This is a genomic window from Nitrosomonas sp. (assembly GCA_016703745.1).
GTDB lineage: Bacteria > Pseudomonadota > Gammaproteobacteria > Burkholderiales > Nitrosomonadaceae > Nitrosomonas.
This window is the reverse complement of record JADJBK010000006.1, coordinates 1,441,653-1,499,323: the sequence shown is the minus strand read 5'-3', so window position 1 is coordinate 1,499,323 and position 57,671 is coordinate 1,441,653. Positions and strand designations below refer to the sequence as shown.

The 57,671-nt window shown below is 50.1% G+C and carries 48 protein-coding genes, 11 pseudogenes, 1 riboswitch and 1 other annotated feature (2 of these 61 cut by a window edge); of the genes and pseudogenes, 41 read left to right on the top strand and 18 right to left on the bottom strand.

The features are described from left to right. The 5 genes from IPG31_08195 to IPG31_08175 form a co-directional block, all read left to right on the top strand. Positions 1–129, top strand: the 3' end of a protein-coding gene (locus IPG31_08195; protein ID MBK6618327.1) for an HlyD family secretion protein. Its footprint begins 1,083 nt before the window's first position; 129 of the gene's 1,212 nt are visible here — the last part of the coding sequence; its start codon lies off the left edge, out of view; its stop codon occupies positions 127–129. A 3-nt stretch (positions 130–132) separates the two neighbouring features. After that, complete coding sequence (locus IPG31_08190; protein ID MBK6618326.1) at positions 133–2,076, top strand: hypothetical protein; 1,944 nt, start codon at positions 133–135, stop codon at positions 2,074–2,076. A gap of 84 nt (positions 2,077–2,160) precedes the next feature. Continuing rightward, positions 2,161–3,696, top strand: a complete 1,536-nt coding sequence (locus tag IPG31_08185; GenBank protein ID MBK6618325.1) for a lamin tail domain-containing protein — start codon at positions 2,161–2,163, stop codon at positions 3,694–3,696. Positions 3,697–3,780: 84 nt separating this feature from the next. Next, positions 3,781–4,779, top strand: a complete 999-nt coding sequence (locus tag IPG31_08180) for an IS5 family transposase (protein ID MBK6618324.1) — start codon at positions 3,781–3,783, stop codon at positions 4,777–4,779. 253 nt (positions 4,780–5,032) lie between these two features. Continuing rightward, a complete protein-coding gene (locus IPG31_08175) occupies positions 5,033–6,091 on the top strand; it encodes a CapA family protein (GenBank protein ID MBK6618323.1) in 1,059 nt (352 codons plus the stop codon). Positions 6,092–6,141: 50 nt separating this feature from the next. On the opposite strand, the gene IPG31_08170 is transcribed toward IPG31_08175, so the two are convergent. After that, entirely contained in the window at positions 6,142–7,659 is a 1,518-nt protein-coding gene (locus IPG31_08170) for a hypothetical protein (protein MBK6618322.1), read from the bottom strand. A 318-nt stretch (positions 7,660–7,977) separates the two neighbouring features. On the opposite strand from IPG31_08170, the gene IPG31_08165 reads away from it, so the two are divergent. Next, positions 7,978–8,289, top strand: a complete 312-nt coding sequence (locus IPG31_08165; protein ID MBK6618321.1) for a hypothetical protein — start codon at positions 7,978–7,980, stop codon at positions 8,287–8,289. On the opposite strand, the pseudogene IPG31_08160 reads toward IPG31_08165, so the two are convergent. Beyond that, positions 8,270–9,169, bottom strand: a pseudogene (locus IPG31_08160) (IS66 family transposase). The gene IPG31_08165 and the pseudogene IPG31_08160 sit on opposite strands and share 20 nt — an antisense overlap. 35 nt (positions 9,170–9,204) lie before the next feature. Beyond that, positions 9,205–9,537, bottom strand: a pseudogene (locus IPG31_08155) (transposase). A 146-nt stretch (positions 9,538–9,683) separates the two neighbouring features. On the opposite strand from IPG31_08155, the pseudogene IPG31_08150 reads away from it, so the two are divergent. Together IPG31_08150 and IPG31_08145 are read left to right on the top strand one after the other, a co-directional pair. Further along, positions 9,684–11,162 (top strand): annotated as a pseudogene (locus tag IPG31_08150) (IS21 family transposase). Then, a pseudogene (locus IPG31_08145) lies at positions 11,141–11,877 on the top strand (ATP-binding protein). Before IPG31_08150 ends, IPG31_08145 begins: the two co-directional pseudogenes overlap by 22 nt. A gap of 78 nt (positions 11,878–11,955) precedes the next feature. On the opposite strand, the pseudogene IPG31_08140 reads toward IPG31_08145, so the two are convergent. Further along, positions 11,956–12,841: pseudogene (locus IPG31_08140) on the bottom strand (IS3 family transposase). Further along, positions 12,448–12,563: a sequence feature (AL1L pseudoknot), on the bottom strand. Its footprint overlaps the pseudogene before it by 116 nt. A gap of 355 nt (positions 12,842–13,196) precedes the next feature. On the opposite strand from IPG31_08140, the gene IPG31_08135 reads away from it, so the two are divergent. After that, positions 13,197–13,424, top strand: coding sequence for a CopG family transcriptional regulator (locus IPG31_08135; GenBank protein MBK6618320.1), 228 nt, complete (start codon positions 13,197–13,199; stop codon positions 13,422–13,424). Then, a complete protein-coding gene (locus IPG31_08130) occupies positions 13,408–13,674 on the top strand; it encodes a type II toxin-antitoxin system RelE/ParE family toxin (GenBank protein MBK6618319.1) in 267 nt (88 codons plus the stop codon). Before IPG31_08135 ends, IPG31_08130 begins: the two co-directional genes overlap by 17 nt. Before the next feature lie 91 nt (positions 13,675–13,765). Here the strand turns inward: IPG31_08130 and IPG31_08125 are convergent, their stop codons facing one another. The 3 genes from IPG31_08125 to IPG31_08115 form a co-directional block, all read right to left on the bottom strand. Then, positions 13,766–14,248, bottom strand: coding sequence for a hypothetical protein (locus IPG31_08125; GenBank protein MBK6618318.1), 483 nt, complete (start codon positions 14,246–14,248; stop codon positions 13,766–13,768). Between the two features lie 317 nt (positions 14,249–14,565). Beyond that, entirely contained in the window at positions 14,566–14,709 is a 144-nt protein-coding gene (locus tag IPG31_08120) for a hypothetical protein (GenBank protein MBK6618317.1), read from the bottom strand. A gap of 34 nt (positions 14,710–14,743) precedes the next feature. Further along, positions 14,744–14,917, bottom strand: a complete 174-nt coding sequence (locus IPG31_08115; protein MBK6618316.1) for a hypothetical protein — start codon at positions 14,915–14,917, stop codon at positions 14,744–14,746. A 131-nt stretch (positions 14,918–15,048) separates the two neighbouring features. Here IPG31_08115 and flhB point away from each other — a divergent pair, with 131 nt between their 5' ends. The 13 genes from flhB (at position 15,049) to IPG31_08050 (ending at position 29,312) form a co-directional block, all read left to right on the top strand. Further along, positions 15,049–16,182, top strand: a complete 1,134-nt coding sequence (gene flhB, locus IPG31_08110) for a flagellar type III secretion system protein FlhB (protein MBK6618315.1) — start codon at positions 15,049–15,051, stop codon at positions 16,180–16,182. Between the two features lie 50 nt (positions 16,183–16,232). Next, on the top strand, positions 16,233–18,320 hold the full coding sequence (gene flhA / locus IPG31_08105; GenBank protein ID MBK6618314.1) for a flagellar biosynthesis protein FlhA: 2,088 nt from the start codon (positions 16,233–16,235) through the stop codon (positions 18,318–18,320). Beyond that, positions 18,317–19,708 (top strand): flagellar biosynthesis protein FlhF, encoded by a 1,392-nt coding sequence (flhF, locus tag IPG31_08100; GenBank protein ID MBK6618313.1) that lies wholly within the window; start codon positions 18,317–18,319, stop codon positions 19,706–19,708. The genes flhA and flhF overlap by 4 nt, the downstream gene beginning before the upstream one ends. Then, complete coding sequence (locus IPG31_08095; GenBank protein ID MBK6618312.1) at positions 19,701–20,594, top strand: AAA family ATPase; 894 nt, start codon at positions 19,701–19,703, stop codon at positions 20,592–20,594. Before flhF ends, IPG31_08095 begins: the two co-directional genes overlap by 8 nt. An 8-nt stretch (positions 20,595–20,602) precedes the next feature. Then, complete coding sequence (locus IPG31_08090) at positions 20,603–21,313, top strand: RNA polymerase sigma factor FliA (GenBank protein MBK6618311.1); 711 nt, start codon at positions 20,603–20,605, stop codon at positions 21,311–21,313. Positions 21,314–21,526: 213 nt separating this feature from the next. Further along, positions 21,527–21,802 (top strand): hypothetical protein, encoded by a 276-nt coding sequence (locus IPG31_08085; GenBank protein MBK6618310.1) that lies wholly within the window; start codon positions 21,527–21,529, stop codon positions 21,800–21,802. A gap of 444 nt (positions 21,803–22,246) precedes the next feature. Further along, positions 22,247–22,348, top strand: a riboswitch (glycine riboswitch). A 100-nt stretch (positions 22,349–22,448) separates the two neighbouring features. Next, complete coding sequence (gene gcvT, locus IPG31_08080) at positions 22,449–23,540, top strand: glycine cleavage system aminomethyltransferase GcvT (protein ID MBK6618309.1); 1,092 nt, start codon at positions 22,449–22,451, stop codon at positions 23,538–23,540. 36 nt (positions 23,541–23,576) lie between these two features. Continuing rightward, positions 23,577–23,966, top strand: a complete 390-nt coding sequence (gcvH, locus tag IPG31_08075; GenBank protein MBK6618308.1) for a glycine cleavage system protein GcvH — start codon at positions 23,577–23,579, stop codon at positions 23,964–23,966. Positions 23,967–24,048: 82 nt separating this feature from the next. Beyond that, on the top strand, positions 24,049–25,404 hold the full coding sequence (gcvPA, locus tag IPG31_08070) for an aminomethyl-transferring glycine dehydrogenase subunit GcvPA (protein ID MBK6618307.1): 1,356 nt from the start codon (positions 24,049–24,051) through the stop codon (positions 25,402–25,404). A 57-nt stretch (positions 25,405–25,461) separates the two neighbouring features. After that, entirely contained in the window at positions 25,462–25,956 is a 495-nt protein-coding gene (gene tpx, locus IPG31_08065) for a thiol peroxidase (GenBank protein ID MBK6618306.1), read from the top strand. 20 nt (positions 25,957–25,976) lie between these two features. Continuing rightward, positions 25,977–27,425, top strand: a complete 1,449-nt coding sequence (gcvPB, locus tag IPG31_08060; protein ID MBK6618305.1) for an aminomethyl-transferring glycine dehydrogenase subunit GcvPB — start codon at positions 25,977–25,979, stop codon at positions 27,423–27,425. Between the two features lie 103 nt (positions 27,426–27,528). Further along, positions 27,529–28,464: a carbohydrate kinase family protein gene (locus tag IPG31_08055; GenBank protein MBK6618304.1), complete on the top strand. Its 936-nt coding sequence runs from the start codon at positions 27,529–27,531 to the stop codon at positions 28,462–28,464. Positions 28,465–28,511: 47 nt separating this feature from the next. Beyond that, on the top strand, positions 28,512–29,312 hold the full coding sequence (locus tag IPG31_08050) for a 1-acyl-sn-glycerol-3-phosphate acyltransferase (protein ID MBK6618303.1): 801 nt from the start codon (positions 28,512–28,514) through the stop codon (positions 29,310–29,312). A 298-nt stretch (positions 29,313–29,610) separates the two neighbouring features. Here IPG31_08050 and IPG31_08045 read toward each other — a convergent pair whose 3' ends face one another. From IPG31_08045 to IPG31_08020, 6 genes and pseudogenes are all read right to left on the bottom strand, one after another. After that, positions 29,611–29,928 carry a DUF190 domain-containing protein gene (locus IPG31_08045; protein ID MBK6618302.1) on the bottom strand — a complete coding sequence of 106 codons (318 nt, stop codon included), beginning with the start codon at positions 29,926–29,928 and terminating at the stop codon, positions 29,611–29,613. A 10-nt stretch (positions 29,929–29,938) separates the two neighbouring features. Continuing rightward, complete coding sequence (gene crcB / locus IPG31_08040; protein ID MBK6618301.1) at positions 29,939–30,322, bottom strand: fluoride efflux transporter CrcB; 384 nt, start codon at positions 30,320–30,322, stop codon at positions 29,939–29,941. Between the two features lie 331 nt (positions 30,323–30,653). After that, positions 30,654–31,076, bottom strand: coding sequence for a DUF4112 domain-containing protein (locus IPG31_08035; GenBank protein ID MBK6618300.1), 423 nt, complete (start codon positions 31,074–31,076; stop codon positions 30,654–30,656). Positions 31,077–31,484: 408 nt separating this feature from the next. Continuing rightward, positions 31,485–32,465 carry an IS5 family transposase gene (locus tag IPG31_08030; protein MBK6618299.1) on the bottom strand — a complete coding sequence of 327 codons (981 nt, stop codon included), beginning with the start codon at positions 32,463–32,465 and terminating at the stop codon, positions 31,485–31,487. A gap of 324 nt (positions 32,466–32,789) precedes the next feature. Next, positions 32,790–32,927 (bottom strand): annotated as a pseudogene (locus tag IPG31_08025) (cell filamentation protein Fic). Beyond that, positions 32,924–33,637: pseudogene (locus IPG31_08020) on the bottom strand (AAA family ATPase). Before IPG31_08020 ends, IPG31_08025 begins: the two co-directional pseudogenes overlap by 4 nt. Positions 33,638–33,742: 105 nt before the next feature. Between IPG31_08020 and IPG31_08015 the strand changes: the two are divergent. The 3 genes and pseudogenes from IPG31_08015 (at position 33,743) to IPG31_08005 (ending at position 35,682) form a co-directional block, all read left to right on the top strand. After that, positions 33,743–33,981, top strand: a pseudogene (locus tag IPG31_08015) (transposase). Positions 33,982–34,075: 94 nt separating this feature from the next. Continuing rightward, positions 34,076–35,056 carry an IS5 family transposase gene (locus IPG31_08010; GenBank protein MBK6618298.1) on the top strand — a complete coding sequence of 327 codons (981 nt, stop codon included), beginning with the start codon at positions 34,076–34,078 and terminating at the stop codon, positions 35,054–35,056. 128 nt (positions 35,057–35,184) lie between these two features. Continuing rightward, positions 35,185–35,682 (top strand): annotated as a pseudogene (locus IPG31_08005) (transposase). A gap of 126 nt (positions 35,683–35,808) precedes the next feature. Here IPG31_08005 and IPG31_08000 read toward each other — a convergent pair. Continuing rightward, positions 35,809–35,946 (bottom strand): annotated as a pseudogene (locus IPG31_08000) (thioredoxin family protein). A 638-nt stretch (positions 35,947–36,584) separates the two neighbouring features. Here IPG31_08000 and IPG31_07995 point away from each other — a divergent pair. The 10 genes and pseudogenes from IPG31_07995 to IPG31_07950 all read left to right on the top strand — a co-directional run bounded on the left by IPG31_07995 (position 36,585) and on the right by IPG31_07950 (position 46,601). Then, complete coding sequence (locus IPG31_07995; protein ID MBK6618297.1) at positions 36,585–37,277, top strand: TIGR04283 family arsenosugar biosynthesis glycosyltransferase; 693 nt, start codon at positions 36,585–36,587, stop codon at positions 37,275–37,277. A gap of 53 nt (positions 37,278–37,330) precedes the next feature. Continuing rightward, positions 37,331–38,377: a methyltransferase domain-containing protein gene (locus tag IPG31_07990; GenBank protein ID MBK6618296.1), complete on the top strand. Its 1,047-nt coding sequence runs from the start codon at positions 37,331–37,333 to the stop codon at positions 38,375–38,377. A gap of 2 nt (positions 38,378–38,379) precedes the next feature. Beyond that, positions 38,380–39,327, top strand: a complete 948-nt coding sequence (locus IPG31_07985) for a radical SAM protein (GenBank protein ID MBK6618295.1) — start codon at positions 38,380–38,382, stop codon at positions 39,325–39,327. Between the two features lie 14 nt (positions 39,328–39,341). Beyond that, positions 39,342–41,474, top strand: a complete 2,133-nt coding sequence (locus IPG31_07980; protein ID MBK6618294.1) for an FAD-dependent oxidoreductase — start codon at positions 39,342–39,344, stop codon at positions 41,472–41,474. Positions 41,475–41,490: 16 nt separating this feature from the next. Next, positions 41,491–42,291, top strand: a complete 801-nt coding sequence (locus IPG31_07975) for a DUF547 domain-containing protein (protein MBK6618293.1) — start codon at positions 41,491–41,493, stop codon at positions 42,289–42,291. Then, positions 42,288–43,127, top strand: a complete 840-nt coding sequence (locus tag IPG31_07970; GenBank protein ID MBK6618292.1) for a phosphate ABC transporter substrate-binding protein — start codon at positions 42,288–42,290, stop codon at positions 43,125–43,127. Before IPG31_07975 ends, IPG31_07970 begins: the two co-directional genes overlap by 4 nt. Next, on the top strand, positions 43,114–43,959 hold the full coding sequence (pstC, locus tag IPG31_07965; GenBank protein ID MBK6618291.1) for a phosphate ABC transporter permease subunit PstC: 846 nt from the start codon (positions 43,114–43,116) through the stop codon (positions 43,957–43,959). The genes IPG31_07970 and pstC overlap by 14 nt, the downstream gene beginning before the upstream one ends. After that, the gene (gene pstA, locus IPG31_07960; GenBank protein ID MBK6618290.1) at positions 43,952–44,818 is read left to right on the top strand and encodes a phosphate ABC transporter permease PstA; all 867 of its coding nucleotides are present in this window, start codon (positions 43,952–43,954) and stop codon (positions 44,816–44,818) included. The genes pstC and pstA overlap by 8 nt, the downstream gene beginning before the upstream one ends. Continuing rightward, positions 44,815–45,660, top strand: a complete 846-nt coding sequence (locus IPG31_07955) for a phosphate ABC transporter ATP-binding protein (protein ID MBK6618289.1) — start codon at positions 44,815–44,817, stop codon at positions 45,658–45,660. The genes pstA and IPG31_07955 overlap by 4 nt, the downstream gene beginning before the upstream one ends. Positions 45,661–45,665: 5 nt before the next feature. Beyond that, positions 45,666–46,601: pseudogene (locus tag IPG31_07950) on the top strand (DUF3179 domain-containing protein). A gap of 119 nt (positions 46,602–46,720) precedes the next feature. On the opposite strand, the gene IPG31_07945 reads toward IPG31_07950, so the two are convergent. Continuing rightward, a complete protein-coding gene (locus IPG31_07945) occupies positions 46,721–47,626 on the bottom strand; it encodes a pirin family protein (GenBank protein ID MBK6618288.1) in 906 nt (301 codons plus the stop codon). A gap of 106 nt (positions 47,627–47,732) precedes the next feature. Here IPG31_07945 and IPG31_07940 point away from each other — a divergent pair, with 106 nt between their 5' ends. Further along, positions 47,733–48,053 carry a helix-turn-helix transcriptional regulator gene (locus tag IPG31_07940; GenBank protein MBK6618287.1) on the top strand — a complete coding sequence of 107 codons (321 nt, stop codon included), beginning with the start codon at positions 47,733–47,735 and terminating at the stop codon, positions 48,051–48,053. A 114-nt stretch (positions 48,054–48,167) separates the two neighbouring features. Then, positions 48,168–48,503 carry a hypothetical protein gene (locus IPG31_07935; GenBank protein MBK6618286.1) on the top strand — a complete coding sequence of 112 codons (336 nt, stop codon included), beginning with the start codon at positions 48,168–48,170 and terminating at the stop codon, positions 48,501–48,503. 13 nt (positions 48,504–48,516) lie between these two features. On the opposite strand, the gene mutS is transcribed toward IPG31_07935, so the two are convergent. The 3 genes from mutS to IPG31_07920 form a co-directional block, all read right to left on the bottom strand. Beyond that, on the bottom strand, positions 48,517–51,105 hold the full coding sequence (gene mutS / locus IPG31_07930) for a DNA mismatch repair protein MutS (GenBank protein ID MBK6618285.1): 2,589 nt from the start codon (positions 51,103–51,105) through the stop codon (positions 48,517–48,519). Between the two features lie 20 nt (positions 51,106–51,125). Beyond that, the gene (locus IPG31_07925; protein MBK6618284.1) at positions 51,126–53,318 is read right to left on the bottom strand and encodes a primosomal protein N'; all 2,193 of its coding nucleotides are present in this window, start codon (positions 53,316–53,318) and stop codon (positions 51,126–51,128) included. Between the two features lie 69 nt (positions 53,319–53,387). Beyond that, positions 53,388–54,776, bottom strand: a complete 1,389-nt coding sequence (locus tag IPG31_07920; GenBank protein ID MBK6618283.1) for an adhesin — start codon at positions 54,774–54,776, stop codon at positions 53,388–53,390. Between the two features lie 427 nt (positions 54,777–55,203). On the opposite strand from IPG31_07920, the gene IPG31_07915 reads away from it, so the two are divergent. The 3 genes in view from IPG31_07915 to IPG31_07905 are tightly spaced (at most 3 nt apart) and all read left to right on the top strand, a layout consistent with a single transcriptional unit that may run on beyond the window. Then, the gene (locus IPG31_07915; protein MBK6618282.1) at positions 55,204–56,472 is read left to right on the top strand and encodes a TolC family protein; all 1,269 of its coding nucleotides are present in this window, start codon (positions 55,204–55,206) and stop codon (positions 56,470–56,472) included. Continuing rightward, positions 56,469–57,626 carry an efflux RND transporter periplasmic adaptor subunit gene (locus IPG31_07910; GenBank protein ID MBK6618281.1) on the top strand — a complete coding sequence of 386 codons (1,158 nt, stop codon included), beginning with the start codon at positions 56,469–56,471 and terminating at the stop codon, positions 57,624–57,626. The genes IPG31_07915 and IPG31_07910 overlap by 4 nt, the downstream gene beginning before the upstream one ends. Before the next feature lie 3 nt (positions 57,627–57,629). Further along, positions 57,630–57,671, top strand: partial view of an efflux RND transporter permease subunit gene (locus tag IPG31_07905; GenBank protein MBK6618280.1) — the 5' end (the start) only. Its footprint extends 3,054 nt past the window's final position; 42 of the gene's 3,096 nt are visible here — the first part of the coding sequence; its start codon is at positions 57,630–57,632; the stop codon falls past the right edge of the window.

The window sequence follows — 57,671 nt, the reverse complement described above, 5'->3', positions numbered from 1 at the left end:
CCTCAGCCACGCGCCACGCGAATGAAGGGTGCTCCTGTAATCAGCGTACGGGTACGATTGGATTCGCCCCCGGTGTCTCTGCTTCCTGGACTTTCGGCGACTGTCGCAATTCTCGAGAAGGATCATTAAGTCATGAGCGAGCCGCTCTTCTCTCTTCCCAGATTAGGCGCCTATAAAGCGCCGCCTCGCAATCAGCGCCAGCCGCTGTTTACATGGAAATCGAAGGGATACCTTGGAAGAGCCGCACTAGCATCTATTGCCTTCTTGGCTTCATTGGCGCTGTTGATGATTATGTCCCGCATTTTTGCAATGCCGGGGATGCCGATAGCCGATTGGCCGTTACTCGATAAAATGGTTCGGTTGGGCGTTCTGCTGAATAATACGCTAACCTTAACGTGGGTGCCGGTAGCAGACCGTGATGTTGTAATTTACTTACTGATGCTACCGATCGCGGCGCTGCTGATTTCGATTACCAGGCTGACGCTTGGGTTGCGTATGCTCGGATACCGGTCGGTTCTGATCGCGGTTGGTTTCAACGAAATCGGTGTGATGCCAAGTCTCATTGTAATCGTTGTCGTAGTTGGAATTATCATAATTATGCGGCCAACAATACGCCGGGCCAGATTGCCGTTGTATGCGCGTGTTTCCATGGCTCTTGGAATTACCGCGTGTGTTTTAATCTCTGCATTGTTCATGGGTGCCATGTTGCGCTCGGAGTTAATATGGAGTCTGGCTTTCTTCCCGGTTATTATTCTGGCCATGATGGCGGAATCTGTTGCCGCAACGCTGGAGCGGGAAAATTTGATGTCGGCTTTCTGGCGGCTGACCTGGACGATAGTTGTTGCGCTGACCCTGTTTATACTGATAAAGAGCCCTGCGGTATTGGACATACTGCTGCGTTTTCCGGAATTAATGCTGCTCCAGCTGCTTGGTATCGTGCTGGTATCAGAATATCTTGATCTCCGCTTGTTTCAGGACTGGCAAAATACCTATATAGGCGAGGTCATCATCAGTACGCTGTACAAAACACCCGAAGAAATGCAGCGAAAACCACGCGTGGCGGTAATTCGAAACCGCTCGTTCGCAGGGACAATCGGACGTCTTGGACCCGCTGCATCGGATACAACTCAATCCAATTCTGTACAACACCTGATTGATGCCCTACGTGACGAGGGTTACAACGTTAAAGTTGTCGAAGGTGACCGGGTTCTTTTGCGTGAATTACGAAACTTTCTGGTTCCTCATCCGCGCAGTGGCATGCCGGGCGGCGTGGCGCTCAACTTGAGCACCGGGATTCAAGGCTATGGCCGTCATATTCATGTCCCGGCCATGCTTGAAATGGCTGGTGTGGCGTATACCGGCCCGGATCCCATGAGCCATGCCCGGCTACAGGATCAATACGCGTTGTTCACTCTTCTGCGACAAGCGGGCGTGTCTGTTCCGGAAGTTCGCCTGCTGGATGAATCAGATTTATCGCCGCACAATTTGGTTTTTCCGTTGCGTGTTTTCCCGCGCAGCGATCCAGACGCAGCTATTACAGTCAAAACAATCAGTAGCCTTGGTGAAGCAATTGCGCATATCCGTTTGAGTTACCATCAGGAAATTCTGATACAAAGTAAAATTTCAGGTACGGAATTCCGGGTAGCGATTTTTGGTAATACACATCTGGAATACTTGCCCATCCTGAAGATTGATGCCGCCAGCCGAAAACGTGAATGTCCGGCACCTATCGATAATAGCTTGGCAGACCGAATTCGGGAGTGCGCTCGTCTTGCTTATCGCGTCGCGGGGTGCAGAGATTATGCGCGTATTGATCTTTGCCTCGGCAACAATGGAGACCTTATGGTTTCAGGCGTACAGACACAAGCAATCTTTGCGCGTAAAGGTTCACTGGCTATCATGATGCAAGCCGCAGATTTAAGCTGGAGTGATTTGTTGCGTCATATCGTTGAATTAGCAGCAGCCCGCACAGGTGCTGAATTGGCCACAAAATTTCAACCTGACGCCAGCATGCAAAGTACAGCTGTTACCACCAACTGCATCGATAGTGCGCCAGATCCAGTCAAAGCAAGTTAAATGCCGGTGTTGCTCCCATATTTCGCGCTACCTGATCGATGGCCTGGTTTGTTTCTGCTATTGATCAGTATGCTCGTGTGCCCCTTGACTTTCGCTAATACCCATAGCGTAGACAATGCAACCTGCAACCGCATCACTGGCCCGGCAGGCGTGACGGCTGCGCGTTGGCCCGATCCGAAACACGCGCAAACAGCACTGATCAATTCCGGACTTAAAAAAACCAGATTTGTTACGCGCGATGGTCACTCCCTGAATGTTTATATTTACCGGCCAAGCAGTTTCGATTCCGTACACGGACCGATATGGTTTGTGATGCATGGCATCAAACGAAATGCCGACTACTATGCCCAAGTCGCCGCCCCAGTGGCTGAACGGCATCAAGCGTTGATCATAGCAATTGAATTCTCCCGCCGATATTACCCTGACAGTGAAGATTACACGCTGGGCATCACAAAGCATGGGCGCACAGGCGTCCAGGCAAAACGTGAAGGACGCTATCTTAAGCCGGAGGCTTTTCTGTACCAGGAAATTGAGCGCGTTTTTGAAGCAGTCCGGCTGGCGCTTGGCGGCGATCAGCAGGGTTATTACCTGTTTGGACACAGTGCGGGCGCTCAGTTTACGCATCGGATGCTGACATTCATTCCCTGCGCACGTGTGCTTGGCGCCGTGGCTGCGAACGCGGGCTGGTATACCTTGCCCGTCGCAGACAATCGAAAAAAATTCGGCATGCCTTACAGTTTGCACGGCAGTCCAACTGAAAGCGTTAATCCAGATGCACTTCTTTCATCGCCACTCATGTTGCTGCTGGGTACGAACGATACCAAAGGTCCTGGTCAGGATCGGAATGTGCGCAACACGCCAGCCGCCATGGCGCAGGGCAGTCACAGACTCGCCCGTGGCCAGCATTATTTTGAAACCGGACAATCCCTTGCTCGTAAGCTGCACACATCTTTTGCATGGCAATTGTTCCTGGCTCCTGGCGCAGAACATGATGTTCAGCAGGTTATCGCTTCCGCTGGTTATCTGTTGTTCGCTCCAAAAACAGAACCAGCATGCTTATCAAGTACAGCAAATGAATCAGGTGGGATCGTTTTTAACGAAATCATGGCAGAGTCGCCTGCGGGCGCTATGGGTGACGCTAACCGCGATGGCGTTTTCCATGCAAAAGATGAACAGTTCATTGAGATAGTAAACACAGGCAATACGCCAGTCTGTCTGACTGGGTGGACACTTGAAGACGCTAACCAGCAGGCGGTACACCTTTTTCCATTAGGTCGTGAATTAGCATCTGGTAAAGCATTGGTTGTATTCGGCGGCGGTATACCGACCGGCGAATTCGGCGGCACGATCATTCAGCGCTCAACCGCAACCAATGGATTTCGTCTTAATCCGATCGGCGGCACCCTGACTTTGCGCGATACTGGAGGCAAGCTGGTCAGACAATTCTCCTGGGGTGATTGCGGCAGTAAAGTTTGCAGCACGGATCACTGGCGTGACCATCTCCGGTTAAAAAGCTCTATAGTCCGCTGGCCTGATGCTGATAATCAATGGCGTATACACACCCAGGTTACAAGCAAAGCCATGTCTCCGGGATTTAAAAGCAATGGTGATTCCTGGTAATTATATGTATCGCATTTAAGGAACCTCTGATCAATAACCGATCACCGATATAATTCTGCATCAAACTTTTTCGAGAAGCTATTCATGAAACCTTACCAACAGATGAGTTTTGCTGATGCCGAATACGCCAATAAGGGCAAAGTCACGCGCCGCGAGAAGTTTCTCGATCAACTTGACGGGTTATTGCCTTGGCAGGCTATGATTGATGTTATTGAGCCACACTATGCGCCAGGCAATGGGCGTGGCCGCAAACCATTTGCCCTGGAATTGATGCTGCGCGCGCATGTTGCGCAAATTATCTACAACTATTCCGATCCGGGCATGGAAGATGCGCTGTATGAGATTGAATCACTGCGCCGTTTTTGCGGCATTCGTCTGGAAGCCGTACCGGATGAAAGCACTATTTTGCAATTTCGGCATTTACTGGAAAAACACGGGTTAATGGATCAGATCTTCCAAGTCATCAACCAAACACTGAGTGAGCGTGGGCTGTTCTTGAAAGCCGGCACCATCGTCGATGCCAGCCTGATTGCCGCGCCGACTTCAACCAAAAATAAAAGCCGGTCGCGTGATCCAGAAATGCATTCCAGCAAAAAGGGCAATCAATGGTTTTTCGGCAGCAAGTTTCATATCGGCGTCGATCATGAAACCGGGTTGGTGCATACGCTCAAAGTAACCTCGGGGCATGTCAGCGACGTTGCCGAAGCCGCCGCCCTGCTGCATGGCGAGGAACAGTTTGTCCATGGCGATGCCGGATATCAGGGGCTGGATAAACGCCCGGAGATGCTGGTGGAAAACCCTCCGGCCTGCGTGATCGCGATGCGTCCGGGCAAACTGGCCAGGCTCACGAAAGACGATTCCGGGGCGGCTCAACTACTGCGCGGTGCCGCCCGTGAGCTGGCGAAACGCCGCGCCAAAGTCGAACACGTGTTTCGGGATATCAAAATCCGCTTTGGGTATGCTAAAAATCGCTATCGCGGCCTGGCCAAAAATGCGGCCCGTTTGACCTTCCTGACAGCCATTGCCAACGTCATCCGTGGTGATGCTTATGAACGTCGATGTCTTGTTGCGTCTGAAATTTGAAAACAAGCCAGTAAATGAGCTTGTTTCCAGAGAGGAACGGCTGTTTTCATAAAAATCAGCGTCACTATTTGAAGTAGTGGTCAGTTTTTGAGTGACTGCCGTTCAGAATGTTTGTTTTTCAGAGGTTCCTTAACGCTACGAAACAATACCGTTATTCTACGAAAAGACCAGGCAACAGATTAAAAAACTGGATTTTAATAGACAATATTTATTTCTCAACACATTCTAAAATACTTACATTCGGAATATTCTGATGACTGAATACCTCATTACTTTCGTGGGCGATACAAGCTTTGGCGAGAATTATCAGGCTCAACTTGATGGTGAGCATCTCATTGAATCAAAAGGGCGTGCCTATTCCCTGCAAGGTGTATCGCCCCTATTGATAGAATCCAATCTGGTAATAGTCAATCTTGAAACGCCACTGACTTCACAAAAACATTCTCCGCTTGAGGGAAGCAAGAAATATATTCATTGGTCGGATCCGATTGAGTCCCCCAAAGTGCTTCAGCAGCATAATATCAAGGCTGTCTCGCTCGCCAATAATCATGCGCTTGACTTCGGGGCAGAAGCTTTACCTGAAACATTAAACAGCCTGAAAGAAAACAAAATCGAATGGTTTGGCGCGGGCGCTACGGCTGCGGATGCCCGGCGTCCGTACCAAAAAAAAATTGTTTTTGGAGACAAGATTGTACCACTCGTGATTATCGGTGCTTTCGAGTACCGTCCCATCTATAAGAACCAGTATAATTTTTATGCTAAAAAATCTTTGGCGGGTGTAAATCGGCTGGGTGTCAAGCGTATCAGCGATCAGATTACCCAGCTGAAAAACAAGGCACCGGAATCATTTGTAATTGTTTATCCACACTGGGGAACAAATTATAAATGGCAAACCTCGGAACAAACACGCATAGCACGAGCCCTGACAGACGCTGGCGCTGATCTTATTATTGGCCACGGTGCCCATATGCTTGGTGGCATAGAGCGTATGGGTGTCACATGGACATTGTATAGCTTGGGAAATTTTGTATTTAATTCTCATGGAGGTTACGGTAAACACAATGCGCCCCCTTATAGCCTGATTGCTTGCCTCAGCTTACAAGCAAAAGCCGGGGTCATTTCAAGTTTGCTCAAACTCTATCCGATACTTACTGATAATCAAAGAACGGCATATCAATCTCGTCCGGTAAACGAGGCAGAAATTACTGAAGTTGCCGAACTTCTGCAGCATCACAGCCCATCGGTTCCAAACGAGATATTTAAATGGAAACACGATTATTTTGGTTACTACTTCGAATTACTCATGGGATAAATAAATCCCGACTCCCCATGCGCTGGCCAAGGTGCATGGGGAAACTCAACTTATTCAACCTTGAAGTAGAGGCGAGTGTTATATTGTCCCTCACCATACAGTCCTCGCGCTTTCACCTTCCATAAGTATTTTCTGCCAGCGCTTAAGGCGATGCCCGGAGTCGTCTGGCATATTGCACTGCTTCCGCAAACAGAAGTGGCTGGCATCCAATCTGTATAATAAACCGTTTGTTTTTTTATACGATCCCAAACCGATACTCGGTATTCCGAAGCATCTGGAATGCCTGGGTCGCCTTGCGTAGGATTCCAGACAAAAGTTGGATTCCTGGAAACTACAATATCTGAAGCAGGAGACAGGGGCTCCACATCGATTGCCCCCTTCATTACGCTGGAGTTGAGAGTGAAGTCAACCGGATCTGACCATACGCTCCATCCATTATCGTTTCCCGCCCATACACTCCAGTAATGACGGCCATCCGAGTTGCTCATGCGTGGAGTAATTTCACATACGCCATCCGCGCAGATCTCCGCCGCACTATACTGCTTATACAGCAATACATTTTCGCTTTGCCCCATAAAAGCAAAACCACTTCCTTTAGGGGACAATCCGACCATTAGCGCATAATGCGATGCTTGTGGATTTTGCGTCCATGTGAATTTTGGAGAATACGTTGTCAATACCGCTCCATTCTCAGGAGATACTGGCGTGGGATGATCGAACATCTCCCAAAACTCTTCACGAAATCCGGCAACTGTTGGCGAAGTCTGAGTAAGCGCCAAAGCATCATTGGCATCGCAAGGAAGTATAGCAGTCACGCCATTCTGGCAGCTGGTATTGGTGCCAACCGCTATTCCTGTAGGCACCCCGTTATAATCAATATCCGGATTGCTAAAGAACGGGATTCGTGGACACTTTATTCCCTGATCTAGGCATTCTTGCTCATAAGCCATAATCGTGCGCCACCCTTCATCCCTATTGATATGTCCTCGCGCATAAGGATAGGGAACTTTCTTCTTGGCGGAAACGTACCAATCATGGTGAGCGCCCATAGCGTGCGCAATTTCATGAGAAAAAGCGGTGCCATCCAGCACCTGCGAATCCACCACTGCGAATGGCGCATACTCGGATAAACTCGGATCGTTTCGGTATAAAACGTTCGCATCGCCCCTGGTCCATCCCTCCCAAACACCAACAGCATCGACGATAAGAATGACTAAATCTGCGCCGTTCTCATCTCTCAATGCGTGAATCTCATCTACAATCCCATCAGTTTTGGATTGAATGGCCAGCAGCGCCACATCAGAATCCGGAAAGTCGGTCTCATGAAAATTAATGGAACTTGAGTAAACCAGGCGCAACCGGGTATTGATACCGCTATTTCTAAATACTGTGTTGGTATTAATAATGGCATGCACAATATTTTCTTCGTTAATCACCCTCCCTGCTGATGGCGAATGGAGTGCCATGACATCGATAGTTTCGCCAGCACTCACGGTTCCCCATCCGCAGGAAAGAATAAAGGATAATACGCACATAATTTTTTTTACTTTCATATCAAAATGCTCCATGAAGTACGATTTACTAATAAAAATATTTTTGAAAGCTAAAAGGGTGTGCTGCAGATGTCTCGACGGCAACAAAATTGAGGCGTGATTTATTAAGAATCATCAAAAAATTAACTTACTTAATTCTTTGAATTTTCAAAATTATTTTGTACTATGAAGACATGTAGAACACTTGAATTAAGCGTGACAGTTAGATTTACGGCATGAAGACGATCATATTTAATTTGGGCTAATTATTAGAAACCCGAGGATTTGGTAGGTGGGCATGGTCTGCTTAAGCCATTCACCAGGAAACTGGTTGAGCGCGCATGGGAAGCTGAGATGGCTGAACACCTTGGTCATGACCGCAACGGGCCGGTTACCAATCCTGCCGGCAACAGAAGTGGGCTAGCAAATTTTGACAGTCGGATAAGTGCTAATCTTGCTGAATCTAAAGCAGTGAAGTTTGCGGCAAAAAAGAGCAAGCGTATGAGAGGGAATCACGCAGCGGGATTCAAAGCCAAGGTGGCAATATCTGAAATCAAGGGTGATACGACCCTAGCTGAGTTAGTTAAACAATTTGATGTGCATCCAAACCAGATTTCGGAATTCAGTAACCGTCCAGCGCCCCCACCTATCTTTCCTGCTGTTTAAGTGATTGAATGAATGCTGGTGTAAGCGGCAGCAATTCATCGATGCGGTTATTGGGCCAGGTGGGTAGTCTGGCGGGTGTGTCTGCAAGCCATGCGGCGGGATCGAGTTTGTTGAGTTGCGCGGTACCGAACAAGGTTTGAATGGCAGCGGCGCGTTGACCGGCACGTTCCGATCCGGTGAATAGCCAATTCTTTTTGCCGATTGCGATCGGGCGGATGGTGTTCTCCACCGGGTTGTTGTCGATCGGAAGAGAGCCGGTTTGTGCGTAGCGGATGAGACCTGGCCAGCGTCTGAGGGTATAGTCGAGTGCTTTGGCGGAGCCGCCGCCATTTGCGGTCTGGCTACGGGTTTGCATCAGCCAGTCATGCAATGCATGCAGTGCGGGCAGGCTTCTGTCTGCCCGCAGTTGCAGACGATCTTCGATGCTCAGGTCTTTGCCTTCTGCTTCGATTGCGTATAAGACGCTGATGCGCTGTATCGCTGCCAATGCCATCGTGCTGGCATTGGCCTGGTGCAGGTCGAAGAATTTGCGTCGCGCATGCGCCCAGCAGGCCAATTCGACGCAAGGCGATGTGGCTGTGGAAAAAAGTGCTTTATACCCAGCATAGTCATCGACCATCAGGTGTCCTTGCCAATTTTGCAGAAAGTGCCGCGCATGCTGACCGCTACGGCCAGCTTGATAGTCGAAGACGATGATACGCGGCCCGGGTTCAAGGTCATTGCTGCGGTAGGCCCACAGGTAAGCTTTACGGGTTTTGCCACGACCGGGTTCCAATTGTGCAACTGGTGTCAACACAACTGGTGTTTCATCGGCATGCAGCGTGTTGCCCTGCAGTAGATGCCAGGTTAGGCGATCGACCAATGGTTGCAGGGCTACGCCGTGAATCGCCCCGAGTTCTGTGGAGGCTATTTGGTTTAAGTAACACTGGCAGAATCCGAGTTGGCTAACTGCCGATAGTATTGTGCCTCAGCTTCTGCTGGAGGTATATAGCCGATAGGTCCCAGCAAACGCTGATGATTGAACCAGAACACCCAGTTCAACGTCGCCAATTCAACGGATTCCCTGTTTTTCCAAGGCCCTTGCTTATGAATCAATTCAGTCTTGTAAAGCCCGTTGATCGTTTCGGCCAGTGCGTTGTCGTAGCTATCTCCTTTACTGCCAACCGACGGCTCTATTCCAGCCTCGGCAAGTCGCTCCGTATAACGGATAGAGACATACTGGGAGCCCTTGTCGCTGTGGTGAATCAAAGCACTATTAGACGACAATTAACCTGTCCGGTCTGACGACAATTATCTTGACCGGTTGAGTGAAAGTATCAGTATGAGTTCTTTTCTATATAAGGAGAAAGAACTTGCCTGGAAAACATATCACTCATCAACAGGAAGCTATTTATATGAAGAATCGTCAGATAGGGCATGGTCAGGAGACAGCGGCTGCGAAAGCGGGGGTAAGTATCCGCAGTGGCCGCAGGATTGAGAAGGGTGTGCGGGTGGAGAAGTCGCAACGGCAATGGCGCACGCGCCAGGATCCTTTTGAGCTGGTTTGGGAGACCGAATTGATTCCATTGCTGCACAGGGAACCTGAACTGACCGGGACTACGCTTTGGGAGTACCTGGATGATCGATATCCCGGCCAATACCCGGAGAAATTGCTCAGAAGCTTGCAGCGCCGTGTAAAACACTGGCGGGCAACGCAAGGTCCCGGTAAGGCGGTCATGTTTTGCCAGTCGGTACCTGCCGGGCACCAGGGGTTGTCCGATTTTACCTGGCCGCGTACGGCAATTACGATTGCAGGCAAACCATTTGATCACCTGCTGTATCAGTTTCGTCTGGCTTATAGTCATTGGCGTGCTGTTCATATCATCCGGGGCGGGGAAAGTTATAGTGCGTTGGCCGATGGATTGCAGACCGCCTTGCATAAACTGGGCGGCGTGCCCAGGGAACATCGCACCGACAGCCTGAGTGCCGCATACGTCAATGCGAGCCAAAAACAAGAACTCACGCAATCTTATGCGGCGCTGTGTCAACACTATGGCATGAAGCCTACGGTCAATAACCTGGGCGTCAGCCATGAAAATGGCGCCGTAGAAAATGCCCATGGTTCGCTCAAACACCGGATTGAGCAGGCGATCAAACTGCGGGGATCTGCGGATTTCGAAAGTGTGGGCGCCTACCGCCGTTTTCTTGAACGGATCGTCGATAAGCTCAATCTGCGCTGCAGGGGGCGATTGGCGGAAGAGCAATCGCATCTCCAGCCACTGCCACGCTACCGCTTCATGGACTTCAGTGAACTGACCGTCAAAGTGACCACCAGTAGCACCATAGCGGTCAAACGGGGACTCTACAGTGTGCCATCCAGACTCATTGGCGAGAACATCCGGGTTCATCTCTATCACGATCGTCTGGAATGCTTTGTCGGCCAAACACCGGTCATTACCTTACCGCGCGCGTATCCGAAAGCGCCAGAAGGACGCGCCCGGCGCATCGATTACCGTCATGTGATTCATGCATTGGCGGCAAAGCCACAAGCCTTTCGCTTTTCCCGGCTGCGGGATGATCTGTTGCCAACGCCACAGTATCACCAGCTGTGGGCGCGGGTACAACAACAATTTGATCCCGGACTCGCTTGCAAATGGATGGTATCGGTGCTGCGTTTTGCCTACGACTATGATTGCGAGAGCCAGTTGGCCGCTGAATTGTTGCAACAACATCCGCTACCTGAACTGCAAACACTGCAAAAGTGATTTCTGCGGCAGCATGCGCCGCAGCCGGACATCCCAATTAAACAACACACTGCGGATACCTACGATCAACTCCTCAGCGGAAACTGGGCAACGCAAGGAGGCAGCTCATGTCTGAATCGCTCCCACTGATGCTCAAGGAACTCAGACTCCCTGCCTTTGGCCAGCATTACCGGCACTTCCAGGATCAAGCCGCAGAACACGCCTGGAGCTACAGCCAATATCTCGCCGCCCTGTGCGAACAGGAAGTCGCCCAGCGCTTCCAAAGCAGAATCAGCAACTGGACGCATGAAGCCAAACTGCCGCGCGGCAAAAGCTTTGCCACTCTGGCGCTGACCGAACTGCCTCAAGCCGCTCAGAAAAAAATCATCACGCTGCGCGACAATACCTACTGGGCGAGCCAGGCAGACAATGTGTTGCTGATCGGCCCATCCGGTGTCGGCAAATCACATGTGGCGGCAGCATTAGGGTTGCATTTGATTGAACAAGGCATTCGCGTCAAATGGATATCAGCTACCGCACTGGTTCAACTCCTGCAGCAAGCCAGGAAAGAACTGGACTTGATGTCCGCCATGACGCGGCTGGATAAATACCGTGTACTGATCGTTGATGATATCGGCTATGTCAAAAAGACCGATTCGAAACACAGGTATTGTTTGACTTCATTGCCCATCGCTATGAAAGCGGAAGTCTCATCATTACTTCAAACCAGCCTTTTAGCCAGTGGGATCAAATCTTCCCTGACACCATGATGACTGTTGCCGCCATCGACCGGATCATCCATCACGCAACCATCATCGAAATCGACAGTGAAAGTTATAGGAGGAAAAACCAGAAAAAATCATGAAGTAGCTAATAAACTCAACCGGCCATCATAATTGTCGTCAAAGCGGCCAAGATAATTGACGCGAGACAAAGCACCCAGCTCCGGTTGCCGGGCGTATAACGCCTGCTCCAGCGCATCCAGCACGAAGTCTGTGTGCATGCTGGAACTGACACGCCAACCCACGATGCACCGGGCAAACACGTCGATGACGAACGCGACATACAGCCAGCCCTGCCAGGTGGAAACATAGGTGAAATCCGACACCCACAACTGGTTTGGGCGATCTGCCTTGAATTGCCGGTTGACGCTGTCCAGTGGGCACGGCAGCGCCTTGTCTGAAACCGTCGTGCGGACAATCTTGCCGCGCCGTACACCTTCCAGCCCCAACCGTTTCATCAGCCGCTCAACAGTGCAACGAGCTACCTGTATTCCTTCGCGCTTAAGTTGTCGCCATACCTTGTCGGCACCATAAACCTGCAGATTGGCCTGCCAGATTCGTTGTATCTGCGGCATCAGATCGTCATCGCGAATAGCTCGGGCACAGCGCAATGCCGGATTACGCAGTTCGACAACGTGACGTCGATATCCCGACGGAGCGACCTGCAATACCTTGCAGATCGGCTCGACTCCGTGGGTGTCGCGATGCCGGTCAATGAACGATCTTAGGATTTGAGTTTGCGGTCGAGCTCCGCCTGGGCAAAAAAGCACTGGCCAGTTTCAGTATCTCATTGGCGCGACGTAATTCCTTGACTTCACGCTCCAGTGCTTTGATGCGCTCGCGTTCTTCACTGGTGACGCCATCTCGCAAGCCTGTGTCGATCTCGTGCTTCTTCACCCAATCATGCAATGTCGGTGGTGCGCAGCCAATCTTTGGCGCTATCGATTCTATCGTCGCCCACAGCGAAGGGTACTCACTGCGATGCTCTTGCACCAGACGGACTGCGCGTGCTTTTACTTCAGGGGAATATTTGTTTAATTTGTTCATGGCTCCATTCTCTCAAGATTTGGAGCCTCCTCAAAACCCGGGGCGATTCAAGCCGGGATTGCGGCGGTGTGTGTTTGACATCGATTTTTCTCCATTTTGTGTTGTTACATTAGCTAATACAATCGAGCGGGCAAAAACCGGAACCGCACATAGAAGAAAAATTAATAAATTCTTTAACTGGTTGTTTTTAAATGACAAATAATCCGTTTTTTTAAGTAAAAATGCCCTTGGCGACCCAGTGTCGAGCACTGCTCACAATTTTTCCATCCGCTTGACCGGCGATGCCGAGATGCTTTCGAGTTTTTGTGATATATTGATTACACGTATTCAATAGTTGACGTAAAGGGAATTAGATATGGCTACCTCAATAAGACTTTCTCCGGAAATTGAACAACGGCTTGATTATTTGGCCGGCCAAACCGGGCGTACGAAGGCATTTTATTTACGAGAAATCATCGAAAAAGGATTGACTGATATGGAAGATTATTACTTGGCCGCCGGCGTGTTGGAACGCGTTCGCAAAGGTGAAGAACGCGTATATTCATTAGATGAGGTGGAGAACGCGCTTGGCGTGGCTGATTGAACTGTCAGAGACGGCGAATAAGCAACTGGCGAAACTCGATAAGACGGAAGCGAGGCGTATTACGAAATTTCTGCGAGAGCGTTTGGCTGTTACCGACAATCCGCGCACTGTAGGCAAGGCTTTATCCGGTCCGCTTGGTGGTTTGTGGCGTTATCGAGTGGGTGACTATCGATTGATTTGTGAAATTCAGGACGGCGTGCTGTGCGTTTTGGTATTGAAGATCGGTAATCGTCGAGAAGTTTACAAGTGATATCGGCATCAAGGGTAATTATACGTTCGGGTAAGTATTGCCTATCTTGTCCAAGCGGCAGTTGATGTTGCTTGATCATGTGCAGGGATGATTAACGCGGCAGGACTTTAACCCAGAAAGGTAGCGGGTGTGTGAGTTTGACGGGCAGGTTAGCCTCAAGAAACGCAAGAATTTTGTCTGTGTCTTTCAGCGGGTAGGAACCGATAATCCGTAAATCGGCAATCTCAGGGTCACAGGTAATGTAGCCTGGTCGGTAACGGCTGAGTTGCAGCAAAAACTCGCTGAGCGGCAAATCGTCGGCAACGATAAAGCCTTCGGTCCAGGCTGGTTTATCCTGGCTGTGTCGGTGGATAGGCTCAATGTGGTTTGAGGTAAACTGAACTTGTTGGCCGGCAAGTAGGGTTTGTTTGGCGAAAGTGGTATCGACGGGGTGGATTTCAACAGCATCTTGAAACACGGCAACCTGTGTCCGGTTTTCGTGCTGGCTAACACTGAAGCGCGTGCCGAGAGCCTGAACGCTGCCTTGCAAGGTATCTACGATACAATTACGGTAACAGTTTACTAAATATGCCATATCATATTGTCAGCATAGCTCGCTTACCTCGTATTGTAATGCCCAGTTATTCGGTTTGGAGGATTAGATCGAAAAGTTAACAGCAATGACTGGCCGTTAGCTTTTCGATCTAATTTTTCGGACCAAATAGTCATGCTGACAATATGGTATAACCAGTGAATTTGATAAACTGTCACCGTAATTTCTGACCTTACACTCAGGCGGAATACCGCAAAAGCTCGCTGGGTTGGAGCGATAGCGATAGTGGAAACCTGGCAATCTCCGCAAATGCTGGGGAGCGTGATTCTCCATGTTGGGGTTCCTGTCGTCACCCCAACCTACGGCCCTGCCGGCTTGATCGTAACCGGAATCAAGGCTGGCAGCTTGATATCATCGCGCCCACGCCGGTGAGCGCGCAACCAATTCCCAAACGTCTTCGCATTCAACCCCCCCCGCGCCCGGCAATAGGCCGCCTGCGACAAACCGCTCGCTTGCCAGTTGCTGATATGCTTTTGCTTATCCTCCTGTAAGGTAATGCAGAGGAGAATAATCCAGAAAATTATGATTGTGTAGATGGGAGCGTTGGACGGTTACGTTCCTGTCCGCTTCTGCTATCGTCAATCCCTGATTCAGAACCAGACTGATTGCATCCAGTTTGAATTCCTTTATATATTGCTTCCTCGTTTTCATTTCTTCCTTCAATTAAGATTATTTTCTCTTAACCAGAGTGTTCGGGATTAATGGGCAAAATCCTAGCCTGTTCCCGTGATGGACTGCGGGTAACCAGCCGGATAATTCTGCCACATCAATAGGAATCTGATATGGCAGAAGATAGCGATCTGGAAAAAACTGAACCGGCGTCTCCCAAACGGCTGGAAAAAGCACGTGAAGAGGGGCAGGTTGCGCGCTCTCAGGAGCTGACTACTTTTACAGTGCTGATGGCTGCAGCCGGAAGTTTATGGTTTATCGGTTCGACCATCATGCATAAACTGGTTGCCATGTTGAGTGGTGGGCTGCAGCTGGAGCGCGAACTGGCTCATGATCAGGCATTGCTAATGCCTCGTTTTTTACAAGTGGCGCTGGAAGGGCTGCTGGCAATCGCGCCGTTATTTGCCTGGCTGGCAATCGTGGCGCTGGTTGCGCCGATGCTGTTGAGCGGATGGCTATTCAGCTCCAAGGCGCTAGTGCCGGATATCAATCGCCTCAATCCTGCCAAGTGGCTCCAACGCACCTTTTCGATGGGTGGCCTGATTGAATTGTTCAAAGCCATTGCTAAGGCGCTGGTGATTGGCGGCGCGGGAGCAATGGTGATGTGGCAATTCAAGGAACAGACGTTTGATCAGATCAGCATGCCATTAAATCTGGGGCTGGCCAATATGGGCGAACTGATGGTGCTGGCCTTTACGCTGATTGTTGCCGCAATGCTCCTGATCGTACTGATCGATGTGCCCTACCAGTTATGGAATCATGCGCGAGAACTAAAGATGTCAAAAGAGGAGCTGCGCAAGGAGTCCAAGGAAGATGAGGGCGATCCACAGGTCAAGGCGCGCATTCGTGGCTTGCAGCGGGAAGCCGCGCGCCGTCGCATGATGGCAGAGCTGCCCAAGGCGGATGTAGTGATAACCAATCCGACCCATTATGCGGTAGCGCTTAAATATCAGGATCGCTCGATGCAGGCGCCAAAAGTAATCGCAAAAGGCGTGCATCTGTTGGCGGCACGTATCCGTGACGTAGCGACAGAACACCATATTCCAGTGCTGGAAGTGCCGCCACTAGCGCGGGCGCTCTATCACCATGTAGAGCTGGAAGCTGAGATACCCGAGAAACTTTATACGGCAGTGGCGCATGTGCTCGCCTATGTTTTCCAGCTGCGACGTTATCAGAATTATGGCGGCGCTACCCCTCCGACCCTGCCAGAAATCAGGGTACCTGATGAGCTGGATCAGCCTGCCTGAAAATATATTGAATATTCGATTCTATCAATCCAATTAATTTCGAGCATGAAATGAATCAATCCCTGTCATTGACAACCTTGCTGCAAGGCAGCCAGCTTCAAAGCCTGGCCGGGCCACTGCTGATCATCATGATCCTGGCGATGATGGTGCTGCCATTACCGCCATTCGTGCTGGATGTGCTGTTCACCTTCAACATCGCGCTGGCGATCATTGTATTGCTGGTCAGTCTGTATTCACGGCATGCACTCGATTTTTCGGTTTTCCCAACAATTTTATTGATTACGACCTTGTTGCGTTTATCGCTCAATGTGGCTTCAACACGCGTGGTGCTGTTGAATGGGCATACCGGTCCGGATGCCGCCGGAAAAGTGATCGAGGCATTCGGCCATTTTCTGGTGGGGGGAAATTATGCGGTGGGGCTGGTGGTGTTCATCATTTTGGTGGTTATCAATTTTGTGGTTATCACCAAGGGTGCCGGGCGTATTGCTGAGGTCAGCGCACGCTTTACGCTGGATGCGATGCCGGGCAAGCAGATGGCGATTGATGCCGATCTCAACGCAGGACTGATTGGCGAAGAGGATGCCCGCAAGCGGCGCGAGCGTATTTCGCAGGAAGCTGATTTCTTCGGGTCGATGGATGGCGCGAGCAAGTTTGTACGTGGTGATGCGGTGGCTGGCATTCTGATCATGCTGATTACCATCATTGGTGGGTTGATAGTGGGGGTGGTGCAACATGATCTGGTACTGGCTGATGCCGCCAGAAACTATACCTTGCTGACGATTGGCGATGGTCTGGTCGGGCAGATTCCGGCGTTGATCATTTCAACCGCTGCTGGCCTGGTGGTGAGCCGCGTTAGCACCAATGAAGATCTCGGTCAGCAAGTTATCGGTCAGCTGTTTTCGCGCCCGCAAGTGCTGTGGGTGACAGCGGGCATTATCGGTGGACTCGGTCTGGTGCCAGGAATGCCCAATCTGGTATTTTTACTACTGGCAGGAGCAATCGGCTCAGCTGCCTATTTGCGGGCACGCCAACCTGCGCAGGAGGAAACCAGAACCGGCGAAACAGAACCTAATGCCGAGATTGAATCGCAGGATGCCAGCTGGAATGATGTTACCCAAGTGGACACCCTGGGACTGGAAGTTGGCTATCGCCTCATTCCGCTGGTAGACAAGGCGCAGCAAGGTGATCTACTGCGACGCATCAGCAGTATTCGCAAGAAATTTGCGCAGGAGATCGGCTATCTACCGCCAGTGGTACATATTCGTGACAATCTGGAGCTGCGTCCTAATGCGTACCGCATCACGATGAAAGGCTCGGTCATCGGTCAGGGAGAGGCATACAGCGGCATGTATCTGGCGATCAATCCCGGCCAGGTAACGATGGCGCTGCCGGGAAGTGTTACCCAGGATCCAGCCTTTGGGCTGCCGGCGGTATGGATCGATGCCGGGCAACGCGAGCAGGCGCAGGTGGGCGGCTATACCGTGGTAGATACCAGTACGGTAGTAACAACGCATCTCAACCACCTGTTGCGCAATCATGCCGCTGAGCTGCTGGGAAGAGAAGAGTTGCAGAAACTGCTCGATCATCTCAACAAGGATGCGCCGAAACTGACTGATGATCTGATACCCAAACTGCTGCCATTGGCCAGCGTACAGAAGGTGCTGCAATACCTGCTGGAAGAAGGGGTGCACATCCGTGATATGCGCACCATTATAGACACCTTAACCGAACATGCTGGACGTACTCAGGAAATTACCGAATTGATGGCGCAGGTCAGACTAGCGCTGGGCCGTTCGATTGTCGAGCAATGTTTTCCGTCTGGTGCTGAATTACAGGTGATGCGTCTGCATCCTGAGCTTGAAGGCATTCTGACTCAGGTGGTGCAATCCCATCCCATGGCGGATGGCGGTATCGAGCCTGGTCTGGCTGATTCGCTGATACACGATACCAGCGGTGAAATCAGGCGCCTGGAAAGTCTGGGATTGCCGGCGGTGCTGGTGGTCTCTGATGCTGTCCGATTGCTGTTGGCGCGTTTCCTGCGTCGTTCCTTACCTCAATTGCGCATATTGGCACATTCCGAAATACCGGATAGCAGAAAAATTAAATTCGTTTCCATCGTTGGAGGTAACAAAAAATGAAAGTGAGAAGATTCCTGGCGGTCAATTCGCGCGAAGCCTTGCGTAAGGTCAAGGAAGAGCTGGGCGCAGATGCGGTAATTTTATCCAATAAAGCGGTGCCGGGCGGCGTGGAGATTATGGCGCTGGCCGGTGACGAGATAGCGAGTCTTGCGGATAAATCCAGACAGGCGGAAGTATCTGCGGTCAGTAAACAGTCCTCTGCTTTGTATGCGCCCGTGCCAGCGGTTGAACCCGTTGCGCCACTTGCACCACCAGAAAAGATTCAACCCAAAGAAGCACAACCCGTGGCAAGTAGTGTTCCTGAGGTTATTTCAGCACCACAAATCACGGCATCTGTCGAAACAAACAGGCGGCCCATAATTGCTGATGCACAGACCATTCCCATGGCGCCCAATCCGGATAAAGCAGACAGTGTCAACCAGAGCATCATCCAGGAAATTCAGGCGATGCGGCAATTGATGGAAGATCAACTGGCAAGTGTTGGGTGGAGCCAGTTCTCACAGGCCCATCCTGACAGCATGAAAGTATTGCGCACTTTGTTGAATGCCGGATTTAGCCCGTTACTGGCAAGACATCTGCTCGATAAATTACAGATTGATGCTAATTTTGAACAGGGGTTGAAAAAAACTATTGCGCTGTTGACTCTGAATCTGCGCACGGCGGATAGCGATGAAATAATCGAGCAAGGTGGTATTTATACGTTGATTGGGCCGACCGGTGTCGGAAAAACCACGACCACCGCCAAACTGGCAGCACGTGCCGTTATCCGGCATGGTGCAGATAAGGTGGCGTTGCTAACGACGGATAGTTATCGTATCGGCGGACATGAGCAGTTGCGTATCTACGGAAAATTGCTTGGTGTGCCTGTGCGCAGTATCAAGGATATTGATGACTTGCAGTTGATGCTGCACGAATTGCGCGGTAAACATATGGTGCTGATCGATACCGTTGGCATGAGTCAGCGTGATCAGATGCTGGCTGAGCAAATTGCAATGATGAGTCAATGTGGTACACCCATGAAGCATTTGTTGTTGCTTAATGCTACCAGTAACGGCGGCACATTGGACGAGGTCATTTCCGCCTATCAGCAACACGGTATTCATGGTTGCATCATCACCAAGGTGGATGAGGCTGCTGGTCTGGGTACCGTGCTGGATGCGGTCATTCGTCGCAAGTTGAGGCTGCATTATGTGACCAATGGTCAGAAAGTACCGGAGGATCTGCATGCAGCAAATTCTCGCTATCTACTGCATCGCATCTTTAAACCGTCATCGAAAGATTCCCCATTTACGCTGCAGGATACTGAATTTGCCCTGGCGATGGCCGGACAGGCTGCGGGTCGACCGGGAGCAGGTCGCCAGATACCTGCCGGGGTCGGTCATGATTAATCATCAGCCCGATCAGGCATCTGGTCTGCGGCAATTAGCTGCGCTAGGTGTTGAGCAGGGCGTGCGGGTGTTCGCGGTGGTGGGTGGCAGGACGAGTGTCGGCAAGACCAGTACGGTGATCAACCTGGCCATCGCACTGACCAGAATGGGTAAGCGCGTGCTGATTCTCGATGAAAACCCGCGTCACAACGATGTGAATGCCAATTTTGGCCTCAAGGCACGCTATGACCTGCAGCACGTCATCAATCGTGACAAATTGCTGGACGAGGTGATAACCCGTGGCCCGGGAGGCGTTCAGGTACTGACTGCCATGCGCGGCATTCACTCACTGGCAAAGCTGATGCCACACGATCAGGACTGGCTGATCAACTGCTTCGGCGAGATATCACAACTGGTAGATGTCGTCCTGATTGATACCGCCATCGGTGCCGCAAGTCGTGTGGTTTCGCTTAGTCTGGCATCGCAGCAGGTACTGATCGTGCTTTCAGGCTCGGGGCAATCCATCACAGATGCTTATGCATTGATCAAACTCATCAGTCAGGAATATGCGCGACGCGATTTTCTGGTGTTGGTCAATAAAGTTGCTTCGCTAACCGTCGGACAGGCCATTTTTGATAATGTGGCAGCCGTGGCGCGCAAACATTTGTCCGTTAGGCTGGAGTCGCTGGGCTGTATTCCGTTTGATGACAAGTTACAACGTGCCTCCCACCTCTGTCAGTCCGTTGTTGATATTTTTCCGGATTCTTTGTCGGCAACCAGCTATCGCCATTTGGCAGATGGCTTATTACGTGGCCCTTATTCCGGCAATCAGAATGATGGTGTTGAAAACTTCATGCAACGACTGATACGAATCAGTCATCTCGATAAAGTGGATTTCACCGTATGAGCGAGCTTATGTATACCGAAACCGGCACCATTGACAAAGAACAGTTTATTACCGAATACGCACCACTGGTCAAGCGGATTGCCTATCACATGATGGCCAAGCTTCCTGCCAGCGTTCAGGTGGATGATCTAATCCAGGCCGGGATGATTGGTTTGCTGGATGCAATTGGTCGCTATGAAGGCTCCTATGGTCGACAGTTTGAAAGCTATGCTGCACAACGTATTCGTGGATCAATTCTTGATGAATTGAGAGAGGCAGACTGGTTGCCGCGTAGTCTGCGCAAAAAAATGCGCCAGATCGAGGCCGCAATGCGCACACTGGAACAAAGACTGGGACACCAGCCCAGCGAACAGGAGCTGTCGCAGGAGCTGAATATGTCACTGGAGGATTATCAGGAAGCCTTGCAGGAAGCGCGCGGCGGGCAATTGATTTATTACGAAGATTTTCAGGAAGAAGATGAGGATCACTTTCTGGATCGATTGTGTGGCACACAGGATAATCAACCGCTTGATCAGCTACTTGAAAAGAATTTGCGCGAAATGTTGATCGATGCCATCGATAAACTGCCGCCTAGAGAAAAACTGGTAATGGGAATGCATTACGAAGAGGAAATGAACCTGCGCGAAATAGGTGAAGTGCTGGGTGTGAGTGAATCACGTGTGTGCCAACTGCACACCCAGGCCATTGCGCGTTTACGAACTCGCTTGAGATCCAAATAGAAAAACAAATTTTTTACTGCAACAATTACGGATAACTTGATAGAATGCGATTAGTCCATGCTGATCAGGACTGGCGATGGCTGACATTTTCGCCCACCGATAGTTGGAGTAATGGTTTTGTTTTGCAAGTTTGCAAGTGGAATAGATGGCAGGGATTTTCCTGGTTATTCAGGTTGTTGGATCGATGTCAAAAATAATTTGAGAGGAGCACAAATGAACAAGATAATCGTAGCAGCGTTTGTTTCAGTCTTTTTGTTGGGTTCGACTGCAGCTATTGCCAGCGGAAACACAGAATCATCCTTAGCGCCAATTGCGGCGAAGGATATGTTGAATTACCTGTCCTGCAAAGACAAAAAACCGACCGATATCGTTAAAAGCCGCACAGATGTCGAGAATGGAAAAATTGTCAGAGTTAAATGTGCCGATGTCGTTGCTATAGTAGAAAAAGCACGCAAGGAATCCGGTGATGCCTGGCAAGGCGGGTATTAATTACTAGATGTGGTTATCAAAAAAGGCCTGCTCAGCAGGCCTTTTTTGTGTCTGGAATACAATATCGCTCTATTATCCTGACCGGAATAATCGAACGTCGTGCTCCCTGCAAATAATACTGGCAGTCATGCAGTCTAATGCTCCGTTACATTTAATCTAATTTCATCAGTGGCCACGAGATCCGTTTGAGCTTTACCATTTACCGTGCCAAAAGCTGTCTCAGGTAGAAATTCACGAACATTCAACTGATCCATTGTCGCTTTATTTATTTGATGTGAGATGAGACTCAATCTTGTATTGAAACCACAAGCTAGGGTATAGTGGCGGCCTGCTATAACATCATCCTGGCAGGAGAGTGCGCTATCACAACATGGCGCCGCCGAAGGCGTAACCCCCCGGAATCGCTCAGGCCTGATCGGTAAATCGATCTGAACAACTGCTTGTGACAGGCAATCTGGAGAGTGCTGAATAATATATCAGCCACCGAAGGGGCACTCGGATATGATTTCCGATAAAACTCTCAGGTAAATGGACAGAGGGGAAGAGTCAAACCTGAAAATTGCCAGTTTCTGCAATTCCACGCACACGCCGTGCATTCAGGTATATTTTAGGCGGTTGACTTCCCTTTTATTATTTTGAGATAACTATGCTGAAATCAACTCCTCTTAACGCAACTCATCGTGCCATGCAGGCCAAGATGGTGGATTTCGGTGGCTGGGATATGCCCCTGCATTACGGTTCCCAGCTGGATGAACACCATCAGGTGCGACGCGATGCCGGCATGTTTGATGTTTCCCATATGCTGGTGGTAGATATTCGTGGTGCACACATACGTGACTTCCTGCGCGGCTTGCTGGCTAATAATGTTGACAAGCTGACGCTGACTGGTAAAGCACTCTATTCCTGCATGCTGACCCCTGAAGGGGGTGTCATCGATGACCTGATTGTCTATTTTATGACTGAATCCTGGTTTCGACTAGTGGTCAATGCCGGTACAGCGGACAAGGATATTGCCTGGATTACCCTGCAGGCGGATCAAAGTGCGCCTCAGCTGGAAATCACCCCTCGTCGCGATCTTGCCATGATCGCAGTGCAAGGCCCCAATGCTCGCAGCAAGGTGTGGAATGTCATCCCCGGGGCGCAAGCGGTTACTGAGCCTTTAAAGCCTTTTCAGTCAGCGGTATTTGAGTCTTATTTCATTGCTCGCACTGGCTACACCGGAGAAGATGGTTTTGAAATTATCCTGCCGGCAGATGATGCGCCTGCTTTCTGGCAGAAACTGCACGCAGCCGGTGTTTCGCCTATTGGCCTGGGAGCGCGCGACACATTGCGTCTGGAAGCGGGTATGAATCTTTACGGTCAGGATATGGATGAAACTACCAGTCCGCTCGAATCAGGACTGGCTTGGACAGTGGATCTAAAAAGTGATCGTGATTTCATTGGGAAAACCACACTGCAACAGAAACCGGTCAGCCAAAAATTGGTAGGGCTGTTGCTCCTCGATAAAGGGGTCTTGCGCAGTCATCAGCAGGTCGTTATCACAGGCAGCGAATTATCCGGACAGGGAGAAATCACCAGCGGTGGTTTTTCACCAACACTCAACCAGTCCATTGCGTTGGCGCGCGTGCCGGTTGAACTGGCTGTCGGAGATGAAGTCGGCGTATTGATACGCGACAGACAGCTTGCAGCCAGGGTCGTCAACTACCCCTTTGTACGCAATGGCAAGGCACTTGTTTAAATCAAAATCAGTTAACTATCTTTTGGAGAATAAATGATGAGCATCCCAGCAGCGCTGAAATACGCAAAATCACATGAATGGGCCAAAGCCGAAGCGGATGGAACAATTACCGTGGGTATAACACATCATGCCCAGGAACTGTTGGGTGACATGGTGTTTGTCGAGCTGCCAAAAATTGGGCGGAATCTTGCAAAAAATGAAGAATGTACCGTGGTGGAGTCTGTCAAATCTGCATCCGACGTTTATTCGCCTGTCAGTGGCGAGGTCATTGCCGTTAACACAGAGCTGGCATCCACACCGGAAAAAATCAATCAGGATGCTTATGCAGCATGGCTATTCAGGTTGAAGCCGACCAATCCCAGCGAAATGGATGCTCTGCTCGATGCCGCCGGTTACGAAAAGCTGGTTGCAGAAGAAGCCCACTAAGCCAATCATATTTTGGGGAATGATGGGATATGACTCCCGCCAGGCACCAGACAATTAAAATGAACTACATGAAATTATAAATATGCCATTTATTCCACACACTGAAGAAGATGTCAGCGCCATGCTTGCCAGTATTGGAGCTGATTCGATCGAAGAACTGTTTGACGAAATCCCTGCTGAATTGCGAACGGGCACATTGAAAAACGTGCCGCCGGGAATGAGCGAGATGGAAATCACGCGCCTGATGCTGGAACGTGCGCAGCAGGACGGGTTTTATCTCAACTTTATCGGTGCAGGCGCCTATGAGCACCATATTCCGGCGGCCGTCTGGCAAATCACGACTCGTGGGGAGTTTTACTCATCGTATACACCGTATCAGGCGGAAGCCAGTCAGGGTACATTGCAGCTGCTCTACGAATATCAAACGATGATGGCTTCACTGACTGGTATGGATGTCTCTAATGCCAGTTTGTACGATGGCGCCTCCGCACTTGCCGAGGCGGTACTGATGGCAGTACGCCAGCACCCTGCCTCCAGCAGAATCCTGATTCCACAAACAGTACATCCGATATACCGCAAGGTCGTGCATACCATTGTCAGAAACCAGTCTATCGAAATAGTCGAAATTCCATACGATCCTGCATCGGGGCAAACTACGCTGGCCCAACTTGAGGCAGCTGGTCAGATGGAGTTTGCAGCGCTTGTTATTCCGCAGCCCAATTTCTTTGGCATATTTGAGCAGGTTGACGCCCTGACAGACTGGGCGCATAGCAAGAACGCACTGGCTATTGCCGTTGTCAATCCGGTCTCGCTTGCCATGCTGACCCCACCCGGAGAATGGGGGGAGAAAGGTGCCGATATCGCCGTGGGAGAAGGTCAGCCACTGGGCATACCCTTATCGAGCGGTGGTCCCTACTTCGGTTTCTTAACCTGTAAACAGTCGCTGGTCAGACAGATGCCGGGCAGAATTATTGGACGCACCACCGACATAGAAGGCAAAGAAGGATTTGTCCTGACTTTGCAGGCGAGGGAACAGCATATCCGCCGCTCCAAGGCAACCTCCAATATCTGTACCAATCAGGGCTTGATGGTGACAGCAGCAACGATCCATATGTCGCTGCTTGGACCGGAAGGCCTATACCGTGTGGCCGCTCAGTCACATGCCAATACGCTGACGTTGGTTCAAGCGCTGATCTGTATACCCGGCGTGAAAAAAGCTTTCGACAGTCCATTTTTTCATGAGGCCGTACTCTCCCTGCCCAAACCCGTATCGGTCGTGCTGGACAAACTCAAATCTCACGGTGTACTGGCAGGCTATGCACTTGGAGCCAATTATCGCGAACTGGATAACTGCCTGATGATTTGTGCAACGGAGACCAAAACACCAGCAGATCTGGATAAATATGTTGAACTGTTTCGACAGTCGCTGGCCAGCTAGCTTGCTGATGGTGCATCGGTAATTTCTTAATTAATCATACTATCAAGGAGATTCATCATGGTTACAATGGGCGGAACACCAATCAAAATTGAAGGTATTTTTCCTCAGGTGGGTACCACAGCACCTGCCTTCTCACTGGTCAACCGGGATTTGAAAAATGTCACGCTGGCTGATTTTTCCGGCAAGAAAAAAGTGCTCAATATTGTTCCGAGTCTTGATACACCGGTCTGTGCATTATCAACCCGAAAATTTAATCAGCGTGCCAGCGAAATGAACAATACGGCCGTACTGATTATCGCTGCTGATCTACCGTTTGCCATGAGCCGTTTTTGTGATCTTGAAGGACTGGATAAGGTGGTACCGCTGTCTACCATGCGTAGTGCGCAGTTTATGCGTGATTATGGGGTTGCCATTGCAGATGGCCCTTTTGCAGGCATTACAGCGCGCGCGGTTATCGTGCTCGACGAAAATGACAAAATCATCCATGCTGAGCTGGTATCTGAGATCAAAAATGAACCCGATTATGATGCAGCCCTCGCTGCATTGAACTAACCACTATCCCCATTCATATCATGCTGATATTCGAACATTCGCGTCCGGGGCGATATAACTACTCCCAATCGCCAGCAACCCGTGCCATCAGACGTGACATACCTGATAATCTGCTACGCCAATCTAAGCCTTTATTACCAGAGGCTTCAGAGATGGACACAGTGCGGCATTACACACGGCTTTCGCAGAAAAATTTTTCGATCGATACCCAGTTTTATCCGCTAGGCTCGTGCACGATGAAATACAATCCGCGCGCCTGTAACTCATTGGCAATGCTGCCGCAGTTTCTCGCGCGCCACCCGTTGGCACCGGAAGATACCGGGCAGGGCTTTCTGGCCTGCATGTATGAGTTACAGGAAATTCTAAAAGATGTGACTGGCATGGCAGCGGTCAGCCTGACCTCTATGGCAGGTGCGCAGGGTGAGCTGATAGGCGTTACCATGATTCGCGCCTATCATGAGGCGCGCGGAGACACAGAACGTACGGAAATTATTATTCCCGATGCGGCACACGGTACTAATCCCGCCACAGCCGTGATGAGCGGCTACAAAGTGGTTGAAATTCCAACCGATGCAGAAGGTGATGTCGATATGGCCGCACTGAAAGCAGCAGTTGGACCCAAGACCGCCGGGTTAATGCTGACCAATCCTTCGACACTGGGTGTTTTCGAGAAAAAAGTAGCGGAAATGAGCCGGGTCGTGCATGCGGCTGGCGGCCTTCTGTATTATGACGGTGCCAATCTGAATGCCGTGCTGGGTAAGGTCAAACCCGGCGACATGGGGTTTGACGTTATCCATATGAATCTGCACAAAACCTTTTCTACACCTCATGGTGGTGGCGGACCGGGCTCTGCTCCAGTTGGCGTGGCTGAGCGTTTATTACCCTATCTACCGGTACCCTTCGTCACCCATGAAAATGGAATGTATCGCTGGTTGACAGAAGAGGATCGACCACAATCCATCGGCCGTTTATCCGCACACATGGGAAATGCTGGCGTATTGTTGCGTGCCTATATTTATGTACGCTTACTGGGTGCGGAAGGTATGCACCGTATTTCTGAATACGCCACGCTTAATGCCAATTATTTGATGGCCGAATTGCGCAAGGCAGGTTTTGAAATTGCTTATCCCACTCGTCGGGCCAGCCATGAATTTATCGTCACGACAAAAGATATCAAGGATAAAACCGGCGTGACCGCGATGAATCTGGCTAAAAGACTGCTGGACAAGGATTTTCATGCGCCTACCACCTATTTTCCGATGTTGGTGCCCGAGTGCTTGCTGATTGAACCTGCGGAGACAGAATCCAAGGAAACCCTGGATAGTTTTGTCAATGCGATGAAGGAAATTCTGGTTGAAATAGAAACCCAGCCAGACATGGTCAAGGGCGCACCCCATTTTATGCCATTACGTAAGCTGGATGAGGTTAAGGCTGCACGTGAGCCGGATCTGGTCTGGACGCCTGCCTGAGCACCTTGATCCACACTTCTTCTTCATTTTTTATGAACAGCCAAAGCTGATATCCGTTTTGGCTGTGTTTAACGCACTTCCAATTATTAGTAACTAGTTAATAATGCAAATACTTATTTGTGGTTCCATCGCTTATGACACTATTATGGTGTTTGAGGATCGATTTAAGAATCACATTCTACCTGACAGGATTCATGTATTAAATGTCGCTTTTCTGGTGCCGGAAATGCGTCGCGAGTTTGGTGGATGCGCAACCAATATTGCCTACAATCTGCGATTGCTCAATGCTGAGCCATTAATCATGGCCACAGTCGGTAATGATTTTCAACCGTACCACTATCGCCTGGAAAAACTGCAGCTGGCACAAACCCATATTCTCCAGATTGAAGATGCTTTTACTGCGCAGGCTTTTATTACCACTGATCTGGATGATAACCAGATTACTGCTTTTCATCCGGGAGCGATGAATTTTTCTCATCAAAACAGCGTAAAAGCAGCAACAAATGTCAGTCTCGGTATCGTTGCTCCCGATGGTCGGGATGGCATGATTACCCATGCGCGCGAATTCTATGAAGCCGGTATTCCCTTTGTATTTGACCCGGGACAGGGATTGCCGATGTTCAATGGCGAGGAATTACTGGACTTTATCGACAAGGCTGATTATGTTGCAGTCAATGATTATGAATCCCAACTGCTGCAAACGCGTACCGGGCTGAGTCTTGAAGCGCTGGCGACCAGGGTCAATGCATTCATCGAAACCAAAGGAGCGGAAGGTTCGGTCATTTATGCAAATGGTGAAAAACACGCCATTCCGGCGGTAAAGCCCCGAGAGATTGTCGACCCCACCGGTTGCGGTGATGCCTACCGAGCCGGCCTGCTATATGGCATAGCACATAAACTGGACTGGCAAACTACGGGGCAGCTTGCTTCCCTGATGGGGGCGCTCAAAATCGCACATCGTGGTGGCCAGAATCACGAATACTCGCGCACCGAAATCGAGAGACTTTATCAGTCAACTTTTGGTAATCAGCTTCCCTGAAATAAAAAATAACACTGCTTCATGGCTATCTATACCGGATAAAAGTCATCATTAACCTGATCCGTTGTGCCGGGTTATATTTCCGGCTAGGCCGATTATTTGTGCACCTTGCTGTCGGACTACTGAAATCATTTGTTTATCCCTATCTGAACAAAACCCGACAGCAACAGGTAGCCGCAAAGTGGGCGCAGCAGTTTTTGCGCATTCTGCATGTCGATCTGCGCATACGCGGCACGATACCATCATATAATCAATCGGTTGGGTTGCTGGTAGCAAATCATACTTCATGGCTGGATATTCTCGTATTGCTGACGGTCCTGCCTGTACGTTTTGTCGCCAAGGATGAAATTCGTGGCTGGCCACTGATTGGTGGGCTTTGTGAGCGGGCGGGCACCTTGTTTATTCATCGAGAAAAACGCAGCGATGCGTTGCGCGTTAACCGTCAAATTGCTGATTTACTGCAATCGGGAAGATTTGTTACTGTTTTTCCGGAGGGGATGACTGGCGATGGCACGGTTCTGCACCATTTCCATGCATCCTTGCTACAACCGGTGATTCATACCCAGACTCGTCTGTATCCCGTGGCAATTCAGTATTCGCTGGCAGATGACGGGGTCAGCCGTCATACAGCTTATGTGGATATTTCAATTTTTCAGTCATTGCTGAAAATCCTGCGTCAGCCATACACGCGAGCAGAACTGGTCTTCTGTGAGCCGATTGCCTGTCATAACCAGAATCGGCGAGAACTTGCGCGTCTGGCGGAACAAACGATTGCGCACATGCTGGCAGTCGAGATCAGGCACATGGAACCTGAAAAACCTTGCGATCTTCCAGGGGAGCCACAGTAAAACTCCCTTCCACAGACACAGCCCGCATCAAGCGAAATGAGATTGCGTTCCATGCGTAATCCTAAAACTGCCCCGTGACCAAACAGGATGGTGTGTGCTTTACCTGCATAACTTACCGGTTCGGTTTCGTCGATATCCTGAACAGATGGCGCGGTAGCCACCAGGGGGCACGCCGATCAGCACCAGTGCGACGGGTAATATTTCATTAATCTTGAGCGCAGCGCTGAAATCAGCCTTCAGCGGCATCAGTCAAAGGAAGACCGGCTCTGGGCGGATGCAGCAAAGTCAGTCTCTGACATCAGGGTTTCTCGGTCATGCCAAATTCGATCGGTGTCTTGATGTAAAAGACATGGATGTTTTCTTCCCGCAGACGGGAGAAAAATCGATCCGCATCCGCCGTGCTCATGGCGATCAGCACTTCAATGGGCTGGTCAGCCAATTCGAAAAAATGCGCCGCATGGAATTTTCTATCGTGACCAAAACCTTCGGTCGCAGCGATCAGGGTTGCGCCAGCAACGCCCAGTCTGCGCGCCTCCTGTATCAACCATTCACCAAGCGGCAGACTGCCGTGCCGACGGTCTTGCCGGGTAAAAAATGTCACTTGAAAACCCTGCATGTTTTTCTCCTTAGAATCGTTTCAGGAGGGCGACCGATGCCAGGCCGAACAGTGTCATCGCCAATGAACCTATAACATGAACGCCGATCGCGGCCGCCGCCCAGAGCAATCGCTGTTGCTGGATAAGCACGGTAACTTCTGCCGAGAAGGTTGAGAAAGTCGTCAGTCCCCCTAGAAAGCCAGTGATGACCAGGAGACGCCATTCAGGCGCAAGTGTGGGGTGATCAGCAAAGAATGCCAACGCCACTCCAATCAGATAACCGCCAATCAGATTCGCGGCCAGCGTACCGGCAGGGATCGAGGGGAATATTGTATTGAGCGATAACCCCAGGAGCCATCGAATCAGCGCTCCCAGCGATGCGCCCACACTGATCGCGAGAATTGAGTTCCACATAGCCTTATCCTTTCTGCTTATTTTGCCAAAGTCACGGCAATGTTATGGGAATATCTGAAAAACAAGTGTTCCGAACGCCAGGCGCCCAAAAACTGGTTACCATTTTAAATGGTGCCGCTGATTTTCATAAAGACAACCATTTTTCCCTGAAAACAGACCCGGTTAAATATTTATTTTCAAATTCCGGACAAAATAAGAAACCGATGTTCATAGGCGTCACCGTGGATGACATTAACAATGGCGGTCAGAAAGGTTGGGGGCCGCTTGCCAAAAAGCAAAAGCGCATGACGGCGCGCCCGCCACCCAATCACAAGCGGGGAATGGACGATCTTTACTGGTCGATCGTCACGACTTTCGGGTGGTGGCGATCAAGATGCTTTTTGAGAATCTGCAAATTCTTCGTATTCGACCTCCACAGAAAATCAAATGTATCACCCAGAACAGGAATGGCGCCAATAACCGTATCTGTCCCAATATTCATAGCCATACGTGTAAGCTGCCATCTGGATAGCCCGAGATTGCGTGCCTCCCAAACCATATAGGCACCGAGTATGGCGGTGATAGCATCGCCCACGGCCGGAACCAGACCGATGAGCGAGTCCAGCCCGACCTTGCGATTGATGATAGGAATGACAATCAGCCCTTCCAGCAGCCGTTCAAGCGCCTCAATGCGCGCACGCGTGGCAACGAGGTCTTTGCCCTCAGCCGACTGCAACTGATCTACTGTAGTAAATTCTTTGGTCTTTTGATTCATCAGAAGAAATCCTCCGCTGGATGGATATCGGAACGGAATTCGGGCGTTTCCAGCCCCCGCCCAGCCACCAAGGTTGTCGACATTCGGATTTTATAACTGTTTTCATCAAAACCTATGAATATTAATTTATGGCCACCACAGTGAGAAGTGGTCTCACAAATTCGGACAGTCAGATAAGTGGTAATCTTGCTCAACCGGTCAAGATAATTGTCGCCTGACCGGACAGGTTAATTGTCGTCTAATAATGGATAGGGCTGGCAATACGGATATTCAGTTAGGGAACCTCTGAAAAACAAACATTCTGAACGGCAGTCACTCAAAAACTAGCCACTATTTTCAAATAGTGACGCTGATTTTTATGAAAACAGCTATTTCTCTCTGGAAACAAGTCCATTTACTGGCTTGTTTTCAAATTTCAGACGCAACAAGGCGTCGACGTTCATAGGCGTCACCACGGATGACGTTGGCAATGGCTGTCAGGAAGGTCAAACGGGCCGCATTTTTGGCCAGGCCGCGATAGCGATTTTTAGCATACCCAAAGCGGATTTTGATATCCCGAAACACGTGTTCGACTTTGGCGCGGCGTTTCGCCAGCTCACGGGCGGCACCGCGCAGTAGTTGAGCCGCCCCGGAATCGTCTTTCGTGAGCCTGGCCAGTTTGCCCGGACGCATCGCGATCACGCAGGCTGGAGGGCTTTCCGCCGGCATCTCCGGGCGTTTATCCAGCCCCTGATATCCGGCATCGCCATGAACAAACTGTTCCTCGCCATGCAGCAGGGCGGCGGCTTCGGCAACGTCGCTGACATGCCCCGAGGTTACTTTGAGCGTATGCACCAACCCGGTTTCATGATCGACGCCGATATGAAACTTGCTGCCGAAAAACCATTGATTGCCCTTTTTGCTGGAATGCATTTCTGGATCACGCGACCGGCTCTTATTTTTGGTTGAAGTCGGCGCGGCAATCAGGCTGGCATCGACGATGGTGCCGGCTTTCAAGAACAACCCACGCTCACCCAGCGTTTGGTTGATGACCTGGAAGATCTGATCCATTAACCCGTGTTTTTCCAGTAAATGCCGAAATTGCAAAATGGTGCTTTCATCCGGCACGGCTTCCAGACGAATGCCGCAAAAACGGCGCAGTGATTCAATCTCATACAGCGCATCTTCCATGCCCGGATCGGAATAGTTGTAGATAATTTGCGCAACATGCGCGCGCAGCATCAATTCCAAGGCAAATGGTTTGCGGCCACGCCCATTGCCTGGCGCATAGTGTGGTTCAATAACATCAATCATAGCCTGCCAAGGCAATAATCCATCAAGTTGATCGAGAAACTTCTCGCGGCGCGTGACTTTGCCCTTATTGGCGTATTCGGCATCAGCAAAACTCATCTGTTGGTAAGGTTTCATGAATAGCTTCTCGAAAAAGTTTGATGCAGAATTATATTACTTGCGGGGAATTAATCAGAGGTTCCCAAACCGGTTAAAAATGTTGGGGTTCGTTGCCTCACCCCAACCTACGGCCCTCTTGCGGTAAACTTCGTGGAGAATATCACGACTGCCGTCTTTTTGTTCAGACACTAAAATGGGGCTTTCGCCATCATTCATGAAACAAGTGCAACGATCAACCTTATAACTGAATAAATGAAATAAGTTGCCAAGGCTGCGCGAGAAACGCCGCTCGCGGATATCTTCCAGCAGCCGCTCGAAATAATCCTCGCCCATGAGCTTTTGTGTCAACCAGATGGTTTTGCCTTCGTAGCAGGCTTCAATACTCTGCTCACCGGCCTGACCGGTAAAGATCAGGAACTCGGCAGTGCTGTTGCGGATGAATTTGTTGCTGCCGTCAGTCATGGTGCAGCCCCTGTCTCGCCAATACTTTTCAGCAAAGCTGAGTACTGCGCGTTGTCCACTTTTAGCTTTTCAATGATTTGCTGCGCAGCAGTCAGCATTTCCGGTACTTCAACAGGTGTTGAGCCGCGCTCGAATACTCCGCATAAATGGGAATATTCGTTATTGATTCTGTCGGTTAAAACGGCGGGAATGTTTTCTTCACCAAAGAAAAGGCGTAGCGTCTTTTCGGTCATTCCCTGATCAGGGTATTTGTAGTACAAGTAAATCTCGAAAAACTTCCTTGCGTTATTTCCGAAGTTGTAAAACGTTACATAATTCGTGTCGTCTATAGCTTTTATAGAAGCGCACTTATGAATCTGATGAAAGAGGTAGTTGAATTCAGTTACATACTCTTTCAGATAATTTGGCATTACACACAGAGTTGAGTGGCTATGCTTCCTTTCAACAATCAAGTGTTGATACCGCTTTTTCTCTTCCTTTTTGCGTTCGTCTTGATGTGCACCAGGTAGTCGTTTCAAGTATTTCAGAAAATCTAAGTTGTGCGTTGATACAAACAACTGCTCGAATCTTCCGCCGGAAACGATCTCAGCGTTTAGCAGACTGTAAACAAAGAAGATATGATTCCCGTCGAGCGAGGATATGGGGTCGTCAATCCAGATAATGGGCTTTGAGTCCCTGGTATCGATATCATCGAGTTTTGCTAAAAAATAGGAATTACGGTGACAGTTTACTAAATATACTAATTATGCTACGCTACCAGCATGACATAATTAGTATATTTAGTAAACTGTCACCGTAATTTCACCGTAATTTGCGGGCCGCGTATCATCGTCTTCGACTATCAAGCTGGCCGTAGCGGTCAGCATGCGCGGCACTTTCTGCAAAATTGGCAAGGACACCTGATGGTCGATGACTATGCTGGGTATAAAGCACTTTTTCCACAGCCACATCGCCTTGCGTCGAATTGGCGTGCTGGGCGCATGCGCGACGCAAATTCTTTGACCTGTACCAGGCCAATGCCAGCACGATGGCATTGGCAGCGATACAGCGCATCAGCGTCTTATAGGAACCTCTGATTAATTCCCCGCAAGTAATATAATTCTGCATCAAACTTTTTCGAGAAGCTATTCATGAAACCTTACCAACAGATGAGTTTTGCTGATGCCGAATACGCCAATAAGGGCAAAGTCACGCGCCGCGAGAAGTTTCTCGATCAACTTGACGGGTTATTGCCTTGGCAGGCTATGATTGATGTTATTGAACCACACTATGCGCCAGGCAATGGGCGTGGCCGCAAACCATTTGCCTTGGAATTGATGCTGCGCGCGCATGTTGCGCAAATTATCTACAACTATTCCGATCCGGGCATGGAAGATGCGCTGTATGAGATTGAATCACTGCGCCGTTTTTGCGGCATTCGTCTGGAAGCCGTGCCGGATGAAAGCACCATTTTGCAATTTCGGCATTTACTGGAAAAACACGGGTTAATGGATCAGATCTTCCAGGTCATCAACCAAACGCTGGGTGAGCGTGGGTTGTTCTTGAAAGCCGGCACCATCGTCGATGCCAGCCTGATTGCCGCGCCGACTTCAACCAAAAATAAGAGCCGGTCGCGTGATCCAGAAATGCATTCCAGCAAAAAGGGCAATCAATGGTTTTTCGGCAGCAAGTTTCATATCGGCGTCGATCATGAAACCGGGTTGGTGCATACGCTCAAAGTAACCTCGGGGCATGTCAGCGACGTTGCCGAAGCCGCCGCCCTGCTGCATGGCGAGGAACAGTTTGTCCATGGCGATGCCGGATATCAGGGGCTGGATAAACGCCCGGAGATGCCGGCAGAAAACCCTCCAGTCTGCGTAATCACGATGCGTCCGGGCAAACTGGCCAGGCTCACGAAAGACGATTCCGGCGCGGCTCAACTACTGCGCGGGGCCGCCCGCGAACTGGCGAAACGCCGCGCCAAAGTCGAACACGTGTTTCGGGATATCAAAATCCGCTTTGGGTATGCTAAAAATCGCTATCGCGGCCTGGCCAAAAATGCGGCCCGTTTGACCTTCCTGACAGCCATTGCCAACGTCATCCGTGGTGATGCTTATGAACGTCGATGTCTTGTTGCGTCTGAAATTTGAAAACAAGCCAGTAAATGAGCTTGTTTCCAGAGAGGAACGGCTGTTTTCATAAAAATCAGCGTCACTATTTGAAGTAGTGGTCAGTTTTTGAGTGACTGCCGTTCAGAATGTTTGTTTTTCAGAGGTTCCTATACGCAATCGAAGCAGAAGGCAAAGACCTGAGCATCGAAGATCGCCTGCAACTGCGGGCAGACAGAAGCCTGCCCGCACTGCATGCATTGCATGACTGGCTGATGCAAACCCGTAGCCAGACCGCAAATGGCGGCGGCTCCGCCAAAGCACTCGACTATACCCTCAGACGCTGGCCAAGCCTCATCCGCTACGCACAAACCGGCTTTCTTCCGATCGACAACAACCCGGTGGAGAACACCATACGCCCGATTGCAATCGGCAAAAAGAATTGGCTATTCACCGGATCGGAACGTGCCGGTCAACGCGCCGCTGCCATTCAAACCTTGTTCGGTACCGCGCAACTCAACAAACTCGATCCCGCCGCATGGCTTGCAGACACACTCGCCAAACTACCCACCTGGCCCAATAACCGCATCGATGAATTGCTGCCACTTACACCAGCGTTCATTCAATCACTTAAAGATAGGTGGGAGCGCTGGACGGTTACGAAATAACGGTTGCTCTTAAGGGTTGAATTTTAGTTTTCATCATTTTCCTTACGTTACAGTGAAGTTCTTATGTTGCGGCTCATGTATTAAATGCAGCACCCCGCTACAAGCGCGGGGAATTGCTCGCAAAAATTAATATTTTTTTGCTGCACAAGGATTTTTAGCGGCGCAGGGATTCTTGGCCGCGCAAGGATTCTTGGCGCTACATGGGTTCATGGCTGCACATGGATTTTTACCAGCGCAGGGATTTTTGCCAGCGCAGGGATTTTTCATATCACGCTGATGCTGTGCTTTCGCTTTTGGCGCGCACGGATTACTCTCGGCAAATGTTGGTGTACTCATGGAAATTGCCATCAAACTGGCTAGTACGGAAGAGGTCAAAAGTTTTTGACGTTTTTTCATTATCAGTTTTCCTAAAGTTAAGTTACGGGATGAAACAAACAGCCAGCAATGCCGACTCAAAACAAACAAGAATCCGGCTCAAAAATATCCTAATTCCTGCAATTTAGTCGAAGGTAAATGGATTTCATTACAACACAACGTAACTTTTTAAAAAAAGACTGATCTTTCTTTAGTCGATTACGTGCTTATCCAAGTATTTTCAGCAGTCTGTCGATCACTGCGAGACGGTTATGAATGTAAGGAATTTTGTTTGTTATCGACTAATGGTTAATTCATTCGATGTTGGGTTCATTTGCTTACTGGGATTGAGCATGGCTATCGGGCACACTAGGCGCGCTCAATAATCAATTGCAACACCTAAGAGAGGTTAAGGAGTTGGGATGGACAAAATAGAAAAGCAATTTGGGCCATGCGCCGTGCCTTTGGTATTGATCCAGATTCTTTATACTGCCAATATGGAACAGTCACGACACACATTAATTTTACTCAAGTGAAGGAAATAAAACATGCCTGGCGTTAGCGTCATTATTCCTTGTTACCATGATGAAGTGAGATTGACGCATTTACTTAACCAATTGCATAAACTGCCAAATCACCCATTAGAAATTATTGTTGTCGATGGTGCAGATAGCAGGGAATGTCGTGAAATTTGTGATCAGTATCGCGTTTTTTGGCTGGCGAGTGAACCCTGTCGGGGGCAACAATTATTGGCCGGGGCTGCCTTAGCGCAAGGTGATGTCCTATGGTTTTTACATGCGGATGCCCGTTTGCCAGCAGATCCACTGGCAGCAATAACAGCAGCTTTTGAGCAGGGGGCAGTGGGAGGGTATTTTCGTTTCCATTTTGACGCCCCGCGCACCTTGTCAACACTTGTTTTGGAGCTCGCTATTGCCTGGCGGTGTCGTTTAGGTGGCGTTCCTTATGGAGATCAGGGACTTTTTATCTCGCGGCAGACTTATTTTCAAGTTGGAGGTCATGCTCCCTGGCCCTTATTCGAGGAAGTACCTCTAGTGCGTGGTGCACGTTGTATGGGGAAATTTCTGCCATTAAGCGAGCCCCTGTTTGTAGATTCTCATCGTTGGCAGCGTGATGGCTGGTGGCGACGTACCTGGAATAATCGTAAATTGGCATTGGGTTTTGCCTGTGGCATTACACCACATGATTTGGCATCAATTTATCACTCTAAAGGGCACCCCTAAAGTCTTTCAAGAATTACCAAAGCGTACCTGTAACTTCAATCATAAGGAATACCATGCAAGAAATAGTACAAAAATATTATGGTGAAACGCTGACCGGCACTCACGATTTGCAGACCGATGCGTGCTGCACGGATGCGAGCTTGCCAGATTTTGTTAAACCACTAATGGCGCGAGTGCACGATGAAGTATTGATGCGTTATTACGGTTGTGGCCTGGTTTTGCCTGAGTTGCTTGAGGGTTTGACTATCCTGGATCTGGGCTGTGGAGCGGGTCGTGATGTGTATGTGCTGTCGCAATTGGTAGGTGAAAAGGGTCAAGTCATCGGAGTGGATATGACCGAGGAGCAGCTGGCGGTGGCGCGTCAGCATGAAAAATACCACCAAAAAGCGTTTGGCTACAAGCGCAGCAATATCCGGTTTTTGCATGGGGTTATCGAGCGCCTGGACGAGCTTGAATTGGCGGATGCCAGCGTGGATATCATTGTATCGAATTGCGTTATTAACTTAGCGCCGGATAAAGCGGCGGTATTGCGCGAAGCTTTTCGTGTGCTGAAACCCGGCGGTGAGCTGTATTTTTCTGATGTGTACAGCGACCGCCGCATCCCGGTGGCACTAACGCATGATCCAGTGCTGTACGGGGAATGTTTAAGTGGGGCATTGTACTGGAATGATTTTTTGCAGTTGTCCCGCAAACAGGGCTTCACGGATCCTCGCCTGGTTGATGATCGTCCCATCAGCATTGATAACGCGGAGCTGGTGAATAAAACCGGCAATATCCGTTTTTACTCGGCAACCTATCGGCTGTTCAAACTGCATGATCTGGAACTGGCCTGTGAGGATCACGGGCAGTCAGTGGTGTATCGCGGCACCATTCCACACCATCGCCATGCATTCCGGTTGGACGGACACCATTTCATTGAAACCGGTAAGCAGTTTCCGGTATGCGGCAATACCTGGCGCATGCTGCACGACACGCGGTTCAAGGAACATTTCGATTTTTATGGCAATTTTGACCAGCACTTCGGTATTTTTCCGGGCTGTGGCATGGGCATTCCGTTTGCAGATGTAGCCACTGGCGAACAGACCAGCGGGTGCTGTTAAAAATGAATGTGATTGCCACCCTGTCAGCAACCGGCGAACAGCGCATTCGTTCCAAGTCGTGGTATGTCACGTCCGATGACAAACCGCGTGGCTTTATCCAGTCCCATGCGCTGGATGAGTTGTGGCTGCATACCGGCACCGCGTGTAATTTGGCGTGTCCTTTCTGTCTGGAAGGATCAAAGCCAGGCGATAATCGCTTGCAATTGATGCGCTTTGACGATGCCAGACCCTATATTGATGAGGCACTGACGCTGGGCGTCAAACAGCTTTCATTTACCGGCGGTGAGCCTTTTATTAACAAGGATATGATACGTATTCTTGACTACTCACTGCAATATCGCCCTTGCCTGGTATTGACCAATGCAACCGAGCCCCTGATTAAACGCCTCACACAATTGGAGTCTTTACGTGGGCGCAGCCATAAATTGCACTTTCGTGTCAGTCTGGATCACTTTGAAGCATCTCGGCACGATGCAGGGCGTGGCGAGGGGATGTTTGCCATGGCGCTGGAAGGTTTGCGCAAATTGCATGAGATGGGATTTGCGCTATCGGTAGCGAATCAGGTGTTAGCGGATATGCCGCCGGAAGAAGTTGCCAGGCAGTTTGCCGCAGTTTTCCGTGCAGCGGGTTTGCCAGAGGATTTGCCGCGTATTGAGTTTCCGGAGTTCTATCCACCTGAAACAGCGGTATCCGCTCCACAAATTACTCAAAGTTGTATGACAGATTTTCAGACCGGGAAATCGCGCCGTGATTTCATGTGCGCTTTCAGTCGCATGGTGGTAAAGATCAATGGCCAGACCAAAGTATATGCATGTACCCTGGTTGATGATGACCCGGATTATGCCTTGGGTGAAACGTTAGCCCAGAGTCTGCTGGTGCCTGTGAGTATGAAACACCATCGTTGTTATAGTTGCTTTCAGTTTGGCGCCTCATGCAGCGAAATGAAATGATAAAGGAAAGAAACATGAAGAATCGCTGGTGGATACTGGCTTTACTTGGATTATTGATAGGATTGTTTTTTGTTTTTGACCTGGGGCGTTTTTTCAGCCTGGAAGCGCTCAAGGAAAGTCACCGTGACCTGCAGCAATCTTATCAGGAGCAGCCCTTTTTAGTCATTGGTATCTACTCCTTAACGTATATCGTCGTGGCAGCATTGTCTTTGCCGGGCGCAACTGTGATGACTTTGGCCGGTGGCGCCATGTTCGGGATATGGGTAGGCGTACCGGTGGTCATCATTTCAGCTGCAATTGGCGCAACCCTGGCTTTCTGGGCAGCTCGTTATGTCCTGCGTGATGCCGTACAGCGCCGTTTTGGTGATCGTCTCGAAACGGTCAACAGGGGTTTGAAGCGGGATGGCGCATTCTATTTATTTACCCTGCGTTTGGTGCCCATTTTCCCCTTTTTTCTGATTAATTTACTGATGGGGTTAACCACACTGCCCAGCACAACTTATTTCTGGGTCAGTCTGGTTGGGATGTTTGCCGGAACAGCCGTGTATGTCAACGCAGGCACTCAGTTGGCGACAATTACACAAATGTCAGATGTGATGTCGCCAGCACTGATCATTTCATTTACTGTGCTGGCGCTGTTTCCGTGGCTGGCGCGCTGGGTCATCGAGCGGGTTAAAACCCGGCGGCTGTATGCGCGCTGGCCCAGACCCGCACATTTTGACCGCAACTTGATCGTCATCGGTGCCGGTGCCGCCGGATTGGTGAGCGCGTATATCGCCGCCGCCACGCGCGCCAAAGTGACGCTGATTGAAAGCCACAAAATGGGCGGCGACTGTTTGAATTACGGTTGTGTGCCATCCAAGGCGCTCATTCATTCAGCAGCTTTTCTGAAACAAGTGAAAAACTCCGCATCGCTGGGTATGGCTACTGCAACGGTTGATTATAAATTTAGTGAGGTGATGGCGCGTGTACAGCGAGTTGTCAGTACAGTCGAGCCGCATGATTCGGTAGAACGATACACGAAACTGGGGGTCGAGATACTGCAAGGAAAAGCAACCATCACGTCACCCTGGTCAGTAGAAGTGAACGGCCAGACCCTGACCACACGTGCCATTGTCATTGCCACGGGCGCGCGTCCTGCGGTTCCAGACATCCCGGGTCTTGAAACCGTTCGTTACTACACCTCCGATACGATCTGGTCGCTGACTGAACGCCCTGAACGATTGGTTGTGCTGGGTGGGGGTCCCATTGGTTGCGAGCTGGCACAGACGTTTGCTCGACTGGGTTGTCAGGTTACACAGGTGGAACGCGGTGATTTGATGATGCGCGAAGACATTGATGCGGTTGCTCTGGTTAAAGCGGCATTACAAGCGGATGGCGTGCAATGTCTGACACAGACTGAGGCTGTGCGTTGTGAAAAAGATGCGGATACGCAACGCCTGATTGTGCGTAACCAGGCGGGTGAAGAAACCGTGTTGCCATTTGACGTCCTGTTATGCGCGGTTGGCCGGGTGGCGCGCACGGAAGGTTTTGGATTGGAGCAACTGGGCATTCCGGTGTCATCGCACCATACCATCGAAACCAACGCCTGGCTGCAAACCATCTATCCCAATATCTATGCCTGCGGCGATGTTGCCGGGCCTTATCAATTCACGCACACGGCCGCGCATCAGGCGTGGTATGCCTCGGTCAACGCGCTGTTTGGCACTATCAAACGCTTCAAGGCGGATTATTCGGTTATCCCGTGGGCAACATTTACCGATCCGGAAGTTGCGCGCGTGGGATTGTCGGAGAATGAAGCGAAAGCGCGCGGTATTGCCTATGAAGTGACGCGTTATGATCTGAAGGAACTGGATCGCGCAATCGCCGACGAAGCGGCGCACGGTTTTGTCAAAGTACTGACCGTGCCGGGCAAAGATCGAATTCTAGGGGTAACCATTGTTGGGGAGCACGCCAGTGATTTGCTGGCAGAGTTTGTGTTGGCGATGAAGCACGGTCTGGGTTTGAATAAAATCCTTGGCACGATCCACACCTACCCCACCTGGTCAGAGGCGAATAAATATGCGGCTGGAGAATGGAAACGTGCCCATGTTTCGCAATTCTTACTTAAATGGGTAGAAAAATTTCATGCCAAACGACGGAGTTAGAAGAATGATTATGATAATGAAACGATTGCTTTTAGCATGGGTGCTGTTGGTATCAGCAAATGCGGTAGCAGCTACCGAGTTTGATCATAGTGTCTGGAATGGATTGTTGCAGAACCATGTTCAGATGATAAATCATGGCCAGGCCAGCCAGGTGGATTATGGCGGTTTTCTACAAAAACGTGCGGTTCTGCGGACTTATTTGTCTCAACTGTCAGCGGTCAATGCAAATGAATTCTCAACCTGGAGCCAGCCAGAACGGTTAGCTTTTTTGATCAATGCATATAACGCTTATACCGTGGATTTGATTCTTTCCCGTTACCCCAAGCTGGATTCGATTAAGGATTTAGGTTCTTTGTTGCAAAATCCCTGGAAAAAGAGTTTTGTGCCGCTATTTGGCAAGAGGCTCTCATTGGATGATATTGAACATGGCATGATTCGCAAACCTGGTGATTACAATGAGCCACGTATCCACTTTGCCGTCAACTGTGCGTCGATTGGTTGCCCCGGACTACTGAATGAAGCTTATACCGGTACAAAACTGGAAGCACAATTGGACATGGTAACGCGTGCTTTTCTGGCGGATCGGTCACGTAATCGTTATAACGCCAAAACCGGAAGACTGGAAGTATCAGAGATTTTTGATTGGTACCGGGAAGATTTTGAACGAGGCTGGAAAGGTTGGCGTAAATTGGATCAGTTTTTTGCCCGCTATGCGGATAGCCTCACTGATACACCTGAAGCTAAAGCATTAGTTATGGCTGGAGGTATAAAAATAAAGTTTCTTGATTATGACTGGGCGCTGAACAAGAAGAAATGAGCATGTCAAACCACAAAAAAATCTTATTAATTTGCGTTACGTTTATTGTGTTTGGAATCAGTGGATTGGCTTGCGCCTATGCCGCATCCGAGCGGCTGGTATTGACAGGTTCAAGTACCGTGGCGCCATTAGTGGGCGAAATAGCTCGACGATTTGAGACTAAGAATCCCGCCGTGCGGATTGATGTACAAACCGGAGGGACTTCCCGTGGCATCAACGATACTCGCAATGGCACGGCTGACATCGGAATGGTATCGCGTGCGCTTAAGCCGGATGAAACTGATTTGCATGCGTTTACCATTGCACTCGATGGTATCAGCATTATTCTGCACGCGAATAACCGGGTTGCTGCACTCAAAAAGCAGCAGATCGTCGATATTTATACCGGCAAAATAACTAACTGGAAATCGGTAGGTGGAGCCGATGCACGCATTACAGTGGTTAACAAGGCTGAGGGGCGATCCACGCTGGAATTGTTTTTGCACTATCTTGAACTGAAAAACAGTCAGATCAAGCCGCATACCATCATTGGTGATAACCCGCAAGGCATCAAGACTGTTGCAGGTAACCCGAATGCGATTGGTTATGTTTCGATTGGAGCGGCTGAATATGAGGCCGAACGGGGCGTGCCGATCAAGTTGCTGTCGCTGGATGGGGTTGATGCCACAATTGCTAATGTGCGCAAGGGGACTTTTCCATTATCCCGTCCACTCAATCTGATTACATCTCGCGAGCCGCAGGGACTAGCCCGACGTTTCATTGAATTTTCCCGCTCGCTACAAATCCATGATTTGGTCGAGGTACAGTATTTTGTACCGGTGAATACTGTTGACTGACAAATTGTTGATCGGCATTTTGCGAACAGGCGCTATATTTTCAGCGCTGGTCATGCTGCTGATCCTGATTTTTCTGATACACGAATCCTGGCCCGCTTTGTCAACGATACCGATCACTCGTTTCTTAGCCGATACATCGTGGCATCCGCTGGAGGGCGCCTATAATTTAATGCCTATGTTGTCCGGCACGCTACTGGCAAGCATGGGGGCATTGCTGCTGACTGTACCGCTGGGGTTGGCATCGGCGATATTCATCGTTTTTTATGCGCCACCGTATCCGGCTGCAATCTATAAACGCCTGATCGAGCTGTTATCCGGCATTCCTTCCGTAGTTTTCGGTTTCTGGGGATTGATGACGCTGGTGCCGCTGATCAATCAATGGCATCCACCGGGCGCAAGTTTACTGGCTGGAATAGGAGTGCTGACACTGATGATTCTGCCAACGGTCACCTTAACGGCTTATACCGCATTGGCAGCTGTGCCAAAAGAATGGTTGCGCAATGCTGCTGCACTGGGGTTGTCACATTGGGGAATAATCAAAGGTGTGGCACTACCCGCTGCAAAAACCGGCATTGCCGCTGGAATTATTCTGGCGGCGGCGCGCGCACTCGGTGAAACCATGGCGGTATTAATGGTGGCGGGCAATGTCGTGCAATATCCGGAAACCCTGTTTGATCCGGTGCGTACACTGGCAGCTAACATTGCGCTGGAAGCGGCATACGCCATGGGGGATCACCGTGCCGTTCTGTTTGTGTCAGGGTTACTCCTGATGTTGCTGGTCATGGTGCTGTCGGGTATGGCCGGGCTGCTGGAGAAGCGGCATCATGCGTGAAATGAAGCATATTCACACCATGCAATTTTTACGGGAGTGTACCGCGCAGTTTCTGATTTATGCCGCAGTATCGCTGATCAGCGTGGTTTTTATTTGGATACTGGCCGATCTGGCGCGGGGCGGTATCGCGCATCTTTCCTGGGAATTTCTGATGGAACCCCCACGCGATGCCGGACGCGCAGGCGGCATCGCATCCATACTGGTTTCCACGCTGCTGATCTTACTGGTGGCATTGTTGACAGCTGTACCGATCGCATGGATGACTGCGATATTGCTGGTGGAATTTGTGGCGATTGATAGCGTTTTCGGCAAGACTGTGCGATTTAGTTTGCATGTATTGGCAGGAGTGCCTTCGATTGTTTTTGGGTTATTTGGCAATGCTTTTTTCAGTATTTATCTGGGACTGGGCTTTTCAATTCTGTCCGGCGGTTTAACGCTGGCGTGCATGTTATTGCCGATTCTGGCGAGTACTGCAGAAGCCGGGCTGCGCACTGTGCCACATGCTTACCGCATGTCAGCCTCTGCTTTGGGGCTGACGCGCACCGCCGCGCTGGTGCATTTGATACTTCCGGCTGCTGCGCCGGTTTTAGCTGCCGGGCTTCTGTTGGGGATAGGGCGTGCATTGGCGGAGACGGCAGCTTTGCTATTCACCAGCGGTTATGTCGAACGCATGCCGGATTCCTTGCTGGATTCGGGACGCGCGCTGGCATTACATATTTTTGATTTGTCCATGAATGTGCCCGGTGGTGATACACCGGCTTATGCCTCAGCCCTGGTGTTGGTCAGCTTGCTATTGTGTATTAATATGGTAGCCATGAAATTTGCTTATGGCCTGCAGCACAAAAAGATCATGATATGAACTCGAATCAACACGGCGGTCAGCCGGATGCGTTTACCCTGGGACCACTTGAGGCAGGACCGGCTTGTTGTGTTCCGCAGCCAGCGATTCAGGTTAGAGATCTGTCTTTGTTATATAACGACAAGCTCGCCTTGGATAAGGTGACGCTGGATATTTATCAAGGCTGTATTACCGCATTGATCGGGCCATCCGGTTGCGGAAAAACCAGTTTTCTGTCCGCCATCAATCGGCTGACTGATCTGATTCCGGATTGCCGTGTCACGGGAGAGATTCGGGTGAATAATTGCGACATTCACTATCCTGACACGGATGTGCAGAGCTTGCGCCGCCAGGTCGGCATGGTGTTCCAGAAGCCCGCGCCGTTTCCGCTTTCTATCCGTCGTAACCTGTCGCTGCCACTCAACGAACATGGCATCACTAACAAAACGGAAGTCGCCGCAATTATCGAGCAAGTGCTGCAAGACGTGGGTTTATGGGATGAAGTGCATGATCGCCTGGATGCGTCCGCGCTCAGCTTGTCCGGCGGGCAGCAGCAACGCCTCTGTATTGCACGTGCTCTAGCATTGAAGCCACAGATTTTACTGATGGATGAACCCTGCAGCGCACTGGATCCGCTTGCGTCCGGTATCGTGGAAGACCTGATCTGTCGTCTGCGTGGCCGTTACACCATTGTCATCGTTACGCACAATCTTGCGCAGGCCAGACGCATCGCCAACTATGCGGCCTTTTTCTGGGTCAGCGGACGTACCGGGCAACTGATCGAATTTGGCCGCTGCCAGCATATCTTTGAATCACCCAGCCATGAGTTGACGGCTGCTTATATCAATGGCGTCAGAGGATAATTGTTATGAAGAATAATCTCCCTGTTTTATTGGTTATTTTTATTTTGTTGGCTGTCAGTTTGCAGGTTTCTGCAGCATCAATAAATGGCTTTAATCTGGATGGTGCATTAATACCGGTGGATGAGATTCATTCCGGCGGCCCGCCTAAGGACGGAATACCTTCTCTTGATAATCCTGTGTTTATCAAAGCATCACAAGCACATTTCCTGCGAGACACTGACCGGGTGCTGGCATTAACACGTCATGGTGTTAGCAAAGCCTATCCTTTGCGTATTCTGAACTGGCATGAAATCGTTAATGACCGGTTTGGAGATGAAGGCATCATTATTACTTACTGCCCTTTATGCGGCTCTGGAACAGCCTCTGAAGCAAAAGTGGCGGGGAAATTCCTGCAATTTGGCGTATCAGGATTGCTCTATAACAGTGATGTGCTGATGTATGACCGGCAGACACAGTCCTTGTGGTCACAAATTTTATCGTAGGCAGTTACCGGGCCGATGAAAGGAACGGTGCTTCCTGCTGTCGCGGTTACACACACAACCTGGGGTGATTGGCGTAACCGGCATCTGGATACACTCGTATTAAGCCAGGAGACGGGTTTTAATCGTAATTACCAAGCCAATCCCTATGATGGATACGAAAGGGATAGCAGCATCATGTTTCCGGTACGCTTCCGTGCGGAAGGCTATCATCCCAAGGAACAGGTGCTGGGACTGGTTCTGGATGGAAAAGCCAGGGCCTATCCGTTTGTGGAGCTGGCTAAAGGTTCGGGCGAGGTAAGTGACGTATTGGCCGGAAAGAATATCTATGTACGCTATAGCCACAACCATCAATCCGCCGAGGTTTTTGATGCAGAAGGTAACGCATTGCCAGGCGTTACCTTATTCTGGTTTGCGTGGTATGCATTTCATCCGGAAACCGGTATTTATCGATTCAAATAACATATGGCGCGACAATCGCGACAATCGCGACAATCGTGGCTTGCGGATGCTGGCGATCAAGTGTCGTGAATTGGCCGTTGCGGGGGGGCAACTGGGTTTTAGGTGAGGTAATGAACAGTCTATCTGGCAGGAGTTGGTGCGATTTTTCCCATTTTGCCACTCTGATAATCTGCCATGGCCTGGCGGATTTCCTCCGCAGTATTCATCACAAAAGGACCGCTGCCTGCGATGGGTTCATCGATCGGTTCACCGGAAAGCAGCAGTGCTGTTGTATTGTGTGTACTGTCGATACGGATATGATCACCTGCCCGATCAAACAGACCGACTTCCGCTGCACCAATGATCTCGGAATCATTGACGCGCGCCGATCCCTTGAGTACTGCCAGCAGCGTGTTGTAGCCAACAGGCACGGCGAGGTTGATGGGTTGCTTATTGGTTAAGCGCAGGTCCCACACGTTAATGGGAGTGAAGGTGTGAGCTGGTCCTGCAATCCCTTCGAATTCACCCGCAATGACACGCACTCTTCCTTGGCCCTCTGGGAGATTGACTGCGGGAATCTGGTTATCCAGAATGCTTTGATAATGAGGTGGTGACATCTTATCTTTGGCAGGCAGGTTTACCCAAAGCTGCGCCATCTCAAGCACACCACCATGCAGCGCAAAATCCCGACCATGAAACTCTTCGTGAACCAAGCCGGAGGCTGCCGTCATCCATTGCACATCGCCCGGGCCAATTTTGCCGCCCCCACCCGAGCTATCGCGATGTTCCACCTCACCGCTATACACAATGGTGACTGTTTCGAAACCCCGATGAGGATGCTCGCCCACGCCATGGCGTTGCTCAGTCGGTGAGAATTCCATAGGCCCTGCATAATCAAACAGCAAAAAAGGACTGATCATGGGACCCAGAGCTGGATAGGAAAACAGTGTGCGTACCGGAAAACCATCACCAACCCAGTGCTGGTCTGTATTTCGCTGGATGCGCAGCAGTTTCTTAACGGATGCATCGGATTTGATTATCTGCATGACTTAGTATCCTCCAGCAAGATTTTGTATTGACGCGACAGATTAACGCCATCAGGATAAATTACAAGTACGCACAAAAAGGATACTGTCAAGCGAGGAAAATAAAATGTCAAAGAAAGAAGCCAGTTGTCCAGTAGAGGTGACGTTGAAAGTGATTGGAGGACGTTGGAAAGTTTTGATTATCCATAGCCTGTTAAACGGTACGATGCGATTTAACCAGTTACAAAGGGATTTAACAGGGATCACTCACCATACCCTCAGCCGACAATTACGAGAAATGGAAACAGACCAATTGATTATCAGGAATAATTTCAATGAAATTCCTCCGCACGTCGAATATTCGTTATCTCCGTTAGGGCATTCACTGAAAACTATCCTGTATGCGATGGATGAATGGGGAAAAAATTATAGTGTCGGGAACAAATAAAAGTGAGTGCTTTAAGTGTTACGAGACGCATTGGTTACACTTAACATACTGATGCTGTAACGTGTTGTTGGAAAAAACTTATTTTCAAGTTTCTCAACATGACAGAAAGACATCATGATAACAATCATGATTCCGGATTGCCGTGTCACGGGAGGGTTCCAGAAACTGACGCCTTTTCCGCTTTCCATTGGCCGTAAATTTTCACTGCCACTCAACGAACAGGGCATCACCAATACAACGGAAGTTGCCATAATCATCGAGCAAGTGCAGCGGGATGTTGGCTTATGGGATGAAGTGCGGGATCGCCTGGCAGATGCTTGTCACCAAGGAAAATCGGTATGCGTGAGTGTTTCTGCTGGCCGATGCGGTGGCCTGCATCAAGGCAGGGATAGGTTAAATTTTAATTGTCGTTTCGTTGGTAAAAATACGTATTTCCCGGATCAACTATAGGCATTAGCTGGAACTATTCCTTCTTGTCCAGCATCGATTTGATCAGGTAAATCTGCTCGAGTGCTTCTTTTGGGGAGAGATGATCGGGGTTCAGCTGGCTGCAATAAGCAAGTAATGGATGGAGAGGCATTGGGCTGTCATTTTTTTCGATATCATCGAATAGGGATTTTTGTGTATTTTTATTGCTGGCTTCTTGTTCCAGTTCTGCTAGTATTTTTTTTGCGGAGTGGATGATGCTTTTTGGTACGCCAGCCAAGGCGGCGACATGCAGACCATAGCTTTGGCTGGCGGGACCCTCCTGTATCTGGTGAAGAAACACGATGCGCTGCTTGTGTTCCACAGCAGTGAAATGAAAATTGGCCGCCTGCTGAAATTTTCCGGCGAGCTGGGTCAGTTCAAAATAGTGTGTGGCAAACAGGGTATAGCTGCGATTCTGTAATAGCAGGTGGCGCGCAATGGCAAAGGCCAGCGCCAGCCCGTCAAAAGTAGAGGTGCCACGCCCGATTTCGTCAACCAGCACCAGACTTTGTTCGGTTGCGTTGCGCAAGATGTTGGCAGCTTCGGTCATTTCCACCATGAAAGTGGAACGTCCACCGGCCAGATCATCGGATGCGCCGATACGTGTGAAAATTTGGTCGATAGGGCCAATTTGTGCGTATTTTGCTGGAACGAAGCTGCCACAATGCGCCAGCAGTACGATCAACGCAGTCTGGCGCATGTAAGTCGATTTTCCCCCCATATTGGGGCCAGTGATAATCAGCATTTTTCGACCGGATCGTACCGCCGCACCCAGAAGGGTGTCATTGGCAATGTATTGTGATATCTGGTTTTCCACGACTGGATGGCGACCTGCTTCGATATTGATTATGGGGTAAGGTGTGAAATCCGGTTCGCAGTAGCCGGATAGGCAAGCGCGTTCAGCAAATGCACACAGTATGTCGAGTTCGGCAATAGCTCGGGCAGTATGCTGCAACGACGGAATATGAAATCCCAGTTGCACCAGTAGTCTGTCATAGAGCAGTTTTTCTCGTGCCAGCGCCTGCTCACGTGCAGTTAATGCCTTGTGTTCATAGTCCTGTAGTTCTGTGGTGATGTAGCGTTCTGCATTTTTCAGAGTCTGCTTACGGCGATAATCCGGTGGAATTTTTTCGATGTTGGCATGCGTGACTTCGATATAAAACCCGTGTACCCGGTTGTATTCGACTTTCAGTGTGGCAATCCCGGTGCGTTCACGTTCACGCGTTTCCAGCGCCAACAGAAATTGCCCACAGTTTTCATCCAGCGCGCGTAATTCGTCAAGCTCCGTATCATAACCATGGGCAATAATGCCACCTTCGCGAATGACAGCAGCTGGGACGGGCTGCAGGGCGTTGACAAGCAATTCGGTCAACGCAGTTTCCATAGTCATTGGTTCGATGAAGCGAGTAATGGCTTCTACCTTGCTTGCAGCCAGATATTCAGTAATCATGGGCAAAATGCACAGGCTATCGCGCAGGCCGGATAAATCGCGTGGCCTCGCAGTTTTCAGGGCGATACGGCTGGTGATGCGTTCAATGTCAGCCAGTTGTCTGAATTTTTCCTGAATGACGGGATAATGTGTGCTGGAATCAGCAGCTTTGAACAGGGCGGATACAGTTGCAAGCCGTATCTTGAGTGTCGCGATATCCCGCAGGGGATGATGTAGCCAGTGATGCAGAACCCGGCTGCCCATGCTGGTTGCGCAATTATCCAGCATCGAAAACAGAGTGGGTGCATCATCACCACTAAGCGTGATGGTCAGTTCCAGATTGCGGCGAGTGGCGGCATCCATACGCAAATAATTTTCTGATCTTTCGACCTGCAGGGTACGGACATGGCTGAGTATGGAGCTGCCTTCTTCTTTATCTGCTGTATGTTGTGTCAGATGTATGTACTGCAGGAGTGCTCCCGCAGCCTGCATGGCAGGATGAAGTTGCTCACAGCCGAATGCGTTCAGGTCGCGTGTACCGAAATGACGGGTCAATTGGGAGACAGCGCGATCAAAATCGAATTGCCAGTCAGGGAGATGTCTGCAGGTGATGGTGTCGTTTGCTGGTCTGAATTGCTCTGGCAAAGATTCCGGCAGCAGTAACTCCGCTGGATGCAGTCGTTCCAGTTCGTTAGCAAGATTTTCCGGTAGAACTTCCTGTACGCGCAGATCACCAGCCGCAAGATTGAGCCAGGCAAGTCCGATGGTGCCGCGATATAGCGCCAGCGCAAGCAGAATGCTCTCGCGTCGGGCTTCCAGTAGCGCGGCATCAGTCAGGGTGCCAGGCGTGATGATGCGGACGACCTTGCGTTCTACCGGCCCCTTGCTGGTAGCAGGATCGCCAATCTGTTCACAGATGGCAACGGACTCTCCCAGTTTAACCAGTCTGGCCAGATACTGATCCGCCGCATGATAGGGGACGCCTGCCATTTTGATGGGCTGGTCGGCAGATGTGCCACGCTGGGTTAAGGTGATATCCAGCAGTCGCGCGGCTTTTTCGGCATCTTCAAAGAACAGCTCGTAGAAATCTCCCATGCGGTAAAACACCAGTTTGTCGGTGTGCTGCGCTTTGATTTCCAGATACTGACGTATCATGGGGGTGTGTGGACTGTTTTTCATAGGGAGAGGGGATCGATATCCAGGTGCCAGCGTAATTTGTTGCCGGTAGGTAAATTGACCAAGTGTGGCTGCCAGTCAGAAAGGAAAAGTTGCAGGGATTTACGCGAGCTTGCCTGCACAAGTAGCTGAGCACGCTCCATGCCGTTCAGGCGCATCATTGATGCAGGTACCGGGTCAAACAATTGAATCTGTCTGGTATGTTTGCTCTGGCTGATAGCCGCCGCTTTTCCCAGAAAAGTGAGCGCATCTTGAATAGCGGGTGCTTCGGCACGCAATACTGCCTGATAAACAAAAGGTGGAAAATCCATGGCCTGGCGATCTTTCAGTATTTGCTGCGCGTAATGATCGTAGTCTTGACGTATCAACGCCTGATAGATTGGATGATGTGGGAATGCTGTCTGGATGAGCACGGTACCGGGTGCTTCTGCTCTGCCTGCACGTCCGGCAACTTGCATCAGCTGCGTAAATAGCTGTTCTTCTGCACGAAAATCAGGGCTGTAAAGTGAGGCGTCCGGGTTGATGATGCATACCAGTGCCAGATCAGGGAAATCATGGCCTTTTGCCAATAGTTGTGTGCCGATCAGGATATCCACTTTTTTATGCTGAATCGTGGTCAACATAGTTTGCCAGGCATGTTTGTGGCGAGTACTGTCGCGATCCACTCGTATGATGCGTGCATCAGGCAGATGGCTGATCAGAGTGGATTCAATCCGTTGCGTCCCGTGGCCGAATGGCAGGATATCCTGATCACCGCATTGCGGACAGGCCGAGGGTACCGATTGCTGGTAGCCGCAGTAATGGCAACGCAGCTGTCGGGTAGATAAATGGAACACCAGCCGACTGGAACAACGCGAGCAGGTTGCTATCCAGCGGCAGGATTTACACAGCAGCACCGGGGCGTAACCACGCCGATTGATAAACACCAGACTCTGCAAATTTTGAGCGGTGGTATCACGTAAAGCATCCAGGACGGGATCGGTCAGTCCTTCCTGCGCTTTGACAATCCGTAGGTCAATGCAATGGATGGCGGGCAGACGTGCCCGACTGGCGGCGCGGGTGCGCAGCCGCAAATGCCGGTAATGTCCGTTGATTGCATGGTGGTAGCTTTCCAGCGATGGGGTGGCGGAGCCCAGAATAACCGGAATACCGAGTTGTCTGGCGCGATAAATGGCCAGATCGCGGGCGCTGTAACGTAACCCGTCCTGTTGCTTGAAGGAATGGTCCTGTTCTTCGTCAATGACAATTAGTCCCAGATTGGCAAAAGGGGTGAAGATCGCAAGCCGGGTGCCAAGTACGATACCGGTTTGCTGTTGCTGCGCCTGACACCAGCCTTGCAGTCGCTCATTATTGTTGATACTGCTGTGCAGACTGATCAACGAGGTGGTGGGAAATCGTTGTCTGAAGATGGCTTCCAATTGAGGTGTCAGGTTGATTTCCGGTACCAGAATCAACACTTGTTTCTGTTGCGCCAGGATGGCCGCTGCCACTTGTAGATAAACTTCAGTTTTGCCGCTGCCGGTCACACCATGTAACAGCCAGGGTGTAAATTGTTGGGTTGTTGCTGTTATTGCGGCAATGGCTTCGGCCTGCTCCGCCGTTGCCAGAGGTGCGGCAGTGACGGTAAGCTGCTGCTCGTGGCTGACTACAGTTTGTTCCACCCAGCCTGAAGCCACCAACTCGCGCAGCAGTTTACGGGTGTGTGATGTGACGTCTCCGAGAAGGGCTGCAGTTATTTCCTGGTTCTGCTGCAGCAAACCGAGTAGTTCACGTTTTACCTTGCTACGTGCGGGGATCGTATTTATTTCGATGAGTTGGCCAGCTGGCGTTAATTTCCAGATGGGGGTGCCATATGGTTTGCAGGCAACAGGTTTAGATTTTCGCAATAATACCGGCAAACTGTTCATCACTACCTGGCCGATCGGATAGTGATAATAGCGGTTGCAAAACTGAAACAAGTCGATCAGGTCGGGTGGTAAGGGTGGAGTTTCCTGGTAAAGCTGGTGGACTGGTTTCAGTTTGTCAGCAGCAATTTGTGATGACGCGCTGATCTCCAGAATGATGCCGATGACTTCCCGTTTTCTGAACGGAACTCGGACCCGCAGTCCTGTAGTCGTCTCATTTACCTCTCCGGAGACGTAATCGAATAGACAATCAAGCGGAACATCCAGTGCGACACGAATAATTGCCATGCGGAAACAGTGTGGTCGGAATGGTCTGTCCAGACATGAAAGGTTGTCTGGACAGGTACCGGGGCGTGCTTAGTCAGAGATGCGATACAGCGTGACCGCTTCACGGGTGGGAACTGAAAGGGTTGCACTTTGACCATTTGCCGCAATTTCAAAGCCAATCGATTTGCCGGCATGCTCCGACAAACCCGCACAACCGCTGGTGTTATAAACGAAGCTGTTAAGCTTCAGAGTATTACTGGTAGAGTCGAAAGCGTATTTGGCCATTTCGACACCAGGTTTGGCGCAGTCGGGTTGTTGCTCTTCCTGCCAGGTTGAACCCGTGGGATCAATGAGCATGTAGCGGTTATCTGCAAAAAACAGCAGGGTGGGTGTCTTGATCGAATTCTGGTCTTGTGCCCAGGCACCGACAATTTTATTCGGCTGATTTTCCATTTTGACATAGCGTATTTCCATAATTGCAGTTTGCGCGACTTCACTTTCATCGCTGAGCTCAATCGGTTTGGAAATATGAAATAGTTCACCAAATAAACCCGCCTGTTCTCTTTCTCTCGGTACGATAATCCGGTCTGATATGATCAGTTCGTCACCGCTGCTGCGAATGCGTGAATCTGTGCGGGAATGTGAAAGTCCGCCCTGAATATTGGTATCCAGGACTGGCTTGCTGGAAAACATGAATCCACGTTCATCAACCGAGGACGCCGTGGCAACACCGTATTCCAGACCAGCTGTGAATACAACCCGGCTACCACAGGCACGGTTGAGATCGCAAACGTCGTCAGCCGTGGCTACTCCATGCAGATATGCGCCGCTGCCATCTGTTGCTGTTCGGAAAAAATCGGTATGTGTCGCGTCAATGTGAACCCAGACATGGGACCCAAGTAAATCAACCGCCTGCGATAGAAAATAAGTATTCACTTCATCTGCGCCACGTATCTCCCCGGGTATGCCGGCGGCTTCGCGTGCAGCAGAAAGCGCAGGGGATGCGATGAAGTCTTCGGGATCGGCTTGCAGGTTCAGTGTCGAATCCAGCGCGGCTACTGCAGATTGGGAGAGTGTAAGACCATTTTCCGGGTCACTATCGGTATCGAGCGCCAGAAACAGAGTCAGCAGATTTTGCCGTTTGTGGGTGTTATCACCTGCAAGTTCGATTGGTGTAATCTGCGTGCTGCCTTCCACATCGGCAAGGGTGAGTTTGCCCAGCTGGAACTTGATGCGATCACCATAGCTGAATTTGAAAGTTCCTTTGGCATCAGTGACACCGGATTCTCCTGACGAGGTGGAGTAGGCTACGCCTTCTATCGCAGTTCCAGCCTTTAATACTCCGACTGCAGGACCGTGAAATATATTTTTCGATACTTTTGTTTCCACACGTTCATCACCATCGCATGCGGCGAGGGTGGATATGAGAAAGCTCATGATAAGCAGTCTGCTTAATGCTGGTTGATTGTCGAGTTTCATCGTAGATTAGTGTTGCATTAACTGTAAGATTTACAAGGTGTGACGCCGGAAAACCATTTTCCGCTCAATTTGCAAGAAACCGACCAAGTTGACTAGCCGCATCACTGGTTGACAGCAATTGTAAACGATCAGATTCTTCTTGTAAGCAAACATCTTGCCAGGATCATAATCAAAGCACATTGGGAACGGCTTATTTCTAAATATGAGCGTGGTGCGCTGGGCTTCCCTGGCGTAAATAAAATCAACATTTACTCCCCCAAACCAGCCAGATATCTTTTGAGTAACGAATTATTTTTTGGGGGGGGAGAAGATGCAATCTAAAAACCGGTATACTCCGGTGAAAGAAATAATGCATTACGTTTAAAAACTGCCACTGCCGGTTTCTGAATTATCAGGGCACAGGTTGATCCATACTACTATCATGTTGATGCAGAAAAAAATTCTTGGTCATTTCTTGTATATTTTCGCAGTTTGGTCGTTTTTTGTCAGCGTGGTCGGCGCAACGAACAACGTGTATACCATTGAGGATATCCAGCGCGTTGGATTGCAGGCCAATGGTCTGTTGCAAGCAGCGCGCACTCAAGTGGAAATAGCTAAATCCAATGTAGTTAGTGCTGCCGCATTTCCCAATCCAGAAGTAAGCTTTATGGCGGGACCAGACAGTCGGCGATTACCGGAGATTGATACCGGACCTGCTTCGATGCAACGGCACGTGACGGTTAGCCAGTCTCTGGAAAATCCATTATTGCGTAGTGCGCGCATCGGTGGAGCGGAAGCTGGCGTTGAAGCGAGCCGTGCCAGCCTTGATCAGGCGCGCGCAGATCTGGCTGCCAGGTTGCGTGTGACCGTGTATGAGTATTTGTTACGTCGAGGGCAATCGGAAATTGAGTCGGATATTTTTGATTTGATGGAAGCGATACGACGTCGCATCAGTTTGAGCGTGGAAGTGGGGGAAACTGCCCGCTTTGAACTTATTCGTGCGGATACCGAGGTGATGACGGCAGCCAATCGTAAGCAGGCCGCGTTGCTGGATGCTGAACGTTCGCGGATTACACTGTTGCAACTGACTGCGGGGGCATTGCCACCGACTTTTGAGATTGCCGCCAAACTGGGAGACCCGGTCGTGCTGCCTTCGCTGGATGAATTGCGCGCGGAACTGCCGGTGAGTAATCCGGATATTTTGCGTCTCGAAGCCGAGCAGTCACGTGCGCATTTGCGGATTGATCAGGAACGGGCTTCTGTGCTGCCTTCGGTGAATATTTTGTACAGTAATTATCAGGACAAGCAGTTTACCTCCAACACTGCTGGACTGAGCGTCAGAATCCCCTTGTTTTACCGGCGTCGTGGCGAGATTGACGCGGCTGTATTTGATGCGGCGCGATTACGCGAGACGCTCGACTATCGACGCTATGAAATCATACGCTTGCTCGAATCAGCCTGGCAATCAATGGAAATTGCCCGACGCAGGGTGGAGATGTTCGAAGGTGGCATTGTCCGTGAGGCGGAATCAGCCTTGCGGGTGGCGGAGACGGCTTTTCGCCTGGGGGAAAGAGGATTTATAGAGGTACTGGATACCCAGCGGGTATTACGAAATGCCCGGTCGGAATTATTGCAGGCACAATTTGAATTACAGGCGGCCGTAGCGGAAATTGACCGGCTACGTGCACATTATCCACAAGATCAGTATATCGAATGAACGTATTCAAACCATCCTTGAAGCGCTGTATTTTCTTAATCTTGCTGGTTACAGGTTGCCAGCAATCATCTCCTGAAACGGAACACGACAAAACTGTGAAAGAACCATCCGGACATGGTGAGGTTGTCATCAAGGAGGAAATGGCGCGGCGGATAAAAATCGGAGAGCCATTTGTTACTAATATAGCCGACCAGCTAAATGTACCAGGACAAGTCAAGGTGCACGAGCAGCGTATGGTTCGTGTGGGTGCCAGTATTACCGGTCGCATTATAGAAATCTATGTTCAGCTGGGTGACAGTGTCGAGGCGGGAGAAAAACTGGCTCGTATTGCCAGTCCGGAGCTGACACAAGCGCAACTGTCTTTCATGCGCGCGAATTCACTGGCCACACTCGCTGATCAGGCTGCAAAACGTGCCAAATTACTTTTTGCCAGCGATGTTATCAGCGCTGCGGAATTGCAACGGCGCGAGTCAGAAGCTCAAATTGCCCGGGCAGATCTGAGTGCGGCCAAAGATCAACTTCGCTTGCTGGGAATAGATAATGGCGCCATGCTTGATCTGGTCAAACATGGTCGGATTCTGCCTTCCGTTGAGATCCGCGCACCCAGAAGTGGCATAGTTATTGAACGTAATGTTGCGCAGGGGCAGGTGGTTCAACCTTCGGATCTGCTGTTTACCCTGGCGGATTTGTCAATCGTCTGGGTGATTGGGGATGTGCCGGAACAAGTCGCTCAATTCGTCAAGCGAGGTCAGAATGTGGAAATTCTGGTGCCAGCGCTGGAAAACAGTAGTTTTGCTGGCGTAATCATTGCAGTAGCAGATTTGGTGAATCCGTTGACTCGGACGGTGACGGTGTGGACCGAGGTAGATAATCCATTGCGGCAACTAAAACCGGATATGCTGGCGACGGTACATATTACCGAGCAGGCGCATGAACATCTGGTCATTCCTGAAGATGCTGTCGTTCGCGAAAGTAACCGGGATCATGTATTTGTTGAACAGACCAGCGGTACTTATGCGCTGGTACCTGTTGAACTGGGTTCTGCTATTAATTATCTGCGACCGGTACTTTCGGGGGTAACTGTTGGCCAACGCATTGTGGTCGAGGGCGCGTTCCATCTCAATAATGAGCGTAAACGCGCTGAGTTGGAGTAGCAGATGATTTCTACCTTCGTGCGGACAATGCTGCAACAACGACTG

Excerpts from the sequence above, each read along its gene's own strand:
- IPG31_08190 (MBK6618326.1), top strand. The coding sequence starts at position 133 with ATGAGCGAGCCGCTCTTCTCTCTTCCCAGATTAGGCGCCTATAAAGCG.
- IPG31_08180 (MBK6618324.1), top strand. The coding sequence starts at position 3,781 with ATGAAACCTTACCAACAGATGAGTTTTGCTGATGCCGAATACGCCAAT.
- IPG31_08175 (MBK6618323.1), top strand. The coding sequence starts at position 5,033 with ATGACTGAATACCTCATTACTTTCGTGGGCGATACAAGCTTTGGCGAG.
- IPG31_08170 (MBK6618322.1), bottom strand. The coding sequence starts at position 7,659 with ATGGAGCATTTTGATATGAAAGTAAAAAAAATTATGTGCGTATTATCC.
- IPG31_08165 (MBK6618321.1), top strand. The coding sequence starts at position 7,978 with ATGGCTGAACACCTTGGTCATGACCGCAACGGGCCGGTTACCAATCCT.
- IPG31_08135 (MBK6618320.1), top strand. The coding sequence starts at position 13,197 with ATGGCTACCTCAATAAGACTTTCTCCGGAAATTGAACAACGGCTTGAT.
- IPG31_08125 (MBK6618318.1), bottom strand. The coding sequence starts at position 14,248 with ATGGCATATTTAGTAAACTGTTACCGTAATTGTATCGTAGATACCTTG.
- IPG31_08115 (MBK6618316.1), bottom strand. The coding sequence starts at position 14,917 with ATGAAAACGAGGAAGCAATATATAAAGGAATTCAAACTGGATGCAATC.
- flhB (MBK6618315.1), top strand. The coding sequence starts at position 15,049 with ATGGCAGAAGATAGCGATCTGGAAAAAACTGAACCGGCGTCTCCCAAA.
- flhA (MBK6618314.1), top strand. The coding sequence starts at position 16,233 with ATGAATCAATCCCTGTCATTGACAACCTTGCTGCAAGGCAGCCAGCTT.
- flhF (MBK6618313.1), top strand. The coding sequence starts at position 18,317 with ATGAAAGTGAGAAGATTCCTGGCGGTCAATTCGCGCGAAGCCTTGCGT.
- IPG31_08095 (MBK6618312.1), top strand. The coding sequence starts at position 19,701 with ATGATTAATCATCAGCCCGATCAGGCATCTGGTCTGCGGCAATTAGCT.
- IPG31_08090 (MBK6618311.1), top strand. The coding sequence starts at position 20,603 with ATGTATACCGAAACCGGCACCATTGACAAAGAACAGTTTATTACCGAA.
- IPG31_08085 (MBK6618310.1), top strand. The coding sequence starts at position 21,527 with ATGAACAAGATAATCGTAGCAGCGTTTGTTTCAGTCTTTTTGTTGGGT.
- gcvT (MBK6618309.1), top strand. The coding sequence starts at position 22,449 with ATGCTGAAATCAACTCCTCTTAACGCAACTCATCGTGCCATGCAGGCC.
- gcvH (MBK6618308.1), top strand. The coding sequence starts at position 23,577 with ATGAGCATCCCAGCAGCGCTGAAATACGCAAAATCACATGAATGGGCC.
- gcvPA (MBK6618307.1), top strand. The coding sequence starts at position 24,049 with ATGCCATTTATTCCACACACTGAAGAAGATGTCAGCGCCATGCTTGCC.
- tpx (MBK6618306.1), top strand. The coding sequence starts at position 25,462 with ATGGTTACAATGGGCGGAACACCAATCAAAATTGAAGGTATTTTTCCT.
- gcvPB (MBK6618305.1), top strand. The coding sequence starts at position 25,977 with ATGCTGATATTCGAACATTCGCGTCCGGGGCGATATAACTACTCCCAA.
- IPG31_08055 (MBK6618304.1), top strand. The coding sequence starts at position 27,529 with ATGCAAATACTTATTTGTGGTTCCATCGCTTATGACACTATTATGGTG.
- IPG31_08045 (MBK6618302.1), bottom strand. The coding sequence starts at position 29,928 with ATGCAGGGTTTTCAAGTGACATTTTTTACCCGGCAAGACCGTCGGCAC.
- crcB (MBK6618301.1), bottom strand. The coding sequence starts at position 30,322 with ATGTGGAACTCAATTCTCGCGATCAGTGTGGGCGCATCGCTGGGAGCG.
- IPG31_08035 (MBK6618300.1), bottom strand. The coding sequence starts at position 31,076 with ATGAATCAAAAGACCAAAGAATTTACTACAGTAGATCAGTTGCAGTCG.
- IPG31_08030 (MBK6618299.1), bottom strand. The coding sequence starts at position 32,465 with ATGAGTTTTGCTGATGCCGAATACGCCAATAAGGGCAAAGTCACGCGC.
- IPG31_08010 (MBK6618298.1), top strand. The coding sequence starts at position 34,076 with ATGAGTTTTGCTGATGCCGAATACGCCAATAAGGGCAAAGTCACGCGC.
- IPG31_07995 (MBK6618297.1), top strand. The coding sequence starts at position 36,585 with ATGCCTGGCGTTAGCGTCATTATTCCTTGTTACCATGATGAAGTGAGA.
- IPG31_07990 (MBK6618296.1), top strand. The coding sequence starts at position 37,331 with ATGCAAGAAATAGTACAAAAATATTATGGTGAAACGCTGACCGGCACT.
- IPG31_07985 (MBK6618295.1), top strand. The coding sequence starts at position 38,380 with ATGAATGTGATTGCCACCCTGTCAGCAACCGGCGAACAGCGCATTCGT.
- IPG31_07980 (MBK6618294.1), top strand. The coding sequence starts at position 39,342 with ATGAAGAATCGCTGGTGGATACTGGCTTTACTTGGATTATTGATAGGA.
- IPG31_07975 (MBK6618293.1), top strand. The coding sequence starts at position 41,491 with ATGAAACGATTGCTTTTAGCATGGGTGCTGTTGGTATCAGCAAATGCG.
- IPG31_07970 (MBK6618292.1), top strand. The coding sequence starts at position 42,288 with ATGAGCATGTCAAACCACAAAAAAATCTTATTAATTTGCGTTACGTTT.
- pstA (MBK6618290.1), top strand. The coding sequence starts at position 43,952 with ATGCGTGAAATGAAGCATATTCACACCATGCAATTTTTACGGGAGTGT.
- IPG31_07955 (MBK6618289.1), top strand. The coding sequence starts at position 44,815 with ATGAACTCGAATCAACACGGCGGTCAGCCGGATGCGTTTACCCTGGGA.
- IPG31_07945 (MBK6618288.1), bottom strand. The coding sequence starts at position 47,626 with ATGCAGATAATCAAATCCGATGCATCCGTTAAGAAACTGCTGCGCATC.
- IPG31_07940 (MBK6618287.1), top strand. The coding sequence starts at position 47,733 with ATGTCAAAGAAAGAAGCCAGTTGTCCAGTAGAGGTGACGTTGAAAGTG.
- IPG31_07935 (MBK6618286.1), top strand. The coding sequence starts at position 48,168 with ATGATAACAATCATGATTCCGGATTGCCGTGTCACGGGAGGGTTCCAG.
- mutS (MBK6618285.1), bottom strand. The coding sequence starts at position 51,105 with ATGATACGTCAGTATCTGGAAATCAAAGCGCAGCACACCGACAAACTG.
- IPG31_07925 (MBK6618284.1), bottom strand. The coding sequence starts at position 53,318 with ATGGCAATTATTCGTGTCGCACTGGATGTTCCGCTTGATTGTCTATTC.
- IPG31_07920 (MBK6618283.1), bottom strand. The coding sequence starts at position 54,776 with ATGAAACTCGACAATCAACCAGCATTAAGCAGACTGCTTATCATGAGC.
- IPG31_07915 (MBK6618282.1), top strand. The coding sequence starts at position 55,204 with ATGCAGAAAAAAATTCTTGGTCATTTCTTGTATATTTTCGCAGTTTGG.
- IPG31_07910 (MBK6618281.1), top strand. The coding sequence starts at position 56,469 with ATGAACGTATTCAAACCATCCTTGAAGCGCTGTATTTTCTTAATCTTG.